Origin of the sequence: Streptomyces sp. NPDC097595, assembly GCF_044761525.1 — a bacterium.
Taxonomy (GTDB): domain Bacteria; phylum Actinomycetota; class Actinomycetes; order Streptomycetales; family Streptomycetaceae; genus Streptomyces; species Streptomyces drozdowiczii_A.
Map to the genome: position 1 here is coordinate 57672 of NZ_JBIWCN010000026.1, position 57671 is coordinate 115342.

General features: G+C 70.7%; 47 protein-coding genes and 8 pseudogenes (2 of these 55 cut by a window edge). 32 read left to right on the forward strand and 23 right to left on the reverse strand.

Annotated features, from left to right (window positions below; all coding sequences use genetic code 11):
- The 18 genes from ACIQZN_RS31365 to ACIQZN_RS31450 all read left to right on the forward strand — a co-directional run.
- Positions 1-108: the final stretch of a GH92 family glycosyl hydrolase gene (locus ACIQZN_RS31365; RefSeq protein ID WP_404001150.1), read on the forward strand. Its footprint begins 3156 nt before the window's first position; 108 of the gene's 3264 nt are visible here — the last part of the coding sequence; its start codon lies off the left edge, out of view; its stop codon occupies positions 106-108.
- A gap of 111 nt (positions 109-219) precedes the next feature.
- Positions 220-2064 (forward strand): MBL fold metallo-hydrolase, encoded by a 1845-nt coding sequence (locus tag ACIQZN_RS31370; protein WP_404001152.1) that lies wholly within the window; start codon positions 220-222, stop codon positions 2062-2064.
- An 88-nt stretch (positions 2065-2152) separates the two neighbouring features.
- On the forward strand, positions 2153-3997 hold the full coding sequence (locus ACIQZN_RS31375; protein ID WP_404001155.1) for a hypothetical protein: 1845 nt from the start codon (positions 2153-2155) through the stop codon (positions 3995-3997).
- On the forward strand, positions 3997-5049 hold the full coding sequence (locus tag ACIQZN_RS31380; RefSeq protein WP_404001157.1) for a LacI family DNA-binding transcriptional regulator: 1053 nt from the start codon (positions 3997-3999) through the stop codon (positions 5047-5049). Before ACIQZN_RS31375 ends, ACIQZN_RS31380 begins: the two co-directional genes overlap by 1 nt.
- 300 nt (positions 5050-5349) lie before the next feature.
- Positions 5350-6729, forward strand: a complete 1380-nt coding sequence (locus tag ACIQZN_RS31385) for an extracellular solute-binding protein (protein ID WP_404001160.1) — start codon at positions 5350-5352, stop codon at positions 6727-6729.
- Positions 6730-6734: 5 nt separating this feature from the next.
- Complete coding sequence (locus ACIQZN_RS31390) at positions 6735-7682, forward strand: carbohydrate ABC transporter permease (RefSeq protein ID WP_404001163.1); 948 nt, start codon at positions 6735-6737, stop codon at positions 7680-7682.
- Positions 7679-8596, forward strand: a complete 918-nt coding sequence (locus ACIQZN_RS31395) for a carbohydrate ABC transporter permease (RefSeq protein WP_404001166.1) — start codon at positions 7679-7681, stop codon at positions 8594-8596. Before ACIQZN_RS31390 ends, ACIQZN_RS31395 begins: the two co-directional genes overlap by 4 nt.
- A 7-nt stretch (positions 8597-8603) precedes the next feature.
- The gene (locus ACIQZN_RS31400) at positions 8604-9629 is read left to right on the forward strand and encodes an ROK family protein (RefSeq protein ID WP_404001169.1); all 1026 of its coding nucleotides are present in this window, start codon (positions 8604-8606) and stop codon (positions 9627-9629) included.
- A 31-nt stretch (positions 9630-9660) separates the two neighbouring features.
- On the forward strand, positions 9661-10296 hold the full coding sequence (locus tag ACIQZN_RS31405) for an SIS domain-containing protein (protein WP_404001172.1): 636 nt from the start codon (positions 9661-9663) through the stop codon (positions 10294-10296).
- Entirely contained in the window at positions 10293-12815 is a 2523-nt protein-coding gene (locus tag ACIQZN_RS31410; protein ID WP_404001175.1) for an alpha-mannosidase, read from the forward strand. Before ACIQZN_RS31405 ends, ACIQZN_RS31410 begins: the two co-directional genes overlap by 4 nt.
- Positions 12816-12884: 69 nt before the next feature.
- Complete coding sequence (locus ACIQZN_RS31415; protein WP_404001178.1) at positions 12885-14909, forward strand: hypothetical protein; 2025 nt, start codon at positions 12885-12887, stop codon at positions 14907-14909.
- Complete coding sequence (locus ACIQZN_RS31420; RefSeq protein WP_404001180.1) at positions 14906-16294, forward strand: GH1 family beta-glucosidase; 1389 nt, start codon at positions 14906-14908, stop codon at positions 16292-16294. Before ACIQZN_RS31415 ends, ACIQZN_RS31420 begins: the two co-directional genes overlap by 4 nt.
- Before the next feature lie 61 nt (positions 16295-16355).
- Positions 16356-17828 (forward strand): L-fuculokinase, encoded by a 1473-nt coding sequence (locus ACIQZN_RS31425; RefSeq protein ID WP_404001182.1) that lies wholly within the window; start codon positions 16356-16358, stop codon positions 17826-17828.
- Positions 17829-17941: 113 nt separating this feature from the next.
- Positions 17942-18901, forward strand: coding sequence for a hypothetical protein (locus ACIQZN_RS31430; RefSeq protein WP_404001184.1), 960 nt, complete (start codon positions 17942-17944; stop codon positions 18899-18901).
- Positions 18898-19590: an aspartate/glutamate racemase family protein gene (locus ACIQZN_RS31435; protein ID WP_404001187.1), complete on the forward strand. Its 693-nt coding sequence runs from the start codon at positions 18898-18900 to the stop codon at positions 19588-19590. Before ACIQZN_RS31430 ends, ACIQZN_RS31435 begins: the two co-directional genes overlap by 4 nt.
- Positions 19587-20831 (forward strand): 3-oxo-tetronate kinase, encoded by a 1245-nt coding sequence (gene otnK, locus ACIQZN_RS31440; RefSeq protein ID WP_404001190.1) that lies wholly within the window; start codon positions 19587-19589, stop codon positions 20829-20831. Before ACIQZN_RS31435 ends, otnK begins: the two co-directional genes overlap by 4 nt.
- Positions 20828-21487, forward strand: a complete 660-nt coding sequence (locus ACIQZN_RS31445; RefSeq protein ID WP_404001193.1) for a class II aldolase/adducin family protein — start codon at positions 20828-20830, stop codon at positions 21485-21487. Before otnK ends, ACIQZN_RS31445 begins: the two co-directional genes overlap by 4 nt.
- A complete protein-coding gene (locus tag ACIQZN_RS31450; protein WP_404001196.1) occupies positions 21484-23163 on the forward strand; it encodes a glycoside hydrolase family 13 protein in 1680 nt (559 codons plus the stop codon). The genes ACIQZN_RS31445 and ACIQZN_RS31450 overlap by 4 nt, the downstream gene beginning before the upstream one ends.
- 46 nt (positions 23164-23209) lie before the next feature.
- On the opposite strand, the gene ACIQZN_RS31455 is transcribed toward ACIQZN_RS31450, so the two are convergent.
- Both ACIQZN_RS31455 and ACIQZN_RS31460 read right to left on the reverse strand, forming a co-directional pair.
- Entirely contained in the window at positions 23210-24367 is a 1158-nt protein-coding gene (locus ACIQZN_RS31455) for a serine hydrolase domain-containing protein (protein WP_404001198.1), read from the reverse strand.
- Positions 24368-24736: 369 nt separating this feature from the next.
- Entirely contained in the window at positions 24737-25123 is a 387-nt protein-coding gene (locus tag ACIQZN_RS31460; protein WP_404001201.1) for a VOC family protein, read from the reverse strand.
- 126 nt (positions 25124-25249) lie between these two features.
- Here ACIQZN_RS31460 and ACIQZN_RS31465 point away from each other — a divergent pair, with 126 nt between their 5' ends.
- Positions 25250-26152 carry a LysR family transcriptional regulator gene (locus tag ACIQZN_RS31465; RefSeq protein ID WP_404001204.1) on the forward strand — a complete coding sequence of 301 codons (903 nt, stop codon included), beginning with the start codon at positions 25250-25252 and terminating at the stop codon, positions 26150-26152.
- Between the two features lie 301 nt (positions 26153-26453).
- Here ACIQZN_RS31465 and ACIQZN_RS31470 read toward each other — a convergent pair whose 3' ends face one another.
- Both ACIQZN_RS31470 and ACIQZN_RS31475 read right to left on the reverse strand, forming a co-directional pair.
- Positions 26454-27782, reverse strand: coding sequence for a YncE family protein (locus ACIQZN_RS31470; protein ID WP_404001207.1), 1329 nt, complete (start codon positions 27780-27782; stop codon positions 26454-26456).
- 465 nt (positions 27783-28247) lie between these two features.
- Positions 28248-29273, reverse strand: a complete 1026-nt coding sequence (locus ACIQZN_RS31475; RefSeq protein ID WP_404001210.1) for a zinc-binding dehydrogenase — start codon at positions 29271-29273, stop codon at positions 28248-28250.
- 112 nt (positions 29274-29385) lie between these two features.
- Here ACIQZN_RS31475 and ACIQZN_RS31480 point away from each other — a divergent pair, with 112 nt between their 5' ends.
- Positions 29386-29913, forward strand: a complete 528-nt coding sequence (locus tag ACIQZN_RS31480; protein WP_404001213.1) for a MarR family winged helix-turn-helix transcriptional regulator — start codon at positions 29386-29388, stop codon at positions 29911-29913.
- Positions 29914-30085: 172 nt separating this feature from the next.
- On the opposite strand, the gene ACIQZN_RS31485 is transcribed toward ACIQZN_RS31480, so the two are convergent.
- From ACIQZN_RS31485 to ACIQZN_RS31500, 4 genes are all read right to left on the reverse strand, one after another.
- Positions 30086-30793 (reverse strand): hypothetical protein, encoded by a 708-nt coding sequence (locus ACIQZN_RS31485; protein ID WP_404001216.1) that lies wholly within the window; start codon positions 30791-30793, stop codon positions 30086-30088.
- A 384-nt stretch (positions 30794-31177) separates the two neighbouring features.
- Positions 31178-31675: a hypothetical protein gene (locus tag ACIQZN_RS31490; RefSeq protein ID WP_404001219.1), complete on the reverse strand. Its 498-nt coding sequence runs from the start codon at positions 31673-31675 to the stop codon at positions 31178-31180.
- Between the two features lies 1 nt (position 31676).
- Positions 31677-34976 carry a CHAT domain-containing protein gene (locus ACIQZN_RS31495; protein WP_404001222.1) on the reverse strand — a complete coding sequence of 1100 codons (3300 nt, stop codon included), beginning with the start codon at positions 34974-34976 and terminating at the stop codon, positions 31677-31679.
- Positions 34977-35040: 64 nt separating this feature from the next.
- Positions 35041-36024 carry a hypothetical protein gene (locus ACIQZN_RS31500; protein ID WP_404001225.1) on the reverse strand — a complete coding sequence of 328 codons (984 nt, stop codon included), beginning with the start codon at positions 36022-36024 and terminating at the stop codon, positions 35041-35043.
- 452 nt (positions 36025-36476) lie between these two features.
- Here ACIQZN_RS31500 and ACIQZN_RS31505 point away from each other — a divergent pair, with 452 nt between their 5' ends.
- The 5 genes and pseudogenes from ACIQZN_RS31505 to ACIQZN_RS31525 all read left to right on the forward strand — a co-directional run bounded on the left by ACIQZN_RS31505 (position 36477) and on the right by ACIQZN_RS31525 (position 39814).
- Complete coding sequence (locus ACIQZN_RS31505; protein WP_404001295.1) at positions 36477-36947, forward strand: HIT family protein; 471 nt, start codon at positions 36477-36479, stop codon at positions 36945-36947.
- Between the two features lie 65 nt (positions 36948-37012).
- Positions 37013-37375, forward strand: coding sequence for a hypothetical protein (locus tag ACIQZN_RS31510; protein ID WP_404001227.1), 363 nt, complete (start codon positions 37013-37015; stop codon positions 37373-37375).
- Positions 37376-37846: 471 nt separating this feature from the next.
- Positions 37847-38173, forward strand: coding sequence for an STAS domain-containing protein (locus tag ACIQZN_RS31515; protein ID WP_404001230.1), 327 nt, complete (start codon positions 37847-37849; stop codon positions 38171-38173).
- A 471-nt stretch (positions 38174-38644) separates the two neighbouring features.
- Positions 38645-39076 (forward strand): hypothetical protein, encoded by a 432-nt coding sequence (locus tag ACIQZN_RS31520; protein WP_404001233.1) that lies wholly within the window; start codon positions 38645-38647, stop codon positions 39074-39076.
- Positions 39077-39222: 146 nt separating this feature from the next.
- Positions 39223-39814 (forward strand): annotated as a pseudogene (locus tag ACIQZN_RS31525) (transposase).
- Here the strand turns inward: ACIQZN_RS31525 and ACIQZN_RS31530 are convergent.
- From ACIQZN_RS31530 to ACIQZN_RS31555, 6 genes and pseudogenes are all read right to left on the reverse strand, one after another.
- Complete coding sequence (locus ACIQZN_RS31530) at positions 39809-40279, reverse strand: hypothetical protein (RefSeq protein ID WP_404001236.1); 471 nt, start codon at positions 40277-40279, stop codon at positions 39809-39811. The pseudogene ACIQZN_RS31525 and the gene ACIQZN_RS31530 overlap by 6 nt on opposite strands.
- 124 nt (positions 40280-40403) lie before the next feature.
- Positions 40404-42167, reverse strand: coding sequence for a chloride channel protein (locus ACIQZN_RS31535; RefSeq protein WP_404001239.1), 1764 nt, complete (start codon positions 42165-42167; stop codon positions 40404-40406).
- 249 nt (positions 42168-42416) lie between these two features.
- The gene (locus ACIQZN_RS31540; RefSeq protein ID WP_404001242.1) at positions 42417-43586 is read right to left on the reverse strand and encodes a permease; all 1170 of its coding nucleotides are present in this window, start codon (positions 43584-43586) and stop codon (positions 42417-42419) included.
- Positions 43587-44102: 516 nt separating this feature from the next.
- A pseudogene (locus ACIQZN_RS31545) lies at positions 44103-44219 on the reverse strand (ADP-ribosylglycohydrolase family protein); the annotation flags it as partial.
- A 358-nt stretch (positions 44220-44577) separates the two neighbouring features.
- Positions 44578-46212 carry an alkaline phosphatase D family protein gene (locus tag ACIQZN_RS31550; RefSeq protein WP_404001245.1) on the reverse strand — a complete coding sequence of 545 codons (1635 nt, stop codon included), beginning with the start codon at positions 46210-46212 and terminating at the stop codon, positions 44578-44580.
- Between the two features lie 88 nt (positions 46213-46300).
- A pseudogene (locus tag ACIQZN_RS31555) lies at positions 46301-46576 on the reverse strand (DUF1524 domain-containing protein); the annotation flags it as partial.
- 29 nt (positions 46577-46605) lie between these two features.
- Between ACIQZN_RS31555 and ACIQZN_RS31560 the strand changes: the two are divergent.
- Positions 46606-46725, forward strand: a pseudogene (locus ACIQZN_RS31560) (TMEM165/GDT1 family protein); the annotation flags it as partial.
- Positions 46726-46823: 98 nt separating this feature from the next.
- Here ACIQZN_RS31560 and ACIQZN_RS31565 read toward each other — a convergent pair.
- The 4 genes and pseudogenes from ACIQZN_RS31565 to ACIQZN_RS31580 form a co-directional block, all read right to left on the reverse strand.
- Positions 46824-47546: an SMI1/KNR4 family protein gene (locus tag ACIQZN_RS31565; protein WP_404001248.1), complete on the reverse strand. Its 723-nt coding sequence runs from the start codon at positions 47544-47546 to the stop codon at positions 46824-46826.
- A 206-nt stretch (positions 47547-47752) separates the two neighbouring features.
- Positions 47753-48073 (reverse strand): MafI family immunity protein, encoded by a 321-nt coding sequence (locus ACIQZN_RS31570; RefSeq protein ID WP_097983065.1) that lies wholly within the window; start codon positions 48071-48073, stop codon positions 47753-47755.
- A gap of 31 nt (positions 48074-48104) precedes the next feature.
- A pseudogene (locus ACIQZN_RS31575) lies at positions 48105-48393 on the reverse strand (IS630 family transposase); the annotation flags it as partial.
- Between the two features lie 88 nt (positions 48394-48481).
- A complete protein-coding gene (locus ACIQZN_RS31580; RefSeq protein ID WP_404001251.1) occupies positions 48482-49291 on the reverse strand; it encodes a hypothetical protein in 810 nt (269 codons plus the stop codon).
- A gap of 294 nt (positions 49292-49585) precedes the next feature.
- On the opposite strand from ACIQZN_RS31580, the gene ACIQZN_RS31585 reads away from it, so the two are divergent.
- Positions 49586-49870 (forward strand): hypothetical protein, encoded by a 285-nt coding sequence (locus ACIQZN_RS31585; protein ID WP_404001307.1) that lies wholly within the window; start codon positions 49586-49588, stop codon positions 49868-49870.
- Here ACIQZN_RS31585 and ACIQZN_RS31590 read toward each other — a convergent pair.
- The 3 genes and pseudogenes from ACIQZN_RS31590 to ACIQZN_RS31600 form a co-directional block, all read right to left on the reverse strand.
- A pseudogene (locus tag ACIQZN_RS31590) lies at positions 49831-49956 on the reverse strand (ATP-binding protein); the annotation flags it as partial. The gene ACIQZN_RS31585 and the pseudogene ACIQZN_RS31590 sit on opposite strands and share 40 nt — an antisense overlap.
- Positions 49957-51189: 1233 nt before the next feature.
- On the reverse strand, positions 51190-52359 hold the full coding sequence (locus tag ACIQZN_RS31595) for a hypothetical protein (protein WP_404001254.1): 1170 nt from the start codon (positions 52357-52359) through the stop codon (positions 51190-51192).
- 60 nt (positions 52360-52419) lie between these two features.
- Positions 52420-52647, reverse strand: coding sequence for a hypothetical protein (locus ACIQZN_RS31600; protein WP_404001257.1), 228 nt, complete (start codon positions 52645-52647; stop codon positions 52420-52422).
- A 226-nt stretch (positions 52648-52873) separates the two neighbouring features.
- Here ACIQZN_RS31600 and ACIQZN_RS31605 point away from each other — a divergent pair.
- Both ACIQZN_RS31605 and ACIQZN_RS31610 read left to right on the forward strand, forming a co-directional pair.
- Positions 52874-53080: pseudogene (locus ACIQZN_RS31605) on the forward strand (IS110 family transposase); the annotation flags it as partial.
- Positions 53081-53373: 293 nt separating this feature from the next.
- Positions 53374-53910 (forward strand): hypothetical protein, encoded by a 537-nt coding sequence (locus tag ACIQZN_RS31610; protein WP_404001260.1) that lies wholly within the window; start codon positions 53374-53376, stop codon positions 53908-53910.
- A gap of 173 nt (positions 53911-54083) precedes the next feature.
- Here ACIQZN_RS31610 and ACIQZN_RS31615 read toward each other — a convergent pair whose 3' ends face one another.
- On the reverse strand, positions 54084-54632 hold the full coding sequence (locus ACIQZN_RS31615) for a CGNR zinc finger domain-containing protein (protein ID WP_404001263.1): 549 nt from the start codon (positions 54630-54632) through the stop codon (positions 54084-54086).
- A gap of 120 nt (positions 54633-54752) precedes the next feature.
- Between ACIQZN_RS31615 and ACIQZN_RS31620 the strand changes: the two genes are divergently transcribed.
- A complete protein-coding gene (locus ACIQZN_RS31620; RefSeq protein WP_404001266.1) occupies positions 54753-55391 on the forward strand; it encodes a LysE family translocator in 639 nt (212 codons plus the stop codon).
- Between the two features lie 576 nt (positions 55392-55967).
- Complete coding sequence (locus ACIQZN_RS31625) at positions 55968-56564, forward strand: hypothetical protein (RefSeq protein ID WP_404001269.1); 597 nt, start codon at positions 55968-55970, stop codon at positions 56562-56564.
- A gap of 314 nt (positions 56565-56878) precedes the next feature.
- On the opposite strand, the pseudogene ACIQZN_RS31630 reads toward ACIQZN_RS31625, so the two are convergent.
- Positions 56879-57445 (reverse strand): annotated as a pseudogene (locus ACIQZN_RS31630) (VWA domain-containing protein); the annotation flags it as partial.
- Positions 57446-57495: 50 nt separating this feature from the next.
- On the opposite strand from ACIQZN_RS31630, the gene ACIQZN_RS31635 reads away from it, so the two are divergent.
- Positions 57496-57671 carry the 5' portion of a hypothetical protein gene (locus tag ACIQZN_RS31635; RefSeq protein ID WP_404001272.1) on the forward strand. The gene runs 304 nt beyond the window's last position, so only the first 176 of its 480 coding nucleotides appear in the window; it begins with the start codon at positions 57496-57498; the stop codon falls past the right edge of the window.

Below are 57671 nucleotides of genomic sequence, written 5' to 3' on the forward strand. Positions count from 1 at the left end.
ATCCCCGTCGACCCCGATCGCACGGTGGCGTCCGTCACGCTGCCCGAGCGGACGACGGGAGGCCAGATGCACGTCTTCGCGGTCGGAACGGGCGCGGCGAAGAACTGAGCCCCGAGGCTGGTTGACGCCCTGGGGGCCCTGCGGCATCGTTCTCATGTGGGATCGATCCCACATGAGAACGATGCCGCCCGGCCGGGCAGGCAGGAAGGGCCAGCCGTCGTGCGCCTCACCCGCATCACCGACCACGTCCACCGGTTCGAGGACACCTGCCACGTCTACGTATTGCGCCACGAACACGAGGCGGTCCTGATCGACTTCGGGTCGGGCGCGGTCCTCGACCACCTCCACGAGCTCGGCGTGGAGCGCGTCACCGACATCCTCGTCACTCACCACCACCGCGACCAGGTGCAGGGGCTGGCCCGGGCCGTCGCCGCCGGCATCCGGATCTGGGTGCCGCCGGTGGAGCGTGACCTCATCGAGTCCGTCGACGAGCACTGGCGCACCCGTCCCCTCGACAACGACTACGACGTGCGGCAGGACCGGTTCTCGCTGCTGGAACAGGTGCCCGTCACCGGCGCGGTCGCCGAGTACCGCACCGTCCGTCACGGCGCCTTCGACGTGCACACCGTGCCGCTTCCCGGCCACACCGTGGGATCCGTCGGGTACCTCGTGGACCTGGACGGCCGGAGGCTCGCCTTCACGGGGGACCTCGTCCACGGGGAGGGGCGGCTGTGGTCGCTCGCGGCCACGCAATGGGCGTACACCGGCTTCCACCCCAACGCGGGCATGGAGGGAGCGGCCGCCACCGTGCTCTCCTGCATGCAACTCCTGGACCAGGCGCCGGACACACTGCTCCCCTCGCACGGCGAGCCCGTCACCGACCCGGCCGCCTCCGTGAACCGTCTCCGTACGTACGTCCAGGACCTGATCGACATGCGGCGCGCCACCCCCTGGCTGCCGGAGCCCCTGCTCCACAGTCCCTGGAAGGCGGTCACCCCGCACCTGCTGCGCAATACGACCAGCATGGCCAACTCCTACGCCCTGCTCTCCGAACACGGAACCGCGCTGCTCATCGACTTCGGCTTCGATCTGACCACCGGACTGCCCGGCGGCCACGACCGCTCCTCGCGCCGCCCCCTGCTCGCCTCCATCGAGGCGCTGCGCCGCGACCACGGCATCGACCGCGTGGAGGTGGCGCTGCCCACCCATTACCACGATGACCACGTGGCCGGGTTCAACCTGCTGCGCGAGGTGCACGGCACCGAGATCTGGTCCCCGGCGCACATCGCCCCCGTCCTCTCGGCGCCGCTCCGCTGGGACCTGCCGTGCCTGTGGTACGACCCCATCCCCGTCGACCGGGTGCTGGCCGACGCCACCCCGGTGCGCTGGCGCGAGTACGAGATCGGGGTGCACGAGCTGCCCGGCCACACGCTCTACGCGGCGGCGTACTCCTTCACCGTCGACGGCCGACGCGTCATCGCGACCGGTGACCAGCAGAACACCGCCTGGAGCCCGGACGGGGGCACGCCCGAACTCCTCAACTACCAGTACCGCAACCGGTTCCGCATCGACGACTTCGTGCGCAGCGCGGAGCTGTACCGCACGCTGCGCCCCGAGCTGATGATCAGCGGCCACTGGTCCCCGTACGAGGTCACCGACGGCTATCTCGACATGCTTCTGGGGCAGGGCGAGAAGCTGGCCCGCCTGCACCGGGAGATATTGCCGCGCGAGGTCGACTTCGACGCCGAGGGGTTCGGCGCGCGCATCGCCCCGTACCGCAGCGCCGTGGCGCCCGGCGGCGTCGTTCCGCTGCGCGTCGAGGTCCGCAACCCGTTCCCGGCACCCGAACGCGCCGTTCTGCGGACGGTGCTGCCGGCCGGCTGGTCGGCCGAACCACCAGTCACGGAGGTCACGTTGCGCACCGGTGAGGTGCGCGAGATCGACGTCGTCGTGCGCATACCCGAGCACTGCCCGCCGGCCGAGCGAGTCCGGCTCGCCGTCGACCTGACCGTGGGGCCCATGAAGTTCGGACAACAGGCGGAAGCCCTGGTGAGCGTGCGATGACCCACCGCACGCGGCACGGGCCGACGCCGGTCGGCACCGTATCGACCCGGGCCCGGCCGGCAGGGACAACACCCACACGAGGAGCGACGTGACGACCATGGACACGCAGGCTGTAAGGGCGCACCACGACGAGCAGGGGATACATGCCACCGGCCCGGGGTGGCGGATGACCGTCGCCCCGGACGGGCTGACCGCCCTCCTGCACGGCCCTGGGGACACCGCCCGCCCCGTACTCCTGCAACTGCACGCGGCGCTGGACCGCACCGACCGCAGCGACGAGACGACCGCAGTCCACCCGCCGCGTCTGGAGTTCGAGGAGGGACCGGCGGGCTCCCCGCACCCTGTCGTCACCGTCGCACGCCGCAGCACCGCGTGGCCGGCCGCCCGCACCCGCGTCGTCTGCGGCCCGCGCGGCCCCGAGTTCACCTGGACCGTCGAGGGGAGCGGCGCCCTGCGAGCGTCCCGGCTGTTCGCGGTGCGGGCGGCACTCGGAGGGCGCGGCGGCGGTCTGCGCCCCAGCGGCCACGACTGGGCGACTCTGTTCACCCCCAACCCCGGCCCGCCGCGCAGGCTCACCCGGAGCGCGCGGGAGAGTGCCACCATCGCCGTCTGCGGGGACGCGCGGCCCGGCCGCGGGCACTGGTTCTTCACACCCGCGCCGCTGGCCTTCGCGCTCACCGGCACCCGGATGGCCGACGACGTCGAACCGGAGCGGGCCGACACCCCCGACGGCTGGTGCCAGCTGGGCGTCGGCGCGCCCGTCGACGCGCTCACCTTCACCCGCTTCACGTACGAACCCTCCGACGGCGGCTTCCACCTCGCACTCGACCACGAGGGGCACACCCGCGTCGCGGGCACCTACAGCACACCCGCCGTCCTCGTCTCGCCCGGGCACGGCGACCCGTACGAGGCGCTGCGCGCGCACCACGACTGGCTGACGGAGCGCGGCTGGTCGGCCCGCCCGGCGACGCCTCCCGGAGAACGGCCCGCCTGGTGGTCCGAGCCCATGTTCTGCGGCTGGGGCGCCCAGATGGCGCGCAGCCGCGACACCGGCCGGCCCGCACCCCTGCTGAGCACGCGCACCGAGTACGACACCCACCTCGCCCACCTGGAAGGGCACGGGCTGACTCCCGGCACCGTCGTGGTGGACGACAAGTGGCAGGAGGCGTACGCGCGATGGCAGCCGGATGAGCAGCGCTGGCCGGACCTGCGCGCCTGGATCGACGAGCGGCACGCGCGGGGGCAGCGGGTACTGCTGTGGTGGCGGGCCTGGGCCCACGAGGGGGTTCCGGACGCGTGGTGCGTGCGGAACGCCGACGGCGCGCCCGTCGCGCTCGATCCCGAGCACCCGGACGCCCGGAGCCACCTGGCCGAGAGCGTCCGGCACATGCTGGGGCCCGAGGGCCTCGACGCCGACGGACTGAAGATCGACTTCACGGCGGACACCCCGACGGGCGAAAGCCTGCGGCGCCGCGGTGACAGCTGGGGCATCGCCCTGCTGCACCACTACCTCGGCGTCATGTACCGCGCGGCGAAATCGGCCAAGCCGGACGCCCTCGTGATCACCCACACCCCGCACCCGGCCTTCGCCGACGTCACCGACATGATCCGGCTCAACGACATGCTGCGGCTCGACGACCCCGACCCGTTCGCCCCCATCGTCCCGCAGATGCGGCAGCGGGCCGCCGTCGCCTCCGCCGGCTGCCCGGATCTGCCCGTCGACACCGACGACTGGTGCGCCCCGGACCTGGAGCAGTGGCGGGCCTACACCGCCATGAAGGACGAGCTCGGCGTCCCGGCGCTCTACGTGACGACGAAAATGGACCGTACCGGCGAACCGCTGGAAGAGGTCGACTACGCTGCGTTGCGGCAGCTGTGGGCCCGCTGGCGCACAGCAGCACACGGTCACGCGGCGAGGGAAGGGTCCGACTGATGGCGAGCGGCACTACGGGACGCGGGGGCCAGGCAGGCGGCAGACGGGTCCGCGCCACACTGCGCGACGTCGCCGACGCGGCCGGCACCTCGCACTCCACCGCCTCCCGGGCCCTCGGCGGGCACGGTTATGTCGCCGACCACATCCGCGAGCGGGTGCGCCAGGCCGCCGAGCAGCTCGGATACGTCCCCGACGTCAGCGCCCGCACCCTCAAGGGCCGCTCCAGCGAGCGGGTCGGACTCCTCGTCTCCGACCTGCGCAACCAGTTCTACGCCGAACTCGCCGCGGGCGTCGAGCACGCCCTGTCCGCCGCCGGCCTCCAGATGGTCCTCGTCGACGACCACGGCGAGGAACAGCGCGCACTCGCCGGGGCGCGCGCCTTCATCGCCATGCGGGCCGACGGGGTCCTGCTCGCTCCGGTCGGGCGGGTGGCCACGGAAACCCTGGTCGCGCACGGTGTGCCCGTGGCCGAGGTCGACCGCCGGTCCGGGGTGCGCGGCTGCGACGCCGTGACGATCGACAGCGAGCGCGGCGCCCGCCTGGCCGTGGAACACCTTCTCGCACTCGGCCACCGCAGGATCGGCCTCGTCGTGGACGAGATCCGCTGGGACACCGGCCGGGGCCGCCTCAAGGGCTATCGCGGCGCGATGCGGGCGGCCGGGCTCGCGGTGGCGCGCAGATATGTGCTGGACCTGAGCCAGACCGCCGGACCACCCGAGGAGGAGGTCGCCCGCTTCCTCGCCGGCAACGACGACATGACCGCCGTCTTCGCCGCCAACAACGTGATGGCCGAGCTGGTCTGGCAGGAATTCGCCCGTCGGGGCACCGCGGTGCCCCGGGAGGTCTCCGTGGTCGCCTTCGACGACCTCGGCTGGATGCGGATGGTGGCCCCCGGCCTGACCGCTGTGCGCCAGCCCGTCTTCCGCATGGGGAGCGAGGCCGCACAAGCGCTCCTCGCCCGGATGGCCCGGGGCGGCGGCGGGCGCAGCGAACATGTGCTCCTGGAGCCCGAGTTGATCGTACGAGGCTCCACCGCGTCCCCCAGGGGCTGACCGCCGCACGCCCGAGCGCCGCCCGCCGGGCGCGCGGGACGGCCGTTCGGCGCGTCCGGCAGGCTGCTCCCGCCCCCGATCCCCGAAGTCGTCACCGTTGAGCGGGGATCCGGCACGCCCGTCCGGGAAATCGCCTCAGCCGGCCCAGCTGAACCGTTGACGCTCGTCCCTGATGTGGCTACGTTCTCATGTGGGAACGATGCCATATCGGGGAATCCGGGGCGAGAGCCGCAGTGCCCGGCCCCGCGACCTCCGCGAGCGTCGATCCCCGCAGCCGGCCCGCCGCTCGAAGGAGAGACCATGGCGGCTCCACCACCACAGCCCCGCTCCCGGGCGATCCGCAGAGCCACGGGACTTGTCGCGACCCTCGCCCTGCTTCCCGCGCTGACCGGATGCGGCGGAGTCACCTTCGCCGACTCCCGCTCCGATACGTTCACCACCATGGGCTTCGGCCTCGGCGACGCCCTCGCCGCGGACCGCCTCGGCACCGCGCGCGCTGCCCTGAAGGCGAAGGGGCTGAACGTCAAGGTCAACGAAGGCGCCTTTGACGAACAGCAGTTCCTCTCCGCCGTCGCCGCCGGAGATCCGCCGGACGTGGTGGACATGGACCGCACCCTCATCGGCGGCTACGCGGCGCGGGGCGCGCTGCTGCCGCTCACCGACTGCCTCGGGCGCGAGCACATCGACACCGGCGACTACTACCCGAACGCGATCGCCGAGGGATCACTCGACGGCGTCGTCTACGCCCTCCCCGACTCCTACGACAGCCGCCTGCTGCTGACGAACGACAAGGTGCTCCACCAGGCGGGGGCCGACGCAGCCCAGGTGGACACCGGGGACTGGAAGGCGCTGAAGGAGCTCGCCGGTTCCGTGGCCCGGCGCGACGGCGGCAAGCTGACCCGGATCGGCTTCGACCCGAAGATCCCCGAATTCTTCCCGCTGTGGGCGAAGGCCAACGGCGCGGACCTGATCAGCGCCGACGGCCGTACCGCCGAACTCGACGACCCCAAGGCGGTCCAGGCACTCGCGTACGCCGTGAGCCTGATCGACGCCCAGGGCGGCTGGAGCCGTTTCAAGTCGCTGCGCGACTCCTTCGACCAGTTCGGGGCCAAGAACCAGTTCGCGAAGGACCAGGTCGGTTCGTACCCGATGGAGGACTGGTATGTGAACGTTCTCGCCGGCGCGTCGCCGCATGTCGATCTCGCGGCCGGCGTCTTCAAGGACCGCGAAGGCAAGACCCTCAACTGGGCCTCCGGGCTCGGCTGGGCCATCCCCAAAGGCGCCAAGCACCCCGAGGCCGCCTGCACGTTCATCAAGAACATGACCTCCACGTCGTCGTGGGTGCACGCGGCGCGGGCGAAGGCGAAGGACGTACGCGAGTCCGGGGCGCCCTACACGGGTGACGTGACCGCCAACATCGAGGCCGACCGGATCATCGAGCACGACGTCTGGAAGCCCACGGGGCGCACCGCCTTCGACCGGGCGACCCACATCGTGTTCGGCCTCGCACGCAAGGGCTTCGCCGTTCCCTCCAACGCGGCGGGCACGGAGTTCAAGACGGCCTGGCAGAACGCCGTCAACCGGGTCCTGTCCGGGGAACAGACTCCGCGCCAGGCGCTCGACCGGGCGCAGCGCGAGGCGCAGAGCGCCCTCGACCTCGCCAACGAGGGAAGGAGGTGACCGGCATGGCGCGTCCCGTGATGACGACCCCGGCACAGCACACACCGCGAAGCGTCTGGCGGCGTCGCGAGACCTGGGCCGCGTACGGCTTCATCTCGCCCTGGATCATCGGCTTCCTCGGCTTCACGGCCGGCCCGATGATCGCGAGCCTTGTCCTGTCGTTCACCGACTACGACGGCATCGGCTCCTCCCACAACGTCGGACTCGCCAACTACCGGCAGCTGTTCCAGGACCCGGCCGTCACCAAGTCCCTGCTGAACACCTTGGTATTCGCGGCGCTCCGGGTGCCGCTGTCGATGGCGTTCGCCCTGCTCCTGGCGATGCTCCTGCTCAAGGCCGGCCGCACCTCCGGAATCTTTCGCACGCTGTTCTACCTGCCGGTGATGACCCCGTCCGTCGCCGTCGGCATCCTCTTCCTGCTGCTGTTCAACGGCAACGTCGGCCTGATCAACCACGTTCTCGGCCTCGTCGGCATCCAGGGCCCGGCATGGACCACCGACGGCTCCTGGGTCAAGCCGGGACTCGTCCTGACCAGCCTGTGGTCGGTCGGCTCCACCGTGATCATCTATCTCGCGGCGCTCAAGGGCGTCCCGAAGGACCTCTACGAGGCATCGGAGCTGGACGGCGCGGGACGGGCGAGGCGCTTCTGGCACGTCACCCTGCCGCAGATATCCGGCACCCTCTTCTTCACTCTCATCGTCAACACGATCGCCGCGCTGCAGACCTTCACCGAGGCGTACACGGCCTTCTTCGGCAGCTCCAACTCGCAGACGTACAACAACGACGCCGCCCTCTTCTACGTCGTGTACCTCTTCCAGCAGGCATTCCAGTACATGCACATGGGGTATGCCTCGGCCCTCGCCTGGCTGCTGTTCCTCGTGATCCTCCTCGTCACGATCGTGCAGGCCAAGGTCAGCAAGCGGTTCGTCTACTACGAGGGGGACCAGCGATGACGCAGCTGACCACCCGGCCGATGCCCACCGAGCCGCCCGCCTCACCGTCGCCCGCGAACCGGACCGCACCCCGGCGCAGGGAGACGGAACGACCCACGCGCAAGGCCCTGCGGACCGCGAGTCTCCTGGTAGCGGCCGGCATCTTCCTCTATCCGTTCCTGTGGCTGATCAGCGCCTCGCTCAAGCCCTCGACGGACGTCTTCGACAACGCGCTGATCCCCCACGTGTGGCAGCTGGACAACTACGCCGAGATCTGGCGTGCCGTCCCGCTGCTCCAGTGGGTCGGCAACAGCATCGCCGTCACCCTCGCGGCGGCCGTCACGGTCACCGTCTCCAGCGCCCTCGTCGCGTTCGGCTTCGCCTACTTCCGGTTCCCCGGCCGTGACGCGCTGTTCGCCCTCGTCGTCGGCACGATGATGCTGCCCGCCGTGGTCACCATGGTCCCGCAGTACCTGATCTGGAACTGGCTGCACCTGGCCAGCAGCCAGGTCCCGCTCTGGGCGCCGAACCTGTTCGGCAGCGCCTTCTACATCTTCCTGCTGCGCCAGTTCTTCCTCGGCCTGCCCCGTGAGCTGTTCGAGGCCGCGCGCATCGACGGGGCGTCCTACTGGACGATGTTCTGGCGCATCGCGACTCCGCTGTGCCGGCCCGCCCTCATCGTCACCTTCGTCTTCGAGGTGCAGGCGTCCTGGACGGACCTCGTCAGGCCGCTCATCTACCTGCGCGACCCGCAGCTCTATACCGTTCCGCGCGGGCTCAAGGCCGTGCTGGACCAGTTCGGCGCGGGCGGCGAGATGCGCTGGGACATCGTCTGCGCGGCGAGCGTCGTGGTGACGGTCCCGATGATCATCGCCTTCTTCGTCTGCCAGCGGCATTTCACCGAGGGCATCGCCACCACCGGAAACAAGGGCTGACCTGTCCATGATCCTGTACGACGACCAGGGCCCGGGCGACCGCGCCGTGCTCGCCCTCGACATCGGCGGAACGAAACTCGCAGCGGGCGTGGTCTCCCACGACGGCACCGCGCGCTCGTTCGTGACCTGCCCGACGCGGACCGAGGAGGGCCCCGAGGCCGCCCTGGACCGGCTGTTCACGCTGGGCCGGGACGCGCTGACCGCTGCCGGGATCGCCCCGGAGAGGGCAGCCGAACAGCTCGCCGGCTGTGGCGTCGGCTGCGGCGGCCCGCTCGATTCGGAGGCGGGCATCCTGGTCGCGCCGCCGCACCTGCCGGGCTGGCTGGACATCCCCATCACCCAACTCGCCTACGAGCAATACGGACTGCTGTCCGTCCTCGACAACGACGGCACCGCGGGCGCGGCGGGGGAGTGGCGCTTCGGAGCCGGACGCGGCACCCGCCACCTCGTCTACCTCACCGTCTCGACCGGAATCGGCGGCGGCGTCATCCTCGACGGCCGCACCTACCGGGGTGCCACCGGCAACGGCGGCGAACCCGGCCACGTCACCGTCCGCTCCGACGGCCGCCCCTGTCGCGGGTGCGGCCGCACCGGCTGCCTGGAGGCGTACGCCTCGGGTACGTCCATCGCCGAGCGGGCCCGCGAGGCCCTCGCCGCCGGGCACCAGCGGAGTGTTCTCGCCGCACTGCCCCATCCCGGGCCGACGGCCGCCGACGTCTCGGCCGCCGCACGCGACGGCGACCTCCTCGCCACGGCGCTGTGGGACGAGACCACCGACCTGCTGGCCGAGGGCCTGGCCTCCATCATCAACCTCTACGAACCCGAGCTCGTCGTCCTCGGTGGCGGTGTCACCCGCTCCGGAGACCAGCTGCTGTCTCCGGTACGCGAGAAGACGCGCCGCCTCGCCATGAGACCCGCGGCGAACGCCCGCATCGTGCCCGCCCGAGCCGGTGACCGGGCCGGAGTCCTCGGCGCCGCCGCCATCGCCCTCGAACGCCTCGTCGACGACCCCGCCCCCCTGCCGGTCGCCTGACCGCCCGGCCCCCACCGCACTCAGGAGCCCCATGCCCGCCCCACTCACCGGCCGCGTCCCCGCCTCGCTGCAACTCGACGACCACCTCGCCGCCGCCCGCCGTCTGGAGGAGCTGTTGCCCGCCCTGCACACGGTCGGCGATCTCCTCATCGGTGTGTTCCGGCGGGGCGGCCGCCTCTACACCTTCGGCAACGGCGGCAGCGCCGCCGACGCCCAGCACCTCGCGGGCGAGTTCATCGGCCGCTACCTGCGCGAGCGCCGCGCCCTGCCCGCCGTATCCCTCGTCACCGACCCGTCCGTGGTGTCCTGCATCGGCAACGACTACGCGTACGAGGAGGTCTTCGCCCGCCAGGTCGAGGCCCTCGCCACCGCCGACGACATGGTGGTCGGCTTCACCACATCCGGCCGCTCGGCCAACGTGATCCGAGGGCTGGAGGAAGCCCGCAAGCGGGGCGCCGTAACGGTCCTGTTCGCGGGCGGCGAGCAGGGCGGCAGGCCGGCCGCCGCCCACGCCGACCACGTGCTGATCGCACCGGCCACCGCCACCGCCCGCATCCAGGAGATGCACCTCACGCTGCTGCACCTGCTCAGTGAACACGTCGACGCCTGGGCCGCGGGCGTCGCACCGGCACCCCTTCCCGACGCGCGGCAGGAGAACCACGTATGAGCACCGCCAACCCGACCCCGCCGGTGTCGCCCGCCACGGGTGAGCGCACCCTCCACCTCGTCGGCAACGCCCACATCGACCCCGTATGGCTGTGGCGCTGGCCCGAGGGACTCCAGGAGATCCGCGCCACGTTCCGGTCCGCGGTCGACCGCATGGAGGAGTACCCCGACTTCGTGTTCACCTGCGACTCCGTCATGTACCTGGAGTGGATCGAGCGGCACGACCCGAAGCTGTTCGAGGAGATCCGCAAGCGGGTCGCCGAGGGCCGCTGGCAGATCGTCGGCGGCTGGTGGATCGAACCGGACTGCAACATCCCCTCCGGCGAGTCGTTCGTCCGCCAAGCCCTCTACGGGCAGCGCTACCTGATCGAGAAGTTCGGGGCGGCGGCCACCGTCGGCTGCAACCTCGACCCGTTCGGCCACAACGCGACCATCCCGCAACTGCTGCGGGGAGCCGGAATGGACGGCTACGTGTTCCTGCGCCCGGGTCCGCACGAGCAGGTACTGCCCGGCCAGTTCTTCCACTGGGAGGCCCCGGACGGCTCCCGCGTCATCGCCTACCGGCTGCCCAACGAGTACTGCACCCCGGGCAAGGACATCGGCAACCACATAGACAAGTCCCTCGCGATGATGCCGCCGGACGAACCCGAGCTGATGGTGTTCTACGGCGTCGGCAACCACGGCGGCGGCCCCACCAAGGCGAACCTGGACTCCATCGCCCGCCTCGACGCCCTCGGCGGCCTGCCCCGCATGGAGCAGAGCCACCCCGAGAAGTTCCTCGCCCGGGTCCGCGACCGCGACGACATCCCCGTGCACACGGGCGAGCTCCAGCACCACGGGCCGGGCTGCTACTCCGCGCACTCCGGTGTCAAAGCGTGGAACCGGCGCGCCGAGAACGACCTCCAGCGCGCCGAGAAATGGGCTGCGGTCGCCGCCGCGGTAGGCGAAGAGACGTACCCTGCCGCCCAGTTGACGGAGGCGTGGAAGCTGGTCCTGTTCAACCAGTTCCACGACATCCTGGCCGGCACCTCGATCCGCTCCGCCTACGAGGACGCCCGCGACGACTACGGACGCGCCCGCTCGATCGCCGCCGAGGTGTTCAACGGCGCCGTGCAGGCGATCGCCCGCCGCGTCGACATCCCGCTGCGCGAGGAAACGGTCCCCCTCGTCGTGTTCAACCCCCACCCGTGGACCCTGGAGTCGGACGTCGAGTTCGAGTACGCGCAGGCCACCGCCGTACGGCTGACCGATGAGAACGGCGCCCCGGTGCCGGTCCAGCTCACCCGCTCCGAATCCACCATGCAGGGCAGCCGCGGCCGCCTCGCCTTCCGTGCCGAGGTGCCGCCCCTCGGACTGCGCGTCTACCACCTGCTGCCCGGCGCCGACCGGAGCGGCGAGAGCCCGGTGCGTGCCACCGGCACGACGCTGGAGAACGAGCACCTGCGCCTGACGGTCGACCCGGCCACCGGCTGGCTCTCCTCCCTCCGCGACAAGGCCACCGGCGCCGAACTGATCCCCGAACGCCCCGGCGCGCACGCCGTCGTCATCGACGATGCCAGCGACACCTGGGGCCACCGGGTCCGCGCCTACGACCGCGCGATCGGCTCCTTCACTCCACGCCGCGTCCGCCTGGTCGAATCCGGGCCGGTCCGCGCCGTGCTGCGCGTCGAGTCGGTGTACGGCGCTTCCACCATGGCCGAGGAGATCGTGCTGTCCGCGGGCGCCCGGCAGGTCGAGGTACGCACCATGGTCGACTGGCACGAGCGCCTCAAGCTGCTCAAACTGCGGTTCCCGACCGCCCTCACCGACGTCACCGCAACCCACGAGATCCCGTACGGCCACCTGGAACGCACCCCCGACGGCACCGAGGAGCCCACGCAGGCGTGGGTGGACGTCACCGGCGCCCTGCCCGGCGGCGCCCGCGCCGGACTCGCCGTCCTCAACGACAGCAAGCACGGCCACGACGTCCTCGGCGGTGAGATCGGCATGACCGCCCTGCGCAGCCCCGTCTACGCCTGGCACGAGCCCAGGATCCTCGACGAGGACGGCGTCTACGACTACCTGGACCAGGGCCGCCAGGAGTTCCGATACGTACTGCTCCCGCACGGCGCCGACTGGCGTACCGCCGACCCCGTCCGCCGCGCCGCCGAACTCAACCAGCCCCCGTTCGCCCTCCTGGAGACCTTCCACGACGGCCCGATCGCCCAGCGCACGAGCTGGGCCGACGACGGCGCGGGCGGCGTCGTGGTCAGCGTCGTCAAGGGCGGCGAGGACGGCGACTTCGTCGTCCGCGGGTACGAGGCACAGGGCCGGCCCGCCACGGTGCGCATCGCCCTGCCCATGCTGGGCGAACAGCGTTACGTGGAAGCCGAGTTCGGGGCCCACGAGATCAAGACGTTCCGGGTACCCAGCGACCCCGCGTCGCCGGTCGTCGAGACCGACCTGCTCGAACGGCCCCTCACCGCACCCGACGGCGCCTCATCCGGACCCGCGGACCGGCGAGGCCGGGCCGACAGCTGACAGAAGCGCCCGATCCGACGAAGCGAGTGCCGGACAGGCGCTCCGTACTCCTGAAAGGCCGGAACACGCATGACCGCGCACCGCGCTGCCACGGACGGGAAACCCGTCGTGCTGCGGACCCGGGCCCAAGGCGGCCTGGCCGAGCTGCCCTGCGTCGTCATGCTGCTGACGGACGAAGGACCTCCGTTGCCGGTGCCCGCCGACGACATCCTCCGGGACGGCTCGGGCGCCCTCCGCCTGCGCGGCGAGGCCCACGGCTTCGCCGCGCGGCTGCGCCTCACTCCGCGCGACGACGCGCCGGCGTACGACGCCACCCTCACGGTGGACCGCGTCGCGGACCGTGCCGTCGCCGCCGGACTCCGCGTCGAACTCCGGCTCGGCGCGGGCGACGATCCGGGCTGGCTCGTCCCCGGCGCCTTCTACGGCGAGAACCGGCGCGCCGACTGCACCCGCCCCTACCCCCGCTACCACCCCGACCCGGCCGAGTGCGCCGCCGACACCACCGGCCTGACCGCGCCGGCCTGGTCGCTACGCGCCGACCGGTGCGCCACGCCCGCCGTGTTCGCCCGCGACGCCGAGGGCGGCGCCGCGCTGGCCACCGCCGAGTACGGTCCGCTCGGCGAGCAGGGCGTGGGCTTCGCCGACGACGGCGGCCGCCCCGTGCTGCGCCTGCACTTCCCCTACCGGGAGGAGCCCGTCTCCTACTACGGCTCCGGCACTCCGCGCCCGGCCGACACCCCGGCCCACCTCTGGCAGCCCCGGGAACGGCGCACCCTGCGCTTCACCGTCCACCTGCACGACACCGACCCGCACGCCTACGCCCCCGTACTGCGTACTCTGCACCAGGCCACCCCCGTCCCCCCGGAGCCGGCCGCGTGGACCGGCGTCGAAGAAGCCGCCCGGCTCTCCGCGGAAGGACTGCACCGCTGGCACTTCCGCCCCGACCCGCCCGTCCTCCTGGAAACCGCGGCCTTCGACCGGGAAGCCCTCGGCGAACGCGGCGACCGGCCCGCCATGCACGTGTCCTGGGTGAGCGGCACCCCGTACGCCCACGCCCTGCTGCTGCACGCCCGCCGCATCGGCGACCAGGCGATGACGCGCGACGCGGCCGCCGTCATCGACCACATCTGCGCGAACCTCACCCCGGGCGGCACGTTCTGGGGCCAGTGGAGCGCGAGCGGCGGCTGGTCCGCCGGATGGACCGGCGACCGGCGCCGCGTGCACGCCCGCACCCTCGGCGACGCCACCCTCTTCACGCTGCGCGCCCTCACCGCCGAGCGCGCCCACGGTGCGGACCACCCCACGTGGGAGCGGGCCGTACGCTCCAACCTGGCCGCCGCCCTCGCCGGGCAGGACCCCGCCACCGGACGCCTCGCCGCCGCCCACGACACCGAAACCGGCAAGCCGCTCGACCACGAGGGCGCCGCCGGGCTCGCCTGGATCGCCGCACTGGTCGAGGCCGCCGAGATGTTCGCCGAGCCCGAGTACCTCGACGCGGCGCGACGAGCCGGAGAGGCCTTCGCCGACGACGTGCGCTCCGAGTTCCTGTGCGGCGCGCCCGAGGACGTGTCCCTCGCGCCGACCTCCGAGGACGGCTACAACGCGGTCATCGCGTACACGCTGCTCCACGAAGCGGGCGCCCAGGACGGCAGGTGGCTCGGCCTGGCCCGCCGCGCCGCCGACTGGACCCTCACCTTCCGTTACACCTACGACGTCACGTTCGCGGAACACAGCTTGCTGGGCCGCTACGGCTTCCGCACCCGGGGTGGCGACCAGGCGTCCCCGTCCAACCAGCACCTGCACGCCTTCGGCCTGATCTGCCTGCCCGAGTGGGTACGGCTGGCCCGGCACCTCGAAGACCCCTACTACCTGCGCTCGGCCCGAGAGAACCTCGACTGCTTCCGGCAGTTCGTGGCCCGCGCCGACGGCGACTTCAACGCCTACCGGGGCATGGTCAGCGAACGCTTCTACCAGACCGAGTGCTTCCAGGCGAAGGGCATGCTGCTCACGCTCTCCCACGCCTGGTCCGCGGGCGTGCTCCTGTACGCCTGCGAGCGGGCCCGCGAACTCCCCGAATTCCAGGAGGACCTGTGACAGGCGCAGCCCCTCACGACGGCACCGCGGACACCCTGCTCTTCCCGGAAGGGTTCCGCTGGGGCACCTCGACCTCCGCCTACCAGGTGGAGGGCGCCGTGGGCGCCGACGGCCGGGGCGAGTCCATATGGGACCGCTTCTGCCGGGTGCCCGGTGCCATCGAGAGCGGGGACACCGGCGACGTGTCCGTCGACCAGTACCGGCGGCGCTCCGAGGACGTGGCCCTCATGGCCGCCCTCGGGACCAACGCGCACCGGTTCTCCCTCGCCTGGCCCCGCATCCAGCCCGACGGCACGGGCCGCGCCGAACAGCGGGGCCTGGACCACTACGACCGGTTCGTGGACGACCTGCTCGCCCACGGCATCGACCCGCTCATCACCCTCTACCACTGGGACCTGCCGCAGGCTCTTCAGGAGCGAGGCGGCTGGCGCGACCGCGACACCGCCCACCGGTTCGCCGAGTTCACCGCCGTGTGCCAGAACCGCCTCGGCGACCGCGTCCACGACTGGGTCACCGTCAACGAACCCTGGATCGTGGGCCTGCTCGGTCATCAACTCGGCCTGCACGCACCGGGAGAGAAGGATCTCAAGGCATCCGTGACCGCCATGCACCACCTGCTGCTGGCCCACGGACTCGCGGCGCGCGTACTGCACGACGGAGACCCACACGCACGTACCGGCATCGCCCACAGCCTCTTCCCGCACACGCCAGACGACCCGGAAAGCGCCGCCGACCGCGCCGCCGCACACGCCTCCGACGGCTACGTGAACCGCTGGTTCCTCGACCCGGTACACGGCCGCGGCTACCCCGACGACATGCGCGCCCACTGGGAACATGCCGTGGGGGAACTGGACTTCATCCAGGATCACGACCCGGACACCATCGCCACCGCGAGCGACTTCATCGGCGTCAACTACTACACCAGGCGCATCGTCTCGGCCCGCCCCGGCGACGGCCCCTGGCCCTGGAAGGTCGAATCCGGCCGCGCCCACGTGGACCGCACCGACCTGGGCTGGGAGATCGTCCCCGACGACCTGACCGCACTGCTGCTGCGCCTGCACCGCGCGTACCCGGGCGTCCCCCTCCTGATCACCGAGAACGGCGCCGTGTACAACCACGAGCCCGATCCCGACGGCGCCGTCCACGACGCACCCCGCACTGCGTTCCTGCACGCCCACCTCAAGGCCGTGCACCGTGCCCTCGCCCAGGGCGCTCCGGTCGAGGGCTACTATCACTGGTCGCTCCTGGACAACTTCGAGTGGGCGATGGGATACCGGCCGCGCTTCGGCCTCGTCCACGTCGACCGGACCACCCAGCGCCGCACCGTCAAGGACAGCGGTCACTGGTACGCCCGCGCCGCCCGCACGGGCGGCATCCCGCGATGACCCGACCGCACCGGCCGCAGGCCGCACGTACCCGTCGCCGGACCCGCACCGGAGGCCCCGCATGAGCTCACGATCACCGCTCCTCGCCGGCGTCGACGTCGGCACCACCCACATCAAGGCGCTGATCAGCGACACCGAGGGCACCGTCCTCGCCCGCGCCGTACGCCGCACACCCGTAGCCCCCGGGCACCGGCATCCGGCCGACGACGTGCTGGCCGCCGCCCTGGGCGCCCTGACCGACTGCGCCGACGCCACCGGACGGCCTCCCGACGCGATCGGCGTGACCGGCATGGCCGAGACGGGCGCACCCCTCGACCGCGACGGCCGGCCCCTCGGCGCCCTGCGCGCATGGTCCGACCCCGAGCCCGCCCCGTACGCGCACAGCCTCGGCGCACGGCTCGGTTCCGAAGCCCTGCACCGCGCCACCGGCATCCTGCCGAGCGGGAAGGTGCCCCTGGCGAAGTGGTGCGCACTGGCCGCCCAGGAGACGCTGACAGCCGCCCGGATGCGCGCCTGGGCGGGCGCCGCCGACCTGCTGGTCCACGCGCTCACCGGCCGCCTCGGCACCGACGCCACCTTCGCCCAGCGCACCATGGCCTGGGACCCCCACCACAAGAGGTGGATCGAGGAACTGCTCGCCGAGGCAGGACTCACCACGCGGCACATGCCGCTCGTACACCCGCCCGGCGACCCCGTCGGCACCGTCACGCGGGCAGTCGCCCTGCGCCACCGCCTGCGCGCCGGAACGCCCGTCGTCGTCGCCGGACACGATCATCTCGTCGGCGCGTGGGCGGCCGGAGTACACACGGCCGGGCAGGTGGCCGACTCCATGGGCACCGCCGAGGCGGTCCTCACCGTCAGCGCCACCCCACCCGACCAGGCGGCGGCCGCCGAGGAGGGCATGTCCTGGGGAAGGCACGCGGACGGAGAGCACTTCATCGTGCTCGCGGGCATGCGAGGTTCGGGCGCGCTCGTCGAATGGTTCTGCGACCGGTTCCTGACCGGCGCGAGCGGCGGCGACCGGTACGCCGCATTCGAAAGCCTCGCCCGCTCGCTGCCCGCGACACCCACCGGCCTCGTCCTCACCCCGTACCCCGGCGGGCGCACCGCACCGCGGCCCGACCCGCACGCGACGCTCGACCTCAGGGGCCTCGGCCTCGACCACGGCCCCGCCGAAATGGCCCGCGCCGTCCTGGAGGGCACCGCGCACCACGCCCGCTGGATGGCCGACGTCCAGGCCACCGTCTGCGGCGCCGCGCCCGACTCGGTGACCCTGCTCGGCGGCTCGACGCGACTGCGCCCGTGGACCGAACTCAAGGCAGCCGCCAGCCCCTGGCCCACCCGCGTGTGCGCCGAGCCGGAAGCGCCCGCGCTCGGCGCCGCCCACTGGGCAGGCGCCTCCCTCGGGCTCGACCCCGCCGCTGCCACCGCACCCTCGGACCCGATCGTCCCCGACCCGACCACGGCCGAGGCCCACCGGACCTTCCACCACGAACGGTTCCTCGCGGCGGTGGCCCCGACCACACCGCCGTGATCCTGCGGCCGGAAGCGGCCCGCACGAGGCGGCGCCGCCAACGCCGCCGCCGTGATCCCGCGACCCGAGGCCGCCCCCACCACCCACCCGACGCACACCGGAGAGACCCCACCATGACCACCCGCGCCGACCGCCCCGCCCAGCTCGCCGGAGGCTCCGTCGCCCCGCACCGCCTCGCCCGCCCGACCGGCACCTTCGCGATGGTCGCCGCCGACCAACGCGACTCGCTGCGCACGATGATGGCCGAACGCGCCCAGGTGCCCGGCGGCCGTATCCCCGACGACGACCTCACCGAGTTCAAGCTCGCCGTCGCCCGCACACTCGGCCCGCACGCCTCCGCGCTCCTCATCGACCGCCACTACGGCTACCGCAGGCTCATCGAGGAGCAGGTCCTCCCGGCGAACTGCGCCCCGATCCTCGCCGTGGACGCCCTCGACCAGGAGCCCGGGCAGCCCGTCGAGGGAACCTCCCTGGACCCGCACGTCGACCCCGCGACCGCCGCCGCCGAAGGCACCCGCGGCCTGAAGCTCCTCGTCATCTGGCGCCGCGACGACCGACGCGACGAACGCGTCGCCCTCGCCGCCCGATTCGTGGACCTGTGCCGCACGGCCGGACTGGCCTCCGTGCTGGAACCCGTCGCCCGGCCCACCCCCGCCGAAGAGGCCGCGGGTACCTTCCGGCTCAACGACGCCATCGTGGAGGCCGCCCGCGAACTCGCGCCGCTGCTGCCCTCCCTCTACAAGGGCCAGGTGCCCGACGGAGGTACCGGCACCCTCGCCCGGCTCACCGCCGAGTGCGAGCGTATCGACTCCGTCGTCGACGTCCCCTGGGTCGTCCTGTCCCAGGGCGTCGCCCCCACCGACTTCCCCACCGCCGTCGAGGCGGCCTGCCGCGCCGGAGCCTCGGGATTCCTCGCCGGACGCGCCCTGTGGACCGACGCGCTGACCGGCGACCGCGACGCCGCCCTGCGCGGCCCCAGCACCGACCGGCTGCGCAGGCTCGGTGAGATCGTGGACGCCCACGGCCGTCCCTGGTGGCAGGCGCCCGCCGCCCGTACGGCGGTGACCGCGTGAGCCACCGCCCCCGCGTGTGCGTCCTGCACACCGTCGCCTCCCTGCCCGCCGTGTTCGCCCCCCTGCTCGCCGAAGTCGCGCCCGGCGTCGACCCCTACCACGTCGTCGACGAGAGCCTCCTGGCCGACACGATCGCCCACGGCCGGCTGCCCCGCACCACGGCCCGGCTCGCCGCGTACGTCACCCACGCCGAAGCGGTCGGCGCCGACGCGGTGCTCGTGACCTGCTCCTCCCTCGGGCCCGCCGCCGAGGAGGTCCGCGCGCTCACCGCGCTGCCCGTGCTGCGCGTCGACGAGCCGATGGCCGACGCGGCCGTCCGCACCGGAAGCCGCGTCGGCGTCCTCGCCACGCTCGATTCGACCCTCGCGCCCACGGCCGAGCTCGTCACTCGCAAGGCGGCTGCGGCCGGAATCCCGGTCACACTCGACACCACCGTCTGTCCCGGCGCGTACGCCGCGCGGGCCGCCGGTGACCAGGGGCGCCACGACGCGCTGATCGCCGAGGAAGCACGCCGTCTGGCCGCCGACCACGATGTCCTCGTCCTCGCCCAGGCGTCGATGGCGGCCGCGCTCACCACGCTGCCGGACGACGTGATCGGCGTGCCCGTGCTCACCTCGCCGCGCAGCGGCGTCGCCCGACTCGCCTCCCTGTGCGGGGAGCCCCAGCACCAGGAGACCGGCCGCTCATGACCGTACTCGGCTGCATAGCGGACGACTTCACCGGCGCCACGGACCTCGCGGGCAACCTCGTCGCCTCGGGCCGCCGCACCGTGATCACCATCGGCGCGCCGGAGGGCCCCCTGCCCGAAACGGACGCCGTGGTCGTCGCCCTCAAGACCCGTACCGTGACCGCCGACGATGCCGTACGGGCCGCGCTCGACGCCCACCGCGCGCTGCGGGAGCAGGGGTGCACGCGGTTCTGGTTCAAGTACTGCTCCACGTTCGACTCGACACCGCGCGGCAACATCGGGCCCGTCATCGACGCCCTGCTGGAGGCGACGGGCGCGCCCTGGACGATCGCCTGCCCGGCCTTCCCCGCCAACGGCCGCACGGTCTACCAGGGACACCTCTTCGTCGGAGACCGGCTGCTGAGCGAAAGCGGCATGCGCCACCATCCGCTGACGCCCATGACCGACCCGGACCTGGTGAGGGTGCTCGGCGCGCAGACCCGGCACGCGGTCGGGCTCCTGCCGCACGCGGTCCTGCGCGCCGGAGCCGCCGCGACCCGGGCGCACGTCGAACGGCTCACCGCGGCCGGCGGCGCCCGCATCCTGGTCACCGACGCCGTCGACGACGCGGACCTGGCTGCCGTCGAACAGTGCGCCCGCGAACTGCCCCTGGTCACCGGCGGGTCCGGTCTCGCCCTTGCCCGGCCGCCGGGCGTCCCGCCGGCCGCCGCCACGATCCCCACCGCACCCGGCCCGCTCGCCGTCCTCGCCGGAAGCGTGTCGGAGACGACGATCGCGCAGACCGCCCACGCCCGCGGCCTGCTCCCGCACCGCAAGGTGCCCGTCGCGGATGCCGTGGCCGACCCGGTAGCCACCGCACGCCGCCTGGCAGCCTGGGCCCGGCCCCACCTCGACCGGGGGAGGGGCGTCCTCGTGCACAGCGCCGACCGCCGCGACGACGTGCGCGACGCCCAGGCGGAGTTCGGCGCGGAACGAGTCGCCCGAGCCTTGGAGGAGACCCTCGCCGCCTGCGCGCGCGACCTCACCGCCTGCGGGGTCCGCCGCCTCCTGGTCGCGGGTGGCGAGACGTCCGGCGCCGTCGTCGCGGAACTCGGCATCCGGGCCCTGACCGTCGGCCCCGCCATCGCCCCCGGCATTCCGTGGACGAGCGCCGACCACCGGGGCGGCCCCCTCAACCTGGCCCTGAAATCCGGCAACTTCGGACCCGAAGACCTGTTCACGACGGCGGAGGACCACCTGTGACCGGCCCGCGCACCGACCCCGCGGACGCCCTCGCCGCCGCGGGACGTCACCTCGCCACACTCGGCCTGAGCCCTGGGACCTCGGGCAACCTCAGCCTCCGTACCACCGACGGCATCCTCGCCACCCCGACCGGTTGCCCGCTCGCCGCACTGGAGGCGAGCGCGCTGAGCCTGATGGACAGCGGCGGCCGTGTCCGGACCGGGCCCCCACCGACCAAGGAGGTGCCCCTCCACCTGGCCGTCCACCACCGCATCTCCGGCGCGGCCGCCGTCGTCCACCTGCACTCGACCTACGCCGTAGCCCTCGCCTGCACCGAGCCCGACGATCCGGACGACGCGCTGATCCCCTTCACCCCGTACGCCGTGATGCGCCTCGGCCGCGTGCCCCTGCTGCCCTACGCCCACCCCGGCACGCCCGAACTGGCCGACGGCGTCGGGAATCTGCCCGAGGACACGGCCGCGTTCCTGCTCGCCCAGCACGGGTCCGTCGCCGTCGGCCGGGACCTCGACGAAGCAGTCGGCCGGGCGGTCGAACTCGAAGAGGCATGCCGCCTCCAGTTCGCCCTTCGGCCCGCACCCCGCGTCCGCACCCTGACACCCGCCCAGCGGGCCGGCCTCACCGCCCGGACCCGCCGCAACGCCGAGGACACCGTATGAGCCGGCCCCGGACCACCGAGCAGTGGTGGCGCACCGCTGTCGTCTACCAGATCTACGTGCGCAGCTTCAGCGACAGCGACGGCGACGGCCTCGGCGACCTCCCGGGCATCACCGCCCGGCTGCCGCACATCGCGGACCTGGGGGCCGACGCCGTGTGGATCACCCCGTTCTACCGGTCACCCATGCACGACGGAGGGTACGACGTCGCCGACCACCGCACCGTCGACCCCCGCTTCGGGACCCTTGATGACGCGGACGACCTCATCAGGCGCGCCCACGAGCTGAGCCTGCGCGTGATCATCGACATCGTGCCCAACCACACCTCCGACCGACATGCCTGGTTCCAAGAAGCATTGAGGGCGTCTCCCGGCAGCGCGCCCCGCTCCCGCTATGTCTTCCGCGACGGCAGGGGAGACGGCATGCCACCCACCGACTGGCAGTCCGTCTTCGGCGGCCCCGCCTGGCGCCGGGTCCCGGACGGTCAGTGGTATTTGCACCTGTTCGGCCCCCACCAGCCGGATCTGGACTGGAGCCACCCCGGCGTACGCGCCGACTTCGAGGACATCCTGCGCTTCTGGCTCGACCGGGGCGTCGACGGGTTCCGCTTCGACGTCGCCCACGGCATGGCCAAGGACCTCGCCGCCCCCCTGCGCGACCTCGGTCCCACCCAGGTGCACCACCGCATCGTCGGCGACGGCTGGCAGGGTGACCACCCGTTCTGGGACCGCGACGACGTCCACGCCCTGCTCCGCGCATTCCGCCGGGTCACGGACGCCTACACCCCGCCGCGCGCCACCGTGGCCGAGTCCTGGGCAGCACTCGACCGCCGGGCCCTGTACACCCGCCCCGACGAACTGCACCAGGCGTTCAACTTCGACTTCCTCAACACGCCGTGGCAGGCCGACGCCCTGCGCGCCACGATCGACAGGTCCCTCGCCCTGGCCGCGGGCACCGGCGCGGCCCCCACCTGGGTGCTGTCCAACCACGACGTCGTACGGCACGCCTCCCGGCTCGCCCTGCCCCACGGCGTCGATCCCGACGACTGGCTCCTGACCGACGGCCGCACTCCTCGCATCGACCCCGCCCGAGCCACCCGCCGGGCCCGTGCCGCCGCCCTGCTCCTCCTGGCGCTGCCCGGCGCCGCATACCTCTACCAGGGCGAGGAGCTGGGCCTGCCGGAGGCCGCCGACCTGCCCGCAGACGTCCTGCGGGACCCGGTGCGCGACCGGTCGGCCGGGCGCCGCAAGGGCAGGGACGGCTGCCGCGTCCCACTGCCCTGGTCCACCACAGGCCCTTCGCTCGGCTTCGGCCCGGGCCCCGCGTGGCTACCGCAGCCACCCTCGTACGGACCCCTGAGCGTCGAGGCGCAAGACCGGGACCCGAACAGCACACTGGCGCTGTACCGGCAGGCACTGGCGCTGCGGCGCACGTACCTGCGCACCGGCACAGGCCCCGAAACACCTCTGCGCTGGCAAGACGCAAGTACCCCCGGCACGCTCGACTTCCACGTCGGCAACCTGCGCTGCATCGTGAACCTCTCCGACGAGCCCACCGAGCTCCCGACCAGCCACATACCGCTCCTTCACAGCACCCTCGACGCACCCAAGGAAGAACTGCTCCCGGACGAGGCGGCCTGGCTCACGAACTCGCGTATGTCCGGGACAAAAACGCACTGACGCATCCCGAACCCTGACACCGCCAGGACAGGGAGGAACAGGGATGTCAGCGATTCAGCTCAGGGGCGTCGACATCACTGGCGAGCGCGGCGTCGACTCGATCCGCCTCGCTGTCGTCGAACACCTCCCGCACAAGTACCTGGGTCGCGTGCTGGAAGGCCTGAGCCATGGACATCGAGGCGTCGTCCACATAGTTGAGTGCCGCGGTCAGGGTCCTGGTGCCGTCCGGGGTGCTGTACATCAACGCCGCATGGCCTGCCATTCCTCCATTGTGGGTGATGACCTTGCCACCGTCCGGGCCCACGTCCTGGACGAAGACGCCGAGGCCGTATCCGACCTTGGGGTGCGGCCGGAACATCTCGGCCAGCAGCGGGGCCGGAAGGAGTTTGCCGCCCGTCAATGCGGAGATGAAGGTGTGAAGGTCGTGGGTGGTCGAGATCATGTCTCCGCCGGTGGAGATCCACGAGGGGTTCTGTCGGGTGACATCGACCGTCGTCTCCCCACCTCCGTCTTCCTGGTAGCGGTAGTAGCCGTGCGCGTGCGGCTCCGCGAGACCGGTTCCGGTCTCCGGCAGCGAGGTGTCCCGCAGTCCGAGCGGCCCCAGAACCAGCCGCTCCATCTCGTCGGGGAGCGAGCTGCCGGTGACGTTTTCGATCACCAACCTGACCAGAACGTAGTTGGTGTTGGAATAGCTCCAGTCCGTGCCCGGCTCGAACCGGACCGGCTTGGACAAGGCCAGGCGTACGAGTTCCTCCGGCCGGTAGGTGCGGAAGCGGTTGTCCACCCATTCCCGGCCTGCCGTCGTCGCGGCGATGCCCGGAGCAAACGTTCCGTCATCGTAGTACTCGCCGGTGAAGTTGAAGATCCCGCTGGTGTGCTGCAGGAGCATACGTACGGTGATCTCGTGGTCGATATCCAGTCCGGGAAGGTACTCGGCGGCGGGCGTGTCCAGATCGATCGCTCCCTCGGCCACCAGTCGGAGGGCCGCGGTGGCGGCAAACGTCTTGGTGTTGCTGCCGATCCGGATGTACCCGTCCGTCGGTGGCTTCGCCGTCTCGCTCAGCTCGCGCAGGCCTGCACTGCCCTCCCACGGGCCTCTCTCGTCCTGCACCCGTACGGCCACGCCGGTGAATCCGGCATCGATCATGCCGTCGATGATCTTCTGCAGCTCCGGGCGGTCGTTTTCAGATGGTGTGAAAGGCATGGCTGTGTGCTCCTGTCGGAATATCGGAAGGGTCTTAGCGGGTGGGACCGCGCTGGGGGCAGTCACGGGCACGGTCATCGCCGCAGGGGTCGGCTCTGCTGTGGCGGATTGCTTCGCACCGTGTCGGCGAGCCGTTGGCACCGCCGGGACAGGAGAGCTCTCTGCCTCGCTCTCCTGTCCTCCCCTCCCGCCCCGGCGGGTGACCGTCGCGCTGCCTGCCCGGATGAAGGCATGCGTATGGAAGGCATGGTTCGTTTCTTTCGGTCGAGAAGTGACTTGTGGCCGTGTGCCGAAGCAGGAGCGGCAGACGTGGTGGCGCATACCGCGCAGCGGCTGTCGACACACGGACAGGGTGTGGCGGGATGGCGGTCAGGCCCCGGCCGGGGGAATCCACTCCGCGAGCTGGACCACCACCGCGTTGGGGTCGGTGAGTTGCAGACGCCATTCCCCCCAGGGCTCCATGCGCAGCGGAAGGGTGATCGGTGCGCCTTCGCGTCGCAGACGCTCGTACTCGGCGTGGATTCCGGTCACCGTGTAGGAAACGAGCGCGCGCACCTGCGCGGGCGGATGCTGCCGTGAGGTGTCGGGGCCGGCGCCGCCACGAAGGATGATGTCGGTGGCCGCGTCGTCGCGGGAGAGGTGGGTTGCTCCCTGGGCCACCAGTACCTCACGGAATCCGAGGTGGCCGACGAAGAACCGGGCCGATGCAGCCGGGTCTTCGACGGTCAGTACCACGGTCGAACCGATGATGTTCATGGGCTGGTCCCCTTTCCCCGGATTGGCTGCTCACGCGGTCCAGCTTCACGTCCGGGAAGAGGGGCATCAAGGCCGTATCCTGCAACGATCGTTAAGCCGGCGGTACACGAAACGGAGGTGGACGGCGTGGAACTGCGAGAGATAGAGATATTCCTGGTGCTGGCGGAGGAGCTGCACTTCGGCCGGACGGCCGAGCGGATGCGCGTCACGCCGGCACGGATCAGCCAGACCATCAAGAAGCAGGAACGCGCCATCGGCGCCGAGCTGTTCAAACGGACCAGCCGCAGCGTCCAGCTCACGCCCACCGGAGTGGTCCTTCGGGACGGCCTCGCCGCCGGTTACCAGCAGATCAAGGAAGCGCTGGCCGCCGCGGCGGCCGCCGGTCGGGGCGTCACCGGCGAACTCGACGTGGCGTACTCCGCGGCCTGGTGCGGCACCCTTGTCGTGGCCGCGACCGATGTCTTCCGTGCGCGCCACCCCAACTGCCTCGTCCGTATCCACGAGTCGCCGCTGCTCGATCCAGTCGGCCCCTTGCGCAACGGCACGCACGACATCCAGCTGGTCGAACTGCCCATCGACGAGCCGGACATCGTCAACGGACCGGTCCTCTTCACCGAGCCCCGTGCGCTCGTCGTTCCCCGCAGTCACCCGTTCGCCCAGCGGGACACCGTCTCACTCGAAGATCTCTCGGAAGCCCTCCTGATCACCGTCACGGGTCAGCCCCAGTACTTCCTCGACCACCACTACCCGCACCGCACGCCCAAGGGCCGCCTCATTCCGCGCGGTCCGTCCACGACGGCTTGGCAGGAGGTGCTCGCCCTGGTCGGCGCCGGCAAAGGCGTCTCCCCCACGTGCGCCCGCGCCGCCCAGTACTACTCCCGCCCCGATGTGGTCTACGTACCGTTCAGCGACGCACCACTGGTCGAGTACGGCCTGCTGTGGACGGCGACGAACAGCACCCCGAAAGTGCAGGCCTTCATCGAGGTCCTTCTGGAGACGGCCCGGTCCTCGGCCCCGGCGGGGCTGTAGCTGCCGCGATCGCGGGCCTGACCACGACCCTGACCAGCGTGGAGCCCGCGATCCACCAGGTGGCGGAGGAGGACGTCGACGAAGCGGCCGACCGACCTCGCCTACGACTTCGAGCGCCTGAAGGACTTCATGACCGCCCTGGACCTGACCACGGTGCAGCCCCGGCAACCGGCGCCGCGGCCGCCGCACTGAGCGGCACAAGGGGTGAGGCGGCTCCGTGCCCTGGCAGTGCCGTGTCACGACGGGCACTGCCAGGTGCGTCGCCAGGAGGTGTGAGCCCCTCCGCCTCGAAGGGGAGCGGTCAGCGGATGTAGACCTCGATGCTCGTACTGGACGGCAGGTGGAGGGCGTCACCGGCGAATGACGCGGTGTAGGTGACGTAGCCGCGGACGGTGGCGCGGTCGGTGAGGGCGAAGGTCTCGTCTGCGGCGAGAGTCGTGGGCGGGAGCGTCACCGGCTTGGTGGCGCCGGGGGCCAGCCGGGTGAGGGTGACGGCGGTGCCGGTAGGAAAGGGCAGGTCGGAGGCGAGACGGCCGGTCAGGGAGCGGGCACCGGAGGGGGCCGTGGAGGGTATGTGCAGCACGGTCTCGGTGGCGGCCTTGCCAGGGGTGGTCAGCACCCGCAGGACGACCGGCGCGCCCTGGCGTGTCTCCCGGGTGACGGCGAAGAGGCGCCGGTTGTCCGGCGCCCAGCCGAGGCCGGCGGGCAGCAGCAGAGGAGAGGAGTCACCGGAGGCGAACTCGAAGACGCCGTGCGAGGCGCGGGCGCCAGGCTTGAACATGAAGACGTCCGAGCCGTATGTGCTGTCCACCCCGGCCGCGACGGCTCCGTCGGCGGCGACGGCCACCGCGTTGGGGTAGGCAGCGGCCGGGTAGCGGCCCACGTCGGCGAGGTCGGAGGTGCGCAGCACCTGGTGGTAGTAGGGGCTGCCGCTGGCCAGGATGACGTTCTTGCCGTCGGCGCTGAAGGCCAGGTCCTGGGTGTCGCCGGCGTCGGGCAACCGTCGTTCGGCCGTGCGGCGGGCAGTGGCGGTGCGTACGTCGTACACGGCGAAGGTGGCTGGGCTGACATCCCGCTCCCCGGCGACCAGGACGCCGGGGGCGGCTGCGGAGGTGGCCAGTGCCGGTGCGGAGTACCAGTCGTCTGCGGTGGCCTGCCCCAGGGTGACGACGGGGCGTGCCGTGGTGAGGTCGAGTGAGCCGATGTCGCCCGCGCCCTCGGCGCCGTAGCCGAACCACAGGCGCTCACCGCTGATTGCGAGGGTGCGCGGGGCGGTGCCGACGCCGGTGGCATACCGCGCGACGACCTTGTGGGTGGTGGTGCTGATGGCCGCGACGGTGTCCGCGCCGGGCAGGGCCGCGTAGAGGATGGCGGCGTCCTGCGACAGGGCGAGCTGCGCCGCCCCGGACAGGCCGGTCACCTGCTTCAGCACCGCGCCGTCGAAATCGGTGATGACGACCGCGCCGCGCGTGGGGTCGCTGAAGAAGAGGCGGCTGTGGACGGCGTCGACGACCATGTCCGAGTAGCCGTCGAGCGGCAGGACGGCGGAGGCGGCGTGGGGCTGAGCGGCAGCGGCCCGTCGGGCGGCCGGGGCGCCGGCGCCGGACGGGGCGGCAGTCGCGGCAGCCACCGGCGTCAGCAACGCGAGGGTGAGGCCGGCAGTACCCCAGAGACGCGCGGTGGCACGGGCGCGCGCCCGGGTGACCGTACGGGTCTCGGCCCTGGCATCGAGGCGGGTGCCGATTCTGTGCCGACGTGAGAGCACTGGTTCTCCTCCGATGAGTGCGCGGTGTCCGGCCCGTCGCGTACGGGGCCGGGAGAGGGGCGCCGTCCCGCGGCGCCTGGGGCCCGCGGTGGTGACGCGCCGTGCTCCTACCCCCGTCGACTCCGTTGATGGCAGTCACATCAGCGGCATAGGAAGGCCAAGTAGCCTCACGTGCAAGGCAGTTCGCGACTTCTCCTCACCTGGTCGCTGAGTTCGCAGGCGTGGAGCCCGCGGGGGAGCAGCCCTGTTCCGGCGCTGAGGTGACGATGGACTGCCGGGCCACCGTGAAGCGTCCCGCCCGAGCGGGGCGGGACGCTTCGTGCGTGGCGGTCACCGCGGCACGAGGACCACCTTGCCGCTGATCTCCCGGCGCTCCAGTGCGCCGTGCACGTCCGCCGCCTCCTCCATGGGCCGGACCGCGGCAAGGCGCGGAGTGATCTCGCCACGGGAGGCCATGGCGAGCAGCCCCGCCAGGGCGGAGCGGTACCCCTCGTGGTCCGCCGCGATTTCGCGCGGAACCATGCTGAGCGCCGTACGCCGGCCCGGCCGCAGGCCCATGAGCTTCACTCGCGCCGCCCCACGCACCGTGTCGCCGACCATGTGGCCGGGCCGCCCGCTGAAGGCGTAGCTGACGAGCACTCCACCTGGGCCCAGCACGCGGTAGCCCCTGCCGAGGTTGGCTCCACCGATATGGTCGAACACCGCGCGGACGCCCGCCGGTTCGCGTACACGCAGCACCTCCTCGAAGTCCTCGTGCCGGTAGTCGATCAACGTCGTGCCGTGCCGGGCGAGCGCCTCGCGGCTGCCCTGAGCGGACGCCGTCCCGTACATCCGCAGGCCGCGCATCCGGCCCAGAGCCCCAACGGCCTGCCCGACGCCGCCGCTCGCGCCGTGCACCAGGACGGCGTCCCCGTGGCCGACGCGCCCGTGTGTGTCGAGCAGGCTCAGCGCGGTGAGGTGGTCGAGCGGGACGGTCGCGGCCAGTTGCGGTTCCAGCCCGTCGGGCAGCGGCACGAGCTGCCACAGTGGCAGCGTGACGTACTCGGCGTAGGCGCCCATTGCGGTGAGTGCGGCGGCGACGGCTACCCCGGCGCCGAGCCCCGGCGGCGTCGGGCCGTCCGGGTTCAGGTCCACTATTTCGCCGGCGAGTTCGTACCCCGGAGTGAACGGTGCCCGGCGTTGCAGCAGGTAGTCGCCGGAGCGGGCCATCAGGTCGGTGAACCCGACCCCCGCGGCCAGCACGCGAACGCGAGCGTGTCCGGGCGGTGGCGTCGGAAGGGCCGCGGTCACTGTGCGCAGCACCCCGGGCCCACCAAAGCGCTCCGCGACGACCTTACGGAAGACGATGTCCTGCATGCGGTCCACCCTTCAACTTGTCCATGCTCATTGAGTGATGGGACATTAAATTACACGACATCTATGTTCCGTCAATGAGTGCCGTGTAACGTGATGCGGGAGGAAGCCGACGATGAGGAGGGATCCTGGGATGGAGCCGGTCGAGGAGGTGCGTCTGCTCGTGCTTGCGGCGCAGCGCGAGGGAAACCGCGCACTCGCGTCAGAACTGCGGCCGTTGGGCCTTACTCCCTCCCAGGGGGAGGTGCTGAGGCTCCTGGCCGGGCGCCAGCCGCTCAGCCTCTCGGGACTCGGCGCCCTGTTGGTCTGCGAGAGCGGCAGCAACCCCAGCCGACTCGTCGACCGGTTGGTCGCGGCCGGGTTCGTACACCGTGAGGTGGACGGTCATGACCGCCGTCACGTTGCACTGACACTCACGGACGCCGGCCGCCGCGCCGCCGAAGGCGTCGCCGTGGTCGAGGGCCGACTGCACGCCCGGATCGCCGAGGCGGCGACAGGACACGACCTGGAGCAGGTCCGCGGGTTCCTGCGCGCCCTCGTGGCCGGTAGCGGCGCGGGGGACGCCGTCGCACTCCGGGCCTCCGCCCCTGCGGCCGCCGACCCGGTGGAGGACCCGGAACCCGCCCACGGGCCCTGCCGTTGACCACTCCTACCCTAGGCGCGGTAGCGGCGGGCAGGGGTTGGCGGGCCGCGCTGGGGGGACAAGGCGTCGTGCAGGGCCAGGGCGGATCACATCTTCGACCAGTCACATCGTTAGCACCCCGACGCGATCGGGTCCGCACGCGAGGATCCGATCGCGTCGGGCCCATGAACCCTTACCATCGGTCGACCACAAGAACCCGTGGTGCGATCAGGTCACGGGGTTCGGCGGGGAAGGCGTCACGGGCATGGTTCCTGATGGTGATCAGCTCGGCGCCCCAGCGGGCGTCAAGCAGTTCGGCATCCGTCATGCTCAGTTCGCCGGATCGTTCTCCGATCGCGGCGAGGTGTCCCAGGTGCCCCCAGGACAGCCGTTCAACCTGCCAGCCTGGCCAGGTCTCCCGCATCTGTGCCAGGCATGCCGGCGGGACGATGTCGGCAGTCCAGTAGCGGAGGCGACGCTCACGCACGTCGATGACCACGCCATTGGTCACGGCGTCCTCAGCGGCCAGGGGGTAGGGCGGCTCGGCAGCCAAGGCTCGTGCAATGGCCTCTCCCTGATGCGCTAGCAGCGGGGCGATGGTGTTGTTCAATTGCCAGTGGGCAAGGGGCGTGTCGTCGTCGATGACGCTGACGAGGCACGTCGCGCCGGCAATGGCGTCGGCGATCGACTCGTCGTGGCGAACGGTGATCGTGCGGGCTTTCGGGTCCCAGCCGACGAACCAGTAGTCCCGCGAAGCCACGTCGACCTCGACCGGGTTGTCCTCCACGGGCCCAGGCGGCGGTCCGGGGACGACGATGCGGCGAAGCTCCTCGTCGCCACGCCAGGCATGAGCGACGTCCCAGCCCTCCCAGCCCGGCAATCCCGCCAGGTGCAGAGCCATGCTCTCTCGGTGCGCTGCGCCCGCGCACGGCATTTTCAGGGCGCAGCTGTAAAAGCGGTATCGACGCGTGGCCAGGTCGAGGGCGATGCCCTGGCAAGACCGCGCCATCTTCGGATCCCCGACGACGGGCCTGCCCTCGCCCAGGACCCTCTTCACCAGAGAAGCACGGTCCTCGGCCCCGTCCAGGTGCCACCGGCCATACTTCTCCTGCAACTCCCGTACGGAACCATCCTCCGAGCGTACGAGATACGCAGACCAACAGCCCATCAGACGACACTACCAACCACTTGGTCAGCCGTCCCAACCGTGGATCGACCCTGCGGGGCCGGGTCACGGGCCGGGAGCCCATTGCCCGGCTGGACCGGAACGCGTGGCTGTGGGGCCTTACGGCTCGCGGTTCATCAGGCTGAGCACGGAACGGACGAGGGTGGCGAGCATGCCGTCGCTGACCGGCTTCTTCTCGAAGCGGAACTCGACGGTGCTGCGGCCGTCGTCCCGCTTGAACCGGAAGGCGACGTGCAGGCGGAGGAAGGCAAGGACCCCGGCGAGCACGGTCAGGTCGGCGACGAGGTCGTCGCCGCCCATCTGGTCGTCCTCCGGCGGGTCGGCGAGGACTTCCTCGACCAGCTTCCGCGCGCCCTCCTCGCGGACGAGCGCGGCCAGTACACGGCGCGCGGCGGCCGGGGGATCGTCCGCCCGGAGCGGGGGCTCGCCGGCGCCCGCCTGGGCGAACAGCTCTTTCAGGACATCGTGCGCTTGCAGCACGTTCGTCAGACCGGTGGGGTAGGTGCGGCCCAGCTCGTGTGCAGCCTCCTCCAGGGCGAGCAGGGCGGTCCGGTCAGGCAGGGCATCCGCCCGTTCGGCGTGGGTCTCACTGGTCATGTCAGCTCCAGTCTCCGAGCGGGACGAACGCCGCCCAGTGGTACGGATGAGACAGGTAGGGGTGATCCGCGTCGGCAAGCATGCGCCGTTGCGCGTCCCACAGTGTGCGCCACAGCGGACGACCGTCCATCACTCCGCCGATCACCTCGTCGAGCAGGCCGGCGGAACTCGTGCGGTCGACCTGCCAGATCGGGGCGAGGACCGTTCGGGTCCCTCCGCGCAGCAGGGCGCGGGGAAGGCCGGTGAAGTCCTCGCCGGGGTGGTCCGGCTCGTGCCAGCCCACCGAGCAGGCGCGCAGTACGACGCGCGACGGGGTGCGCGAGCCTGTCAGGTCGCGTGCCCGCAGGAAGCTTCGACGCGCCCGCTGCGACGAAGGATCGGTGTGCCGACTGGGGCGGTCGGTTCCGTCGGAGAGCCGCAGGGCGGAGTTCTCCGGGTCGGTGTGGTCCTGGTACCCGTGGCAGGCGATGTAGGCCAGATCGGCCCGTTCGATGCCGCTGAGAACTTCCTCCGGGGTGGCCGCCGTGCCGGCCAGGGAGGACAGCCGCCAGCCGGGGGCGGGACGGACCGTGTCGGCCTCGAATCCGCCGCCGCGGCCCTGCAGGTCCTCCTCCGCCGCGACCCGTACGCACAGCAGAGCCTCCGAGCCGGGGGGCTCTGCGGCACGCAGAACGGCCAGGGCCGAGATGCTCGGGGTGTACACGAGGGCCGTCTGCTCGATGCAGTACCGGCCGTCCGGCAGGCGCAGCGCGCCGAGCGGCAGCACGGACAGCGGCCCGTGCGGCGCAACGCACAGGAGCTCACGGCCGGCCAGCAGCTCGTGGAACGGCAGCAGCCGTTCAACCGGGCCGTCCAGCGGCAGCGGGGCCGGCCGCCGCGGTTTGATCGGGGGAACGGAAGGAAACGCGGCGCGGTCCCCGTCGACAACGAGGCGGACCCGCTCGGCCGCCTCATGAAGTTCCGCGCGCCCCGTGGGGATGCGGTACCACCACAGCGCGTCCTCGCCGGAAGCCATCACGAAGCAGAAGGTCTCCGACTCGCCGGTGAAGTAGGAGGCCAGCACCATGCCTCCCTCCGGAGCGGCGTTACGCAGCAGCCGCAGCGCCTCCGTGGAGTCGGCCGGTTGTGCGCTGCGCAGCCGCACGTACTCCGGCGCGACCTCCCGCAGCTCGTCGTACACGGGCGCAAGTGCCCATGCGCAACTTCGCCAGGTCCACGACTTGTCCGGACGCTGACCGCCCGCCATCAGCCGCTGCACGGACAGCAGCCGCTGCTCGCCCTCCCACACGTGTCGCGGTACGCCCGGGGGTTCAGCCAGTGGCATGCGTGCCAGGTCCTCGGCCATTCCGCGGGCCTTGGCCTCCTCGTGCAGGTCGAAGGCCAGCAGCGCCGGCGGGCGGTCGTCGGGCAACAGGAGGTCCTCGCGGTACTCGTACAACAAGGACAGCAAAGCCTCGTACAGGGGGAGGATGAATCCGGCCGCCTGATCCGCGTCCTGCATCACCGGATGCATGTCCCGCAGGCTCAGCCGCAGCTCACGGTGGTGCCACAGCACCTCGAAGGCCCGTCGGTGGCCGCCCGGCATCCACAACAGCATCCGGGCCAGCCCCAGGGGCAGATCCGGGTCCGGGACCCGGCCGTAGGCGTCGTAAGAGGCCATGACCTCCTCCATCAGCCGCGTCGCCACCAATGGTCCGTGCACCTCGGCGATCGTCTCGCACACCGGAACCGTCAGGGTCTGCAAGGTGCCTTGCGGCTCCTTCTCCAGCGCACGGCGCACGCCTTCCACGAGCCGGTCCGCCAAGTGCCTGCGCCGCTCCGGGTCACGCTCGACGCGGCACAGCCGTTGCAGCGCCAGCAGACGCGTGTCCGGCAGGATCGCCGTACCTGAGGGGAGGGAATGGAGCATACGCTCGCGCAGCTTGCCCAGGACGAAGAAGACAGGATCCTCGGGGCCACCCTCCAGCGGTATCAGCCGCGAGAACAGCATGCGCTCGCGCATCCGCTCGGGAAGCTGCTCCGGCTGCCGCGCGTACTCGAGGTCCCCGGATACGTACAGGGCATACCGATAGCATTCCGCCGCGCCTTCGTCGTACCCCTCGGACAGCTCCAGGTCACCCATGGTGACGAACAGCTCGCCGGCGCAAGGGTACGTCGAACTCGCCGTTTCGAAGATGCCGCGTACCAGATGCGACTCCAGCGACAGCAGACCGCGGGGCAGGCGTGGATCGGTGCCGGAGAACAGCAGCCCGGCCAGCATGCAGCGCAGTGGCAGCGCCTGCATCTGCCCCGTCCCCTGCTGCTCGGCGCGCTCCAGTTCATTGCTGAGCAGTTCGAACGCCTCCCACTGGCGGCCGGTCCGCGTCAGGCAGGAGACCAGGCCGTACGTCACCGACGTACGCGGCGAGGTCCGCAGCGACACCTCGGGCAGCTCAAGCAGTTCGCGGTAGGCATCGGCTGCCGCTCCCAACGCACCGACGGCCTCGGCCACTTGGGCCCGGAGACTGAGAAGGTCCCGTCGTGAGGGCATGAACGCACCCTCCGAGTCGTTGTCCGGACGCGCGGCGAAGGCCTCCGCGCGCTCCAGCGCGGGAACGGCCTCCCAGTAGCGGTGGAGGGAGACGAGGGTGTCCGCGAGCTGGACGCTCACCGCCGCGACTTCCATGGAGGTGACGCCGGGCTCCGAGGCCATGACCGCGAGCGCCTGCTCCAGTACCTCGGCCCGGCGCGGCCGGTTGTCCATCGCGAGGTACACCGAAGCCAGTTGCAGGTAGGTGTTCACCAGCGAACCCACGTCGCCCACCGCATGCTGCAACGAGAGGGCACGTGCCGCGTGGTACAGCGCCCTTTGGTTCCGGCCCTGCTTCAGCAGGTGGTTTGCCCAGTCGGCACGAGCCGTCACCCGGCTCGGACCGTCCGCGGCAAGCAGCCCCAGTGCGGCGATGACATGGGCGTTGCCGGTGCGGTCGGCGCCCCAGTCCGTCAGCAGCCGCACCGCGAACCGCACCGGCTCCACCGGAAGCAGCGAGCGATGGCCCTCCAGCAACCGGTAGGCGCCCAATACCCCCTCGGCCGCGCAGGCACGGCGCAGAAGCTCGGGAAACCCGTCTCCGCCAAGGTTCTCCGTCTGCGCGGTGGTGGCCGTGCCTGACGCCAGGGCCTCGCAGCGATCGGCGAGGAACTCCGCCAAGTCCGCCTGCGAGACGTGGCCCCAGCCACGGACCATCTCGGCATGCTCCCGGAGGTAGTCCACCGCCATCCCGTGCCCGCCCGACGGGATCTGCCCGAACAGGTCGAGCACCTCCCCGTACGTGGGGGCGGACAGGCTGCGAAGCGCGAGTTGCAGCGGCAGTACCTGTCGGTACTCATCCCTCATCCTGCTCCTCCCTGTTCCGGCACCCTCCGAGCCGCGTCAGAGCCTCCCGGTACGGTTCAGGATGCTCGGAGGCGCGGGCGCGCAGCCGCAGCTGCTCCCACGGCTCGCGGAGACCCTGCTGCCCGCGCCCGGCCTCCGTCGCCAACAGCAGCGCCTCGAGAGAGGCCTCCTGCTCGCTCATGTGCCGTTCCAGGAGGGTCGGCCCGTGCAGAGACGTCAGCACTTCCGAGTGCGGTGCGGTTCGTTGCAGCAGCGCCAGGACCTCGTCACGTTCCTGCGCGGGACCTGCCGCGATGCGGATCCGCGCCATTTGTTCCAACGTCGCGCCCACCAGCAGGGGGTCCTGCTCCAGCAGCGCCGCCGCCCGGTCGAACGGTTCCAGCGCGTCCCGCGCCTCTCCGAGGGAGATAAGCGCCGCGGTGTGCAACAACAGCCGCTCCGTTCCCAGCGGCTCGGCGCCGAGCCGCTCACGGATCTCCGCGTCCGCGGCGGTACGCAGGTCGAGAAAGCGCAGTTCGTCGGCGTGTTGGAGGTGCCGCCGCTGGATCGCGACCAGACGGTTGTGGGCTTCTGCGGCTCTCGACGAGTCGTTGGGATAAGGGGAGGCGTGCGGCCCGATGTCCTCGAATCCCTGCACCACGTGAGCCAGCAGCCACGTCGCCATCTCAAGCCGCCCCGTCGCCGCGTAGGCGGTGGCCGCATCCACCCAGGCCCCACGTCGTCGGGGGTCCGCGCCGAGAGCCGAAAGCAGGGAGGCGGCCGCCCCGAACACCTGGCCTGCGCGCAGCAGCGCGACCCCGAGGAGATGCTCGTACGCGGGGCCGCGCCTCGCGGCCTCGAAGAAGGGGCCCAGCGCGCGCATGCGGTCCTGTAAGGATGCTTGCGGCACCGGCAGTCGCTCGACCCACTCCCGCGGGAATTCCTCCGCGTCGAATGGGGTTTCCCACCTCGGCGCCGTCGACACTTCACGCATGCCCGCCACCCCCGTCCGGCACACCCTCGGTCCTCATCATCGGCTGCCTCCATGCGCAGGGGCAAGGCCGCCCTCGGCCGGAATGTCTCTGCCGTCTTCGCCGGAGCCGACAGGCCGACGACCGCCGGGGACGGCGGCTCGGTGCTTTTGCGGGGCCGTCGCCGTGGTTGCCCGCCGCAGGGCCGCTGCCTCGGTTCGCTCCCTGCACGGTGCGCCGACGCCCGGCTCGTCCGGGAGCTGCCGGGGCCGATCGAGACAGCGACGGCCTCCTTGACCCCGGAGGTTGCGACCGGATGGATTCCTACGGCGCACCCCGGGAGGCGGACCAGGAGCCCGGGCGCTGATCGCGGCGGCGCGTCTCACCGAGTCCTCAAGACCCGGGGTGACGCCGTGACAGACTGCCGCCCGATGACCCAATCAAAGGAGAGCCTGTGGCAGCGGATCGGCGCCCCATGGACCTGGAGGCGTACGAGGCCAGGGTCCGTAACGGTCCGTGCTTCATCTGCGCGTTGGTGGCGGGTGAACCCGGGCATGTGACGGTGTACGAGGACGACCGGCACATCGCCTTTCTCGACCGGTATCCCACCGTGCCGGGAAAGGTGCTCGTGGCTCCCAAGACCCACATCGAGCATGCCGTCCGCGAACTTGAAGAGCCCGCCTACCTCGCACTCATGTCCGTGGTCCGCAAGGTGGCACTTGCGGTGGAAGCGGTCGTCGAACCCGAGCGCACCTACCTGCTGTCCCTGGGCAGCCAGCAGGGCAACGCGCACCTTCACTGGCACATCGCCGGCCTGCCCCCGGGAACGCCGTACAGGAAACAGCAGTTCCACGCCCTGATGACCGAGAACGGCATCCTGTCCTACACCGACACGGAGGCAGCTGCCCTGGGGGAACGCCTGCGCGCAACCCTCGCCGACGGATGAGTCCTACCCCGGCTTCATGTCAACTCGATACCGTGTTGTTCCAGTCGGCTGGAAGGGGCCCTCACATGAAGTATGGAGATGCGGACTACATGGCCGCCCGGGATGCCATGGTTGAGGTTCTGCGGGGGTGGGCCCAGGAGGGCCGGACCGACACCTACAAGGCACTGAGCGAGGCCCTGGCGCCAGAGCATCGGGTGCACTACCACGGCCGGATGATGTCGCTCCTGCTGGGTGACGTATGCCGCCAGGACAGCACCGGACCCGAGCCAATGCTCTCCGCACTGGTGATCAATGGATCCAGCAAGAGACCGTCCGACCAGTTCTTCGAGCTGGCCGTTACCGAGTTCCACCGCCGGGACCCGGACTGGACCTGGGAGGGGGAGCGGGACACCGTGTTCGACCGCTACGAGGCCCCGGCTTCGCCATGAATCCCACTGCGGGAATCACTCGCGCGCTTGGAGCAGCTCGCCGACGCCACCCGGCTGCCCATGGCGCTTTTCTCGTCGCCTAAGCACCGCCCGTAAGGCTCCCTGCAGACCCCCGGTGACCTCTGCGACCGATGCAAGCGCCGCGCCCTCGTCGCCGTACAGCAGGCCCAGACACTCCATCACGGCTCCGAGCCCCCACGACCCGGAGCGGGACCAGACGGTGGCAGAGCCCAAGCCGGGCCGCTGGTTCCTGCGCCGGCGGCGCACCTGAGACACGGGCCCCGGACGACCAGGCATTGCGCCCGGGGCCGCGCAGGTCAATGGCTGTGTGAAGCCGACGCCCTTCGACATGACGCCCGACGGGTTCTCGGTACTCCGCTGGGCCGGCGGAGGGCAGACGAGGCCACCCGGCTGGACTCTCGTCATCCCCGCCACCAATCCGCACACCCGGCCGGCAACGAATCACTCTGTATGAGCCCGCTCGAAATCACACCGGACGCAACCCCCGCCGGCCCCGCACTGCACGTGGTGGGCGAACTCGACTACGCAAGTTCCGCCGCCCTGAGCCTGAGGACCGAGGCTCTTCGGCTCTCCCCAGGGCAGCTCCTGGTCGTCGACCTGTCCGGTGTGGAGTTCTGCGACTCCACCGGCATCACGGCCCTCCTTGCTGCCCGCCGGCACGCTCAAGCGGCGGGCGCCACCATGGTTCTGGAGGCTGTGCCGACGCACCTGATACGCATCTTCACCCTGACAGGCCTGGACCAGGTCTTCACATTTCGCCCCGGTGAGCCAGCTTGACCAGTTCGGCGAGTCTTCGGACTCCGGTTCCGGCTGGGCGGCGACCCGCCCGTACCGACGAAGCCCTGGCCGTTCGTCAGCAGCGCCACCCCCGACCACCGGCCATAGCCACGAGCCCCCTGCGGTCGGAGCATTCCCGGTTCTGAGGTTCCGCCCAGGCCTGGTGGGGTGGCGGCCGGTCGCGCGGAGGGGCGGAGAGGCCACGCGTTCGGCCACGGTCCTCGCCCGCAGTCGGGCCCTGTGGGGGCGGCGGGGAACCGCCGGGTGGAATCTGTTGCGCCGTGCTGCAGCGGGTAGCACATAGTGGAGCCATCTCACATTGATCTTCTGAGCACCTTGGAGCATGCGGCCGTGACGACCGTGCACCCCGAAACACCTACCGACCGAGTCCCCGGCCGGGCCTGGACTGTCCGCATTATCGGCCACGGCCGCACGTCCGCGTCCGTCACCTGCAGCACGGCGGCGTGCCGGATGCCGACCCGCTCCGAGGACCTGGCAGCGCTACGGGCGTTCGCCGCCCGGCACGCCGCCGCCCACGCGAAAGCAGCGGTCCTCCGCCCCAACGCCCGGTGCCACTGCGGCTTGGAGAGTTGCGGAGCCCACCCCGACGTCAAGGGCCATTGCGCAGGTGCCGTGCTGCTGATCCTGCGCCATGACCCCGTCATGCGCCGTGTCTGGAGCGTCGAAGAGGTCTGTGAAGCGTGCGCGCCGCTGCTCCCGAACGCCACGGTCCTGGCCCGCGCCGAGCGCCCCCGCCGTACCCCCGAGCGCGCCGTCACGCAGGCGGCATCCCCCGTCCGGGAGCGTGCGGTCGTTGCTGGCGGTTTCTCCTCGCCCGCCGCTCCGGGCGCCGAGGACGCTGCTCCTCTACGGCGCCCCCGGCGCAGCAGCCGGCGTTCGTGACCCGGGCTGCCCCCGGCAGGCAAGCTGCAGTGACCAGTCCCGATGGGGCACACGGGCACCGGAGGCATCGGGGCTCGCGGTGGCCGCTTCTAGGAGCTGTCCGCCCGATCATGTGACTGTCGCCTGGTCGGATCGTTGTCCTGTGTATGGGGCGGGGCGAACGTGGTGATCTGTCTGACGCGGAGTGGGAACGGCTGCGACCGTTCCTGCCCGTGAGCAACGGTCGATGCGGGCGGTGGCGTGATCACCGGCAAGTGATCGACGGGATTCTGCACCGGGTTCGGACCGGGGTTCACTGGCGCGACGGACGGTCGCTGTCGGCCGCTGTCCCTGATCGTTACACCGGGGCAGCGGGCCGACTGCACCCAGTTCGGGACGGTACTGGAGAAGATCCGGGTTCCCTGGCCCGGGGCGGGCCGGCCCCGCAAGAAGCCGGACAGCGTCGCAGCAGATAAGGCCTACAGCAACGGTTGTTGCCGTCAATACCTGCGGCGGCGCGGCATCCGGCACACGATTGCGGAGAAGGCCGACAGCCAGTCCGCCCGCCTGCGCAAGGGATCACGAGGCGGACGGCCACCGGGGTTCGACGAGGAGCGGTACAAGAAGCGCAACACCGTCGAACGAGCCGTGAACAGGCTCAAGAACTTCCGTGCGGTGGCTACGCGGTATGACAAGCGAGGCTACGTGTTCCTCGGCACTGTCTCAGCTGCGGCTGTCATCGTGTGGCTCCGCTCATGACCGGCCACTCGCGTTCAAGTCGAGTGCTGGCGCCCGGCCGACCGCGGCAAAAAGGATGAGAGGCAGCTCCTTGTCGGCCTGGCCGAGCGCCAGCGCGAGCCAACGATCGTTGTCGGGGAGCGGCCACACCTGCATGCTGACGGCCTGTTGGCTGAGGTAGTCGAGCGGCTCGGGCACCGACTCTCCCTCGCAGCTGGCGCTGAGATACGGTCCGAGGTCCACGACAAACGCACTGCCCCACCGATCCGTCAGGCGTGCCGCCAGGTCGTCGAGGCGGGCCCGCAGTTCGGCTTCGGCCTCAACCCAGGCCTGCCCGTCGTCGTCATCCCAGAAATCCCGACTGACCTGCAGTACGCGCACATGATGTTCTGGTCCACCTTCCCCGGAGGCGTCGAGATAGGTCACCTCCGGGAACGGCTGCACGGCCAGCGAGTCAATCGTCGAGAGGTACTCCGGGGTGGTCATGGGTGCAGGCTATGGGACCGCGCAGACAACCTCCGCCGGCTGCACACACCAATGATCGGCCCGACAGCTCCTAGGCGCTTGGCGACGGTGCATGCGTCAAGATGCTGCGCGGTGAGCTGCCTCCTCATGACTGAGACGAGGGCTCGTACGAGCCTGCCTGCACGGCTCGGGGAGCCGCACTGCTTCGCGAGTCCGTGTGGGGGCGATCGGGCAGGGACGAGTGCAAGGCGCGCAGTGTTCCTTGATGGCTGAGCCAGCCAAGGGGGCTGCCGCTCTCGTCGTCCAGCACCGGTAGCCCCGTTCCGGATACGTCTACGAGCTTCTTCATCGCGGAGGCGAGTGAGTCGTTCGTGGTGACGCGGGGCGCCGGCTCCACTATCTGGCGTACGACGGCCGGGGCGTCCGACGGCTGCTGGGCGAGGGCCTCGGCCGCCGCCCTGGCCGTGACCACCCCGATGTAGGTGCCCGTCCCGTCGAGGACAGGAAGAGCCCCGTGGCCCGAAAGGCTCAGCAGCCCTGACGCCTCGCTCAGCGGACTGTTCGCCGACACGGCTCGGGGGAGCGCCTCCATGACGTCGGCGACTCGCTGCCCACCGATCGGCGCCCCTTGTGCGGGACGGGCCAGGTCTACGCCGCGCCTGAGCAGTTTGAGGGTGTAGATCGTCTCGTGCGAGAGCACGCGGCTCGTAGCCGTGGCCAGCACGATGGCGAGCATCATCGGCAGGATGATCGTGTACTCACCGGTGAGCTCGAACAGGATCACCACCGCCGTGATCGGTGCCCGCGAGGAGCCGGCGAATACGGCGCCCATGCCGACGAGGGCGTAGGCGCCGACCGCGCCGGCGGTCGCGGGCATGACGTCACCGGCCGCTGCTCCGAAGGCGGCCCCGAGCATGGCCCCGATGAACAGACTCGGCGCGAAGACCCCACCCGAACCGCCGATTCCGATCGTCACGCTGGTGGCCACCATCTTCCCGGCCATCAGCAGAAGCAGGAAGCCGAGGGCGTAACCCCCCTCCGTGGCCCGCTGGAGCACGGGGTACCCGACGCCGTACATCTCGGGCAGGGCGAGAAGGACCAGTCCGAGAACCAGGCCGCCCACGGCCGGGCGCAGCCATTCCGGCCCGCGCCATGCCCAGTCGCAGGCGTCCTCGATCGCGTACAGGATGCGGGCGAAGCCGACACCTACCCCACCCGCGATGATGCCGAGCGCCGCGAACAGTCCGTACTGGGCCAGGTGCTCGACGTGGAACGCGGGGAGGTCGAGGAAGGCGGTGTCACCGAAGGCGGCGCGTCCGATCACGCTGGCGGTGACGCTCGCGAGGACCGTCGCGCCGAAGGCTTCCGCACTGAAGGCGCCGAGGATGAGCTCCATGGCGAAGAAGACGCCGGCCAGGGGGGCGTTGAACGTCGCCGCGATGCCGCCGGCCGCGCCGCAGGCGACCAGCAGCTTCATCCGGCCCTCCGTCACCTTCGTCACGCGTCCGAGGGCCGAGCCGAGCGCGGAACCGATCTGGACGATCGGCCCCTCCCGCCCCACCGATCCCCCCGAGCCGATGGTGAGTGCGGAGGCGAGCGTCTTGACGACGGCGACTTTGGGGCTTATGCGTCCGCCCCGCTGGGCGACCGCCACCATGACCTCGGGGACGCCGTGCCCCCGCGCTTCCTTGGCGAACCGGTTCACCAGCGGTCCGTACAGCAGACCGCCGACCACAGGGGCCAGCACCACGAAGCCCGGCCCGAGCCAGGCCATGTGGGGATGCGGGCTGCCGGGGGCCGACGCGTAGTCCGTGTGACCGGAGAAGAAGCGCGTGAAGGTCTCGATGCACCAACGGAACACGATGGATCCGGCACCGGCTCCCGCACCGACGGCTACGGCCAGCACCATCAGACCCAGTGGAGCGCTCCGCAGCGTCCGGCGAAACGGTATCCGAGACGTCGGGAAGTCCGTACGCGTAAGCGCGGAGGAACTGGTCACCATCGGGCTCCTTCTCTTCCTCTGCGCCGGCGCTCGCGGGCGCAGCCGTCGGCGATCACCTCAATGATTTGGACTGTGCAATCTTTGCACAGTCCAAATTTTTGAGCTCGCCGGGTTCGAAGAGGGGGGCCGAGAAGGTGGTCCACCATCACTGCGGAGCTATGGACGCGACCGGTTCGCTGCGTGGTCGTGGCCCGAGTCGGGCGATCCGCCCATCATGCGCAGTATGTCCTTGCCGCCGGTGCGCAGGAAGCGGACGGTCAGGATCGCGGCCAGCAGAAGGAACACGATGTTGAGCCAGGTGGTGTAGTTCCAGCTCACGCCGCTGTCCGGGACGGTCGCGCCGGCCCTGTCGGGGACCAGTCCGAGGCCGCCGAAGGCGAACTCGACGACGTATCCGGCCAGGACCATGGCGGTGTAGAAGGTGCCGAGCATGAACAGGGCCATGCGTGCGCCGTAGTACTTCCGGTAGATGTTCAGGATCGGCAGGATCAGCAGGTCGGCGAAGAGGAAGGCCACGACGCCGCCGAAGCTGATGCCGCCCTTCCACAGGACGACGGCCAAGGGCACGTTCCCGACCGAGCACACGAACGAGGCGATCGCGACCAGCGGGCCGATCAGCGGCCCCCACAGCTTGGAAGCGAGCGGGTGGCCGTCGAAGAAGAAGGAGCTCCAGAACGAGTCCGGCACCCATGCCGCGATGGCGCCGGCGATCACCAGGCCGATCACAAGGTCGCGCACAATGGCCGCCCACTCCATCACGAACACGTGGGAGACCGAGGTGTATCCCTCGCGGGAGAACAGCCTCCGGGCGAAGGAGCCCTCCCGCTGGACGGACATGTCCATCGCGGCATGCCCTTCCATGGAGCCGGCCACCCCGCGCTCAGCCTGCACGCGGGCTTCGCGCAGTAGCCGGTCACGCAGAAGGAGACGGAACAGAACCGCCAGGGCGATGATCATGACGGCACCGCCTGTGAACTCGGCGGCGGTGAACTGCCAGCCCATGAGCAGGGCCAGGATGACCCCGAGTTCGACCACCAGGTTGGTGGAGGCGATCTCGAAAGCCATGGCTGCGGTGAAGTCCGCGCCCTTGCGGAACAGGGAGCGCGCCAGGGCCACGGCGGCATAGGAACAGGACGACGAGGCAATGCCCAGTCCGGTCGCGGTCGCCAGAGTCCGGGGGCGGTTGTCACCCAGCAGGGATACGACGGTGGACTTGCGGACCACGGCCTGAACCACGGCGGACAGGGTGAAGCCCAGGATCAGCGCCCAGGCGATCTCCCAGGCCATGGAACCGGTGATGGACAAGGCGTGCCAGATCGCGTGCATACGTCCTCCTGCCCTGGAGGCGCGCGGCGCACCGCCCAGTTGGTGCCTCCCACCTGTAGTGCCGGAAGGCCCGCGGGTACGGGGCGCCACGCCGACTCGGGACCCCGCTCCAGCGGCACGTTCGTGCCGGCCCTCATTCCTGCCACCGGTCAGGGCCCCTGCCGCGCCACTCGACGAGCGGTGTCGTCGGGAGCTCCTCGGGGCGATCGCCTCGGCCGCAAGGGTGTGGACCATCTGTGCCGTCAGCTTCTCCCCGAGCAGGTTGGTGTGCTGACGCCCGGCAGCCTCCCAAGCCATCTCGGCGAGCCGGTCGGCTCGCAGGACCCAACGATCGCGAAGCCGGCTTTCCAGGCGCCTGGCGCCGAGTCGTCGGATCGCTGCGGGGTCTCGTAGCCGGTCAGCAGGGTCCGCGGGCCCTTGTTCGTCAGGTCCAGGGCCCGTTCCGGGCGGGGAACACCCCGGAGAACTGGGGCCCGGAGTCGGTTGATGGACGGGCTCTGTCGCTGATCTTGTGATTCAGCCTCCGAGGCGGTGTGCGAGGTGGAGCAGATCTGCTAGGTGCGGTCCCCGTCCCTCGAAGCCTGGGACGGGGACATGGAGTGGCTGGGTCCAGCGGGCGGGGATTGCGTCAAGGAGCCGTTTCCGGCCGCTCGTTGGCTGACTTCGTCTCCTCCCCGACACTAATGATGCGAGCACGAGCCGAACTGCTCCGCGCCGAAACCGAAATGCACCGTGCTCGCACCCGCCAGAACCCCGGCCTCACACCACTACTCGAAGCCTCACCGGATGCCGGCCCCGCAACGCCGGAGAGCTGATCGAAACCCGCTGGGCAGGTGGACCAGCGCGCACTGGCCGTCGCGCTTGGCCTCCACCGCCCACCACTCGTTCCCGTATCAGCGACATGACCTGGGGAAACGCCTACGCGCCGCCCTCGACGAGGGGTGAAGTCCCGGACTGGGTGAGGGCGGTCCGGTCAGGTGCGCTGCCCGCGCTACACGAGCTCCCGGTCCGTGATCGTCCGCAGGGCGCTCGCCCCGGCACGGTCCGCCCGGGCCTGTTCCAGGCGCAGCCGCGCCGACCGGCCCCGGAAGGTCAGCGTCATGATCTGGTTGCCGAACCAGGGGCCGCCGGTCCTGCGCCAGCTCACCGCCGGCGGCGCGCAGCGTCCGTGCCGGGCGATGCGCCGGCCGAGGGCCCGTGCCAGGGCGCTCCAGCCGAAGCGGAAGCCGAGGCGCATCGAGAGCGGTACGGAGTTGTGGACGGGCGAGCAGGTCAGCTGGGCCACCCGCGCGTCGGGTGCACGCCCCGGCCAGGACGGCTCGGCGATGTAGGCGTGGTGCACGTCGCCCGACAGCACGCTCACCGTCGCGGGCGCCTCCGGTCCCGTACCGGCCTCGGCGATCAGGTCGCCCAGCGCGTCGAAGGAGGAGGGGAAGGCGGCCCAGTGCTCCAGGTCGGCCCCGCGCCGGATCCGTTCCCCGCGCTCGGCCCAGCGCTCGCCGCGCTCGCCGCCGCACATCGCGGCGTTCCAGGCTTCGACGTCGTGCACCAGGTGGGGCAGCAGCCAGGGCAGGGAGGTGCCGATCAGCAGGTGGTCGTACGAGCCCCGCCCGTCCAGGATCTGCTCGCGCACCCACGCGGCCTCCTCCGCGTCGAGCATCGAGCGGCGGTCCTCCGCCAGGACGCGGGCCGCGCGGGAGTCCACCATCAGCAGCCGGGTGCGGCCGAAGTCGCGCCGGTAGCTCCAGCGGACGGAGGCCGCGTCGGCGTCGGCCCGGGTGGCGAACGCGCGCAGGTCGGCGGTGCCGTCGGGGGCCTCGCGGACGGCCGCGTACAGCGGGTCGGCGGCCAGCTCGGCCGGAGAGAGGTTGCCCAGCTGCTGGTACACCCAGTACGACATGAGCCCGCTCAGCAGCCGCTCCTGCCACCAGTCGGTCGCCCGCATGTCGGTGAGCCAGGCGGCGGAGGTGTTCCAGTCGTCTATGACGTCGTGGTCGTCGAAGATCATGCAGCTGGGCACGGTGGACAGCAGCCAGCGCACCTCCGGGTCGAGCCAGGACTCGAAGTAGAGCCGGGTGTACTCCTCGTAGTCGGCGACCTGGTCGCCGGGCGGTTCGTCCAGGTCACGGCGGTCGCCGATCCAGCGGTGGGTGGCGTCGGACACCTCGTCGGCATACACCTGGTCGCCGAGCAGCAGCAGGATGTCGGGGCGGGCGCCCCCGGGGTCGGCCGCCATCCGGGCGGCGAGGGTGTCCAGGGCGTCCGGGCCCACCGGGTCCTTGCCACCGGCCGGCGGCGCGGCCCAGCGGCAGGAGCCGAAGGCGACGTGCAGGCCGTCGTCGTCGGTGGGCGTGGCGATCACCGAGGGCGGGAAGGGGGAGTCGGGCGGCGGCCACACGCTCGCACCGTCGAGGAGTACCTCGTACGGCGTCGACGTGCCGGGGGTCAGGCCCTCCACCGGGACCAGGGCGTAGTGGTGGCCGGCCACGAGGAAGGTGCCGGCCGTGCCCCGCGCCCCGTCGGCGCAGCGCACCTCGGCGGTGCAGGGGCCGCTCGTCTCGACCCAGACCGTCGCGCACGAACCGTCCGTGTACCTCAGCAGTGGGCCCAGGCGCAGTCCCGCCATGATGATCCTCTCCTTCGTCGCCCCGTACGGTACGGGGCGACGAAGGCCGGTGGAAGGTCGGCGCCGAACGGACGGCGGCCGGCCGGCGTCAGCAGTTCGCGAGGTAGCCCCGCAGGGCGGACTTCTCCGCCGAGTCGTCCGAGAGGCCGTAGTAGTACTTCACCCGCACCCAGGCGCGCACGTAGGTGCAGCGGTAGGCGCTGCGCGAGGGCATCCAGGTGGCCGGGTCCTGGTCGCCCTTGGCCTGGTCGACGTTGTCGGTGACCGCGATGAGCCGGGGGTCGGTCAGGTCGTTGGCGAACGACTGCCGGCGCGAGGTGGTCCAGGCATCGGCGCCGGAGTCCCAGGCCTCGGCGTGCGGCAGGCCGGGGCCCGGAGGCAGGTCCCGCATCGGACAAGACCGCCCTCACCGGCCTCGTCCTCGGCACCCGCTACCGCGCCTTGTACGTCTTCGCGGGCGTGGCGGCCGCCTTCCTGCTGCACGTCGTGCTCGCCGTCGAGGCCGGCAGCGTGCCGCACAGCCGTACCGCCTCGCCGCCACCCGCGCCGAACACCAGGCCCTGGGCTGACGCCGGCGTGGGCAACTGAGCCGACAGGAGTCTTCGGCCCGGTCAGCGATAGTCGTTGAGCCAGTCGCCCGGGATCAGGTCACGAATGCGGTCAAGGTCTTCTGCCGTCCGGCCGCGGGCCAGGATGGCCGCGCCGTCGTCATCGCGCAGAAGGGCGTCTTGACCCAGGAACCACCGGGTTTTCTCGCCGATGGGGTATGCCGGGAACGGCAGCCGGACGGAGTTCGTTTCCAGAAGTTCGAGGCTGTCGTCATCCGGGTCGAGGAAGTCGCAGAGCTCTTCATCGGCCTGCAGGGACTCCGACAAGATGATCTCAACGAAGCAAAGGGAAAGACGCTCCAGCCAGCCCTCCCACCCCTCGGCGCTCTTGTCAGCAAGATCAAGCCGGATGAGCACCGCAGGATCGTCATCCTGGAGGCTGTCGAGGAGGATGCCCCAGGATGCGGCCCCCTGGTTCTCGTGACGGAAGACCAGCGCCTCCTTGGCATCATCGACATACAGCTCTGCAGGGCCGAGCAGCACATCGTGGTTGCTGGTGAGATCCTGCCGACGTCCGAACAGCAGATACGCCTCGCGCAACGCCGCCGGCAGCCGGACACCCAGCCTCTCCTCGGCAGCGTCGAGATCGGCTTCCGTCCATCCGTCATCGCTTCCCAGGGCGGCACCGACCCAGTGGGCGGTGAAGCCCTGGATGAAGGTCCATGCACCACTACGGCCCTCGACGCCCCTGGCGAGCGACGCGGCAAGATCGAACCCATGTGTCATGCCCGGACGATATCCGTCCCGCTCATCAGCTCACTTCGCGCCCTTGCACGGCACCAGGTCAGTCGGTCACCGCGCAACCCGTGCCGCATGGGTTCCCCCGTACCGGCGGCGGTCCGGTCAGCGCACGTTGCTCCGCCCTCCCCATCGCCAGGGGCGGCGACGTCCGGCCCTGTCCTGTGATCGGGAAGGTTCGCCGGGTTGGCGGGTCACTCCTGCTCGGAGGCAGCGGCGAGGTGACGGCGGCAGAAGTCGGCAGATGTGAGGTGGGGCGTGCGGAGCGCGTCGCTATAGAGCCGCATCTCACGGGCTGCTCGGTCCAGGTGCCGCCAGAAACTGAGGGGCAGGTCGAGGTCGTCACCGAGATCGACCAGGCAGTCGAAGGCGAGTCCCAGCTCGTTGTGCTCCAAGAATTCCAACGTTGCCGAGAGATCGATGTCCGGCAGGCCCGTGAGGTGGGCCCGGGCGGAGTCGAGGTGGCCACGGGTCTGCTTCCAGCTGGCCTGAAGGGCTTCACGATCAACGGTCATGACGTCAGTGTTGCCGGTGCCGTCAGTAGGGTCACGCGACTTTCATCGGGCGTCCGCCCCAGCGCATGCCCTTCGCGTTGCGGACGCGAGCGCGTTCTCGTCGTTGGGCGGCCAGAACGTCGGGGTGTCGGGCGTTCTGGTTGCGCCAACGCAGATAGGAGTGCAGGTTCCGCGTCTGGACGGTGTGATGGGGGTGGTTTCGAGTTGGCGAGGGTGAACTGCCGCAGCGGTCCGAAGTGGGCTTCGATCGGGTTTGCCCAGGAGGCGCAGGTTGGGGTGAAACACAGCTCGACCTCGTTGCGAGCGGCCCATTTATGGACGGCCATCGTCGCGGTGGCCGTACTCGGGGGCGGTGCGCGGCGCCGGAAGGTGCCGCGCACCGCGCGGTCCGAGCTGAGAGTGGCTTGTTCAGTTGACGTCGACGTAGTCGACGGGGGAAATGGCGGTGCCGGTGGTGTGCCAGCCGCCGAAGCTCCAGCGCCAGTAGCCGTCGGCCGACGCGGTCACGGTCGTCTTCAGCGCTCCTGTCGAGCTGGACTTCACCGTTTTCACGGTGGAGTAGGCCGCGGCACCCTTCTTGCGGAACTGGAGCTGGACGGATGCCTCGGCGACGCCCGTGTACTTGTGCTTGACCCAGTCGGCCCGTGTGAGGGTGCCGGTGACGGTGATGGTCTTGCCCTTCTTCACCGGCTCCGGGGCCGCGTTGACCGTGGCCTTTGCCCACCGCCGGATCTGCACGCCTCCGGAGACTGTTTTGATCTCCTCGGCCTTGATCGTGGCGTGGGTGCCGTAGAGCCTGGTGACGACGCCGATCTTCCAGGTGGTCGCGTCACTGTTCGAGCGCAGCTGATCCGGCCAGAACCGCATGACGGCGGTGCAGTCCGCAATTTTGTCAGTCACTGCGTGGCACAGGGCGTCGGTGACGTACGGCCCGTTGTACTGGGCCCCCTTGGCGGCCGAGGTGCCGTTGTAGAGATACGGCGTCGCCTCGTAGGTCCCGGGGTGGGCCGTGGACGACCCCGAAGGCAGGTTGATACGGAAAGACATAGGCACGACCTGCTCGTTCGTCGTACCCACCACGACGGGCTTGCCCTTGTTGATGACAACCTTGGACACCGATATGCCGGTGCCGGCGGCCTGGGCCGAGGGCGCCGTGACCGCTGCGAGGGCCAGCGCCCCCACGAAGGCGACCGCGGCGCCGCTTCTGCCTGATTTCATGCGTACCTCATCACTGTGCAGAAGAACTTGGATCCCGCCTGCCCGGACCAAGATCGGCTCGTGGGCGGGGCGGCAGGCTACCAGTACGTACAGGTCTTCGAAGCTAGGACCTGCCACCTCTGCTGCCGCTCACCGCGCTGGGCGGGGCCCGCAACACCGGTGCCTTGCCGCTGCGGTGGACCGGACCGGTAGGGCATCTGACGACTGTTCCTCCGCGCCGCACTCAACCATCAGGACAGCACCTACGGTCGCAACCGAGCCCTGTACCGCCACCCTCGCCATGAAGGGAGCAGCGTGACGCCGACCAAGGAATTGGCCTACGAACGCTTCGAGGGCCAGGAGGCCGCGCGGCAACTCGACGTCTTTATCGCAGCGTACGAGGAGGTATACGAGGAGCCGCCGTACAGGGAAGGCCCAAGCGAGGTCGCAGAGTTCATCTCGCACTACCAGATCTACGCGCAGCGGGCCCGGATGCGTCTGATCATCGCCCGAGACGGCGACGAGGTCGTCGGCTTCACTACGGATATCCCATTGGCTGAAGGCCTGTTTGAGGTCAGGATGATCGAGCCCTTCTCGTAACGTTTGGAGATGACCCGGAAGACCAGGTTGACCTCCGCACGTTCGAGGGGCTGGTAGCCGACCTCATCGATCACGAGAACGCTCGGCCGCAGGTCCGCAACCTCAAAGCCGCCGGCCGGCTGACGAACGAGCTCGGCACCCGTCGGCGTCCCGCTCACTGTGCCGCGTGGGTTGCCGGGCACTCGTGCTGATGGGGCGGAGATCCCACGACGTTGAGGATCGGGCCTTCTCCGTCCGGGATTTCGAAGACGAAGATGACGCCGGAGGACGTCGCCCGGACAGCGCATTGGTTGTCGAAGGTGAGGGGTGTGTAAGGCTGCCAGGCGTAACCGGCGCGGTCGAGGGAAGCGATCACGTCGGCGTACTTGGGTTGGCCGGGGAACCTCTCCCGGCCAACTAGGCCGACCGGGAGGTTGATGACATCACGCCAGGTCTAGAGGCAGACCAGGGTGACCTTCTGGCAGCGGCAGACATTGAGCTCAAGGTCGTCGTAAGCGAACAGTCGGGGCCATGACCGGCGCTTCCCCGACGGCCACTTCCCAAGGCTCACCGAGCGCTGCGGTGACCTGGTTCCAGGCCGCGCCGTTCTCAACCGGCCCAAGGTGTCCCGACCGGGCGAATTCAGCCAGGACGTTGAGTAGCTCCATGAGGCGGAGCCTGTCATCTGCGGTGATGGGCTGTCCAACGGCTTCGGCCAGGCCCGGATCGTTCCGCGTCCTACGGGGAGAAGGCACATGTTCGGACGGGGCCAAGGTGTAGTTCATAGGGCCCGAAACAGTCGGCCGCGAGGGTCGTGACCGGAGCGCCGCAGGGGCAGGCCCGGTTGAGTCCCTCGTAGCCTATCGGTCGGCAGCACCACTGCTGTTCTCCCGGTTTGGCAGTGGCCGAGATGACGAAGCCTTCGTCACGGCAGACCACAGGTCCGCGCAGCTGAGCCGGCTTCGGGTCCTCCTGGTCATCCTGCACGACGTAGGGGGTCCCCAGGGCTCGGGATCGATCGCGTAGTGGCCCCGCTGAGCAGTGGAAGGTGCCCGCCGTGTCTTCCTGTCCCGGTCGCGCTCGTCGTCTGAGACGTCAGGGACGGCGGAATGCTCGGCGAGCTCCGGCGTGATCGCGGTGCCGTACTTGGAACAGAGGAAGGCAGCTTGGGCGGGGCACCGTAGACGGATGATGACGATGCCGCCACGACCAGGCCCGCCGGCTCGGACCAGGACGCAGGTCGGACCCGATGAACCCGGCGCCGCCGGTGACCGGCAGTGCGGTCATGGCTTCGCCGTAGCGGTGCGTCAATCCGGACGGCGGCGCTCGGCGGGGCTGTCCTACTGGGCCGGCAGACGGAGCATCGGTTCGAAGGCCGCGTCCTCCTCGCCGTCGGCCGAAGGGAGGAAGCCGTCCGGGACGGTGCGGGCGGCCGTGGCGAGGAGGCGGGCCAGGACCTCGGCCTCGGTGGCCGGGGGGAGGCGGAGGGCGGCGAGGAGGCGGTCGCGGACCTCGGGGTGGTCCGGGTGGTCCTCAAGGTAGTCGGCGTTGAGCGCGGGGGGACGGAAGCCGGCCAGGGCGTCGTGCCAGGAAGGGAGGACGATGGCCAGGGTCAGGGCCTCGGCGAGGGACTCCGCGATGAGGGAAGCCTGGCCCTCGGAGTCGGTGTAGAGGACGGGGCGGACGCGGTCGGAGCCGCCCGGGCCGCAGAGGTAGTGGGTGCCTCCCGCGTTGCAGCCGGCCACGGGCTCCACCGGGAGGCCGGCCGGCAGGGCGATCGACTCGATGGGGTCGGTCCGCGTGAGGTCGAACTCGCCGTCGCAGGCGAGGTACGCGTCGACCTCGGGGCAGGCGGCGATCCGGCGGAGCAGGGCCTCGTCGGAGAGGGCGGCCGGGTTGAGGCGGCGGGCGGCTTCGGGGGTCAGGGCGTGGCCCGCGAGGACGTGACGGACGGTGTCGAGGGGGACGGGCCGCCCGTAGTCCTCCTCGAAGTGCGCCTGGACGGCCTCGGGGGAGCGGTCGGTGAGGAGGCGGAAGAGGTGCCCGGAGCCGTCCGGGTCCGTGCTGCCCGGGGGGAACTCGATGTCCGAGCCGGTGCGCCAGGCGCTGCCGCCGGTCTCCCACCACAGGCAGGCGGTGACCCGTGAGGCGCCGAGGCCCTCGTCGACGAAGGCCGGGTCGTCCAGGAGCGGGCGCAGCGCGGCGGGCACCTCGTCGATAACACCGGGCCAGACCTGTTCGTCGTCCGTGCCGTACGGGCTCATCTCCGACTCGTGGTCGAAGCCGCGGACGAGCACACCGGCCGGGGTGAAGAGGACGGAGAAGTCGTCACCCGAGCCGTTGTCCATCAGAGCCGCCTCGGTCCCAGGCCCCCAGGTGGTGGAGAAGGAGTAGCGGGAGAACCGCGGGTCGCGGCAGATCGCCTGGTCCAGGACGGCCAGCGCGCGCAGGTGCGCGCGGAGTTCGGCGGGGTCCGGGAGGAGGGCGGCGGTCGTGTGTACGGTGTCCATGGGCTCATGTAAGCAGCCGGTACTGACATCCAGGGCGGCGGTTCGGTCACACCCGCTCTCTCACTCAGGGAACGAAAAGCCCAGCTCACGCAGGCGGGGCAAGCACACTGCGAGGCATTCCTCCACAGACGCGGCATCGGTTCGCACAAGGACGTCCTCGCGCAACGACGCTCTACTGGCGACGAAGGTCCAAGGCTTGCCCCTCTCTGCCATCTGCTCAGCGTCGGCCTTGAACAGCACCGTTACGCCCTGATCAGCCAGTGCTTCCATAATCGCGACGACGTCCACCGGCACCGCCCCTTCCCGAAGCGCTTCGAACGCGCCATCGGACGAACATACTCACTCCCGGCCGGACACTGGACACCGCCCGCATGACCCAAGGTGACCGATCAGGGCGCTCTGGGCTGGAATGCGCGACACCGCTGGAATAGGCGACACCTCAACATGCGAGCTCACCAGTCCCGTGGCCGGAGTAGGAGAACCGCGTCAGCACCTCACGCCGACCGGACCATGATCGTTCTCAGCGGTCACTGCCTCGCCAGGTGCCAAAGCCCACTACCGGCGGCCACGTGACGACCACGGAGACTGCCGCGCCGCCGGCCAGCGCAACCTGTTCAACCGGATGCTGGGCCAGCTCCACCACTGCCTGAAGAACCGTCACCTGTTCGATGAACGCACCGCTTTCCCGGCCCCGCAGGCCCCAGCACTGGCGGTGGCGTAGGTGATCCCGCCAGCGACTCACCCCTCCCGGAGTTCGCGGCACAGCGTGCTTGAATCACCGGATGATCGACTGGTCCACACTCCACGACGCCTACGGCCCGGCAGACGCGATACCCGGGTTGCTGGACCGCGCCATCGGTCGTGACCAGGAGGCCATCGGCGAGCTCTGGGGGCGCTTGTGCCACCAGGGGACGATTACCCCGGCGAGCATCGCCGCACTGCCTCAGCTGGCGGACATCGCGAACACCGAGGGCGCCGGGGACTGGGCGCTCGATCTGGCCGGAGCCATAGCAGGTGGCCTCCTTCAACCGCACGGCGCCGACGAAGAAGTCGCGCGCGGTGCGGCGGCCTTGGCCGAGCTTCGCGCCCCTGGCCGCCGCCCGGCTGCAGTCTGGCCTGACCGGGGACATGTACCTGAGCCGGTTGCGGACCATACTCGCGTTTGGCGGCCGGCCTTTGTGGTTCGAGGCCCTGGACGACTTCACCGATTTCTTCGTCACTGTCGCTTGTCCGCACTGCGACGCACCGGTGACGATCGCAATCGGCGACTACGGCTGCTACTCCTCGATCCGCGACTGGAATCTGGGGGATGTCCACCAGGTCCCGCTCCGGCCCGGCATCCCGGGCGAGCTGACCGGCACCGGGAGGATGTTGCACGAGACGGCCGTACGGGATGGCCAGCAACGGCTCGCCTGGGGGCTAAAACACCTGTTCGGCCAGGCGGAATGCCCGGGATGCGGGAGCGTCTTCGGCATCGCAGACGAATACGCGGCCGCCAATGCACCCGCCCCATGGGACTTCGCCCGAGGCCACACCAAGGACACTCTCTGATGGCCACCGGCAGGGCCCTCGAAATCGAACAGTGAGTTCGCACCCGCTGTCCCGACTCGACGTCTTGCCGCCGTGAGGTGTCTGGACAAGACGACGGGTTCAGTTCGCACGACACACCGACCACGTGCGTGGCGCGCCCCGTTCGTGTTCAGTCCGTGGTGCCGGCCCGGCTTTCAGTCGGCGGCAGCTGCTCTACGTCTGCGGAACGCGGCCACACGTGTGCGGTTTTGGCAGGTCACTGAGCAGAACCTGCGCCGGCCACCGGGGGACCGGTCGATGTAGACGTCGACGCAATGATCACCCGTGCAGGTACCGATGCGATTGAAGCCGTGGGTGGACACGTACTCGCGCAGGGCGAGCCCCGAGGCCGCGACGAGCAACTCGTCGAGGTCGTTGACGCGCCACACGGCCTTCAGCGAGCCATCGGCCGCAACTTTCAGGGCGGGGCAGGCTCCGGTGCCGAGGAGTAGATCCGTCAATTGCTGCGCGGCCGCCTCGCCGCTCTCCGCAGAAAAGATGGCGTGCAGGCGGTCCGCAACCCTGGTGAGCGCCCCGGGCATCAGCTGCGCGTCGGCGTTCGAGGGCAGGTCCAGGTATGCGGCGAGACCTTCGGACCGCAGCGGAGGGTCGCTCCGGCCCGCCGCTTCACGCGGCAGCGTGCCCCACGCGTTGACGAACTTGGTCAGCTCTTCCGCGGGAAGCTCGGTAAAGGTGACTGCCATGCCTCAAGTGTAACGCGTAGAACGGGCATTGGGCGTTGCGAAGGTTTCAGGCCTTCGGTAACGTGCTAGGCGTGAAAAGGACGTTACGAGCGTTCAGGGTGTCCGAGCAGGGAGGCAAAAATGCCCGACCTCGCGCTTCTGCCGGCCTATCTCGCCGCGGTCGCGATCATCACCATCGCTCCTGGGCCCGACTCCGCGTACATCGTGGCCGTGGCACTGGAACGCGGCCCGCGAGCCGGACTGCTTTCGGCCTTGGGGATGGCCATGGGCATGGTCGCGCACGTGACGGCAGCCGCACTCGGACTCGCCGTTCTCCTCCGCTCGATCCCCGCCGCTCAGCACGTGGTGGAACTGGCCGGCGGTCTCTACCTCGGCTGGCTGGCGCTGACCACGGTCCGGTCGGCCCGGACGCCACCGGCCGCGGCCGGTGGCACACTCTCCGCAGGCCGGGTCCTGCGCCGAGCCGCGCTCACCAATGTGCTCAATCCAAAGACCGTGCTGTTCTTCGCAGCCTTCCTGCCTCGCTTCACGACCGCTGCGAACGGCCCATTGTGGGTTCAGCTCCTTGTCCTGGGGCTGGTCTTCCTCATCGTGGGACTCGTCTGGGACAGCCTGCTTGGCCTGTGCGCCGGCCGACTGGGGCGGGGGCTCGCACAGGGCCGACAGACGGCTACGGCTGTCAACCTGGTCACCGCGACCACCTTCGCCCTTCTTGCGCTCATTCTCCTGCACAGCGCTTCGGCGGCTGTTGTGGCGTGAGCACACCCGTCCTGCATGGCGGCGAACGTTGTGCCCAACGGTCCGACTCGACACACGTCGGCTTTGCACCGTCCAGCCGCCCACCCCATGGCGGTACGGGCAAGCGCACCCAGTCGCGGGCCAGCACCCGGATCCGGCCGAGCGCCGGCAGCGAGGCGTCCAGGTAGACCCGCGCGGTGCAGGCCGCCTGCCCAGGCAAGTGCCGGATTGTGGGAGGACCGCCTCGTCCAGGTCCGTGCGACGAGCTCGGCGATCTGCAGGAGGGCCGCCTCGTTGGTTGCGACGAAGTCGACGTAGCCGGTGCCGGGCCCGGCCAAATTCCGCGCCACGTGGTCTTCCATGCCCTGGCAGACGGCTGTCGTCCCGCCGGGGTTACGGGCCGGTTCGGTGCCTCACCCAGAAGAAGACGAGAGAGCGCAGGACCACGTCGCGGATTCCCGCCGGCGCCACTTTGATGTCACTGGTTCGGGTAATCGGCACCCGTCGGCGGCCGGGCTCGGGCAGGGTCGGGGCCAGGCAGTGGCAATCGAGCGCACTACGACTACGCGCGTGGTCTGCGAGAGCAGGGGTGGGATCATGCAGGAGACCGAATTTCCCTGGGAGAACGAGGGGTTCGGCGCCTCGCATCGGGGGCGCCCGGGTGCGGTGCTGGCCGACGGCACGGAGCCGAAGGCGGCGATCTTCGATCTGGGCAGCGGCACGCATTTCCACGAGACGAGCGACTGGTGGGTCTACGACGGGGACACCCCGCTCGCCCCGCACGCGACCGCGCTGCGCGGAGCGTGCTCGTGCGGCTGGCGTGGCAGCACCCTGCACCCCGTCGACTGGCAGCAGGTCGCCGCCGAGGGCCCGGACGACTACGACACCCAGGGCCCGCACGCCGACTGGACGTGGCACATCGCCGACGTCGAGCACCGGGCCGTCCCCATTCCCCACGACGCCGCCGCCCTGTCCGACCAGCTGCGTCAGCGCCTGGACGCCCTGGCCTCCGACGCACCCCTGGCCGCTCTCCGGCTCGTCGCCGTCCTGGAGTCCTCGATCGCCGAGGCCGGCGCGGTCGCCGCACGCATCGCCCGGGCCGACGACCAGCCCTGGGACACCATCGCCACCGCCCTCGGCGTCACCAACTCCGAAGCCCGTACCCGCCTGCACCGCTACGCACGCCACTACTGAGCGGGGCGGGTGCGGCACGTCACGGGGGCTCCAGCGAGTTGGGGCTTATGAACGAACGCTCATGATCTCAGCCGGGTAAGGTGCTGAAGCTCCGTCATCCCGCGGTCACCGGATCGAGGGGCTCTGTCCGGGCTTCAGAGCCGTTACCGGCGGCACCGATGTCGTGCTGTACGGCAGCGAGTTGCTCAGCGGTTCTGCCTCATGTGGCGGGCTTTGCACGGGGCTAACGCCGGTTCAGTAGGTGCGCGGAGGGGAAGCCCGGGGACGGGCTGGCTCGGGCTGCTGTTGGTCGGGCTTTACGCCAGTACGTGGGAGGAGAATTCGTTGTCGTCGGGGTTGCCGAAGCCGATGAACTGCCAGAACAGCGGTAGCCGGGCGGCTTTGCAGAGGTAGCGTTCGGCAGCGAACTTGCTGGTCGGCCCGCCGTCGGTCTGGAAGATGACCAGCGCCGGAGCGTCGCTGCCTGAGGCTAGGTAGTGGTCGATGACCTCGTCCATGGCCCAGTGGTAGTTCGTGCGGCCCATATGGCCGAGGTTTTCGTGGAGCTTGTTGATGCGGCCGCGATGCCAACCGAGTGCGAGGTCGGTGGATCCGTCGACGTCCGTGGAGAAGAACATCACCGGGACTATGCCGTCGTCATCGAGATGAGCGGACAGAGACCGTACCCGCTCGGCCAAGTGCTGCATGGTCCCGTCCCGGTAGTAGGGGCGCATCGACCCGGAGCGGTCCAGCACCAGGTAGACCGCGGCCCGCGTTCCCTCCAGCCCATGCGCACGGATACTGCTGCCCGCTGCCTTGTACGAGCTCACCAGATCAGGAGCACGCTCCACGACCTTGGACAGGCTGACAGCGGATGTGCGTTTGCTGACGGCCGACACCATCACCCCTCTCTCGGTGTACCGGGCGTCCATGCCGAACAAGAGATGCGCCCGTGCTGCACGACGGCGGCGTTCCGGTTCTCCCGCAGCGTCGCTCCCTGTGGCGCCGGAATTTCAGGCCTGTGCCGGGTGTGCCAGCAGTAGATGCGCAATCCACCCAGTACTACGCGAAGATCACACCCAACACCCTCTCCAAGGCCTACTCCGAAGCCGGCTACTTCGAACGCAA

Bases quoted from the DNA above. Each gene is read 5' to 3' on its own strand.
- ACIQZN_RS31380 (WP_404001157.1), top strand. From the start codon at position 3,997: ATGGCGAGCGGCACTACGGGACGCGGGGGCCAGGCAGGCGGCAGACGG.
- ACIQZN_RS31385 (WP_404001160.1), top strand. From the start codon at position 5,350: ATGGCGGCTCCACCACCACAGCCCCGCTCCCGGGCGATCCGCAGAGCC.
- ACIQZN_RS31390 (WP_404001163.1), top strand. From the start codon at position 6,735: ATGGCGCGTCCCGTGATGACGACCCCGGCACAGCACACACCGCGAAGC.
- ACIQZN_RS31395 (WP_404001166.1), top strand. From the start codon at position 7,679: ATGACGCAGCTGACCACCCGGCCGATGCCCACCGAGCCGCCCGCCTCA.
- ACIQZN_RS31400 (WP_404001169.1), top strand. From the start codon at position 8,604: ATGATCCTGTACGACGACCAGGGCCCGGGCGACCGCGCCGTGCTCGCC.
- ACIQZN_RS31405 (WP_404001172.1), top strand. From the start codon at position 9,661: ATGCCCGCCCCACTCACCGGCCGCGTCCCCGCCTCGCTGCAACTCGAC.
- ACIQZN_RS31410 (WP_404001175.1), top strand. From the start codon at position 10,293: ATGAGCACCGCCAACCCGACCCCGCCGGTGTCGCCCGCCACGGGTGAG.
- ACIQZN_RS31415 (WP_404001178.1), top strand. From the start codon at position 12,885: ATGACCGCGCACCGCGCTGCCACGGACGGGAAACCCGTCGTGCTGCGG.
- ACIQZN_RS31425 (WP_404001182.1), top strand. From the start codon at position 16,356: ATGAGCTCACGATCACCGCTCCTCGCCGGCGTCGACGTCGGCACCACC.
- ACIQZN_RS31430 (WP_404001184.1), top strand. From the start codon at position 17,942: ATGACCACCCGCGCCGACCGCCCCGCCCAGCTCGCCGGAGGCTCCGTC.
- otnK (WP_404001190.1), top strand. From the start codon at position 19,587: ATGACCGTACTCGGCTGCATAGCGGACGACTTCACCGGCGCCACGGAC.
- ACIQZN_RS31450 (WP_404001196.1), top strand. From the start codon at position 21,484: ATGAGCCGGCCCCGGACCACCGAGCAGTGGTGGCGCACCGCTGTCGTC.
- ACIQZN_RS31455 (WP_404001198.1), bottom strand. From the start codon at position 24,367: ATGCCTTTCACACCATCTGAAAACGACCGCCCGGAGCTGCAGAAGATC.
- ACIQZN_RS31460 (WP_404001201.1), bottom strand. From the start codon at position 25,123: ATGAACATCATCGGTTCGACCGTGGTACTGACCGTCGAAGACCCGGCT.
- ACIQZN_RS31475 (WP_404001210.1), bottom strand. From the start codon at position 29,273: ATGCAGGACATCGTCTTCCGTAAGGTCGTCGCGGAGCGCTTTGGTGGG.
- ACIQZN_RS31480 (WP_404001213.1), top strand. From the start codon at position 29,386: ATGAGGAGGGATCCTGGGATGGAGCCGGTCGAGGAGGTGCGTCTGCTC.
- ACIQZN_RS31485 (WP_404001216.1), bottom strand. From the start codon at position 30,793: ATGGCTCTGCACCTGGCGGGATTGCCGGGCTGGGAGGGCTGGGACGTC.
- ACIQZN_RS31490 (WP_404001219.1), bottom strand. From the start codon at position 31,675: ATGACCAGTGAGACCCACGCCGAACGGGCGGATGCCCTGCCTGACCGG.
- ACIQZN_RS31500 (WP_404001225.1), bottom strand. From the start codon at position 36,024: ATGCGTGAAGTGTCGACGGCGCCGAGGTGGGAAACCCCATTCGACGCG.
- ACIQZN_RS31505 (WP_404001295.1), top strand. From the start codon at position 36,477: ATGGACCTGGAGGCGTACGAGGCCAGGGTCCGTAACGGTCCGTGCTTC.
- ACIQZN_RS31510 (WP_404001227.1), top strand. From the start codon at position 37,013: ATGAAGTATGGAGATGCGGACTACATGGCCGCCCGGGATGCCATGGTT.
- ACIQZN_RS31515 (WP_404001230.1), top strand. From the start codon at position 37,847: ATGAGCCCGCTCGAAATCACACCGGACGCAACCCCCGCCGGCCCCGCA.
- ACIQZN_RS31520 (WP_404001233.1), top strand. From the start codon at position 38,645: ATGCCGACCCGCTCCGAGGACCTGGCAGCGCTACGGGCGTTCGCCGCC.
- ACIQZN_RS31530 (WP_404001236.1), bottom strand. From the start codon at position 40,279: ATGACCACCCCGGAGTACCTCTCGACGATTGACTCGCTGGCCGTGCAG.
- ACIQZN_RS31535 (WP_404001239.1), bottom strand. From the start codon at position 42,167: ATGGTGCTGGCCGTAGCCGTCGGTGCGGGAGCCGGTGCCGGATCCATC.
- ACIQZN_RS31540 (WP_404001242.1), bottom strand. From the start codon at position 43,586: ATGCACGCGATCTGGCACGCCTTGTCCATCACCGGTTCCATGGCCTGG.
- ACIQZN_RS31550 (WP_404001245.1), bottom strand. From the start codon at position 46,212: ATGGCGGGACTGCGCCTGGGCCCACTGCTGAGGTACACGGACGGTTCG.
- ACIQZN_RS31565 (WP_404001248.1), bottom strand. From the start codon at position 47,546: ATGACACATGGGTTCGATCTTGCCGCGTCGCTCGCCAGGGGCGTCGAG.
- ACIQZN_RS31570 (WP_097983065.1), bottom strand. From the start codon at position 48,073: ATGACCGTTGATCGTGAAGCCCTTCAGGCCAGCTGGAAGCAGACCCGT.
- ACIQZN_RS31580 (WP_404001251.1), bottom strand. From the start codon at position 49,291: ATGAAATCAGGCAGAAGCGGCGCCGCGGTCGCCTTCGTGGGGGCGCTG.
- ACIQZN_RS31595 (WP_404001254.1), bottom strand. From the start codon at position 52,359: ATGGACACCGTACACACGACCGCCGCCCTCCTCCCGGACCCCGCCGAA.
- ACIQZN_RS31615 (WP_404001263.1), bottom strand. From the start codon at position 54,632: ATGGCAGTCACCTTTACCGAGCTTCCCGCGGAAGAGCTGACCAAGTTC.
- ACIQZN_RS31620 (WP_404001266.1), top strand. From the start codon at position 54,753: ATGCCCGACCTCGCGCTTCTGCCGGCCTATCTCGCCGCGGTCGCGATC.
- ACIQZN_RS31625 (WP_404001269.1), top strand. From the start codon at position 55,968: ATGCAGGAGACCGAATTTCCCTGGGAGAACGAGGGGTTCGGCGCCTCG.